The following is a 56,339-nucleotide window of genomic DNA, read 5'->3' as shown; positions in this document are numbered from 1 at the left end:
GCGGAAAGGCGCGCGGGCAGGGCCGTGCGCCGCTCCTTCCTGGTCGTGGGGACGGGAGGTGCGCGCAGCATGACGATAACAGTAATGACACCCGTTCTCACTAATCCGTTCACGAACGCTCCCCACGACACACCGGTGGGGTGCGAGGAATCGCTCCCTCGCACCCCACCGGTGGCACGTCCGACGGCAACGCCGTCCGACGGCGTCAGCTCGCCACGTCGTCCTTCTCAGGGTCGCGCGGGCCCGGGACGGAGGCCGGGCTCGCGGGCTCCGCGCTCGTGCCGCGCCAGCGGGCGATCGCGGTCTGTCCGTGGAAGATCAGGAGCGCGGCGCCGGTGCCGAGCGCGATGCCCTCGAACGTCAGGTCCCCGGCGGCAAACGTGAAGTTCGCGATCCCGATCACCAGCGGAACGGCCGCCGTCGCGAGGTTCACCGGGTTGCCGAAGTCGACGCGGTTCTGCACCCAGATCCGTGCACCGAGGACGCCGATCATCCCGTACAGCATCGTCGCCGCACCGCCGAGCACCCCCGGCGGGACCGTGGCGACGAGCGCACCGAACTTCGGCGACATCGAGAGCGCCAGCGCCGTGAACGCCGCCACCCAGTAGGCGGCCGTGGAGTAGACCCGCGTCGCCGCCATCACGCCGATGTTCTCGGCGTACGTCGTCGTGCCCGAGCCGCCGCCGGTCCCGGCGAGCGTCGTCGCGACGCCGTCCGCGAAGATCGCACGCCCCATGTACGAGTCGAGGTCCCGTCCGGTCATCGCCGCCACGGACTTCACGTGACCGACGTTCTCGGCCACGAGGACCAGCACGACCGGGACGAAGAGCCCGAGCACGGCGACGTCGAACGTCGGCGTGACGAAGTCGGGGAACCCGATCCAGGCCGCCTGCTCGGCGGCAGAGAAGTCGACCTCGCCGCGGATCACCGCGACGACATACCCGACGACCACGCCGACGAGGATCGACAACCGGCCGAGGATCCCGCGGAAGAGCACCGTCGCGACGAGGATCGTCGCGAGCGTGACGGTCGCGGTCACGGGGAACTGCTCGAAGTTGTCCCACGCGGCCGGGGCCAGGTTGAGCCCGATCAGCGCGACGATGGTGCCCGTGACGATCGGGGGCATCAGCGTGTCGATCCACCCTGCGCCGACGAAGTGGACGACGGCGCCGACGGCAGCCAGGACGAGGCCGGTCACGAGGATGCCGCCGACCGCGACGCTCTGTCCTCCCGCGGCCGCCGCAGCGCCGATCGGGGCGATGAACGCGAAGCTGGACCCGAGGTAGCTCGGGAGCCTGTTGCGGGTGATCAGCAGGAACGCGATCGTCCCCAGGCCGGAGAAGAACAGCGTCGTCGCCGGGGAGAAGCCGGTGATCAGCGGGACGAGGAACGTCGCCCCGAACATCGCGACGACGTGCTGCATGCCGATCCCGACGGTCCGGGGCCAGGACAGGCGCTCGTCAGGGGCGACGACGTCGGTCGGCCCGAGCGTCTTCCCGTCGCCGTGGAGGGTCCAACCGAGTGCCATCAATGCTCCGTCCGTCGCCCGACCGGGATCGGGTGGTTCGTGCTGAACGCGCAGGGTTGCGCGGAAGCAGCGTAGCGAGTGTCGGGGGCCGTGCCTACAGTCGGTGGATGGACATCATCCTGGTTCCCGGGTTCTGGTTGGACGGTTCTGCGTGGGACGACGTCGTCCCGCACCTCGCGGAGGCCGGCCACACGCCGCACCCGCTCACGCTCCCGGGGATGGAGTCGCGCGACGCCGACCGCTCGCAGGTCACGCTCGCCGACCACGTCGCGGCCGTCGTCGCGGCGATCGACGCGCTGCCCGACGACGCGGAGGTCGCCCTCGCCGGGCACTCGGCGTCGGGCGGTCTCGTCTACGCGGCGTCGGACGCCCGGCCGGGCCGCGTCGCGCACGTGATCTACGTCGACTCGGGGCCGCTGGCCTCCGGTGACGCCCTGAACCCCGACCTCCCCGCCGAGCTCGACGAGTACCCGCTGCCGCCGTGGGAGGGCATGGACGACGCCTCGTTGCGCGACCTGACCGAGAGCCAGCTCCAGGCCTTCCGCGAGCGCGCGGTCCCGCAGCCGGCCGGCACCGTACGGGAGCCGCACGCGCTGAGCGACGACCGGAGCCGCTACACGGTGCCCTCGACCGTGATCGCCTCCGAGATGTCGGCCGAGACGCTGCGCGGCCTGATGGCGGAGAACCACTCGTTCGTCGCGGAGCTCGCCCGGCTCGACGACTACGAGATCGTCGACCTGCCCACGGGCCACTGGCCGATGTTCACGCGACCCGCCGACCTGGCGTCCGCGATGGTTCGCGCGCTCGAGCGGTAGGTCCCGGCCCGATGCGCGGCCCTCTCACCCGGCGAACGTGAGCCAGAGCAGCACGAGGTTGAGGGCGACGATCACGGTCGCCACCGCCCAGCCGGCCACCTGGGTCACCGTGCCGTTGCGCTGCTCCCCCATCAGCGCACGGTCGCGCGTCAGACGGACCAGCGGGATCATCGCGAACGGGATGCCGAAGCTGAGCACCACCTGGCTCATCACCAGCAACCACGTGGGCGAGATGCCCGTCGCGAGCAGGACGATCGCCGGGATCAGGGTGACGGCACGCCGCCACAGCAGGGAGATCCGCACCTTGAGCAGACCCTGCATGATCTCGGCACCGGCGTAGGCGCCGACCGAGGTCGACGCGAGCCCCGAGGCGAGCAGTCCGACGGCGAAGAGCACGCCGACCACCGGCCCGAGCACGTCGACGATCGCGGCGTGCGCACCCTCGATGGAGTCGGTGCCGGCACGGCCCGGCAGGTTGGCCGCCGCGAGCAGGAGCATCGCGATGTTCACCGAGCCCGCGACGATCAGCGCCAGCACGACGTCGAGCCGCGTCCCGCGGAGCAGCCGCCGGGTCTCGGCCTGCTCGCCGGAGTACGCAGCACTGCCGGGGACTGCGGGGCGGGTGGCGCGGTGCCGGTCGCGGGCGAGAGAGGAGTGCAGGTAGATCGCGTGCGGCATCACGGTGGCACCGAGCATGGAGGCCGCGAGCAGGACGGAGTCGGCACCCTCGAAGCGCGGGACGAGGCCGCCGAGCACGCCCTCGAGCGACGGCGGCGCAAAGAAGAGGCCGGCGCAGAACCCGACGGTCAGGATCGCGAGCATCGACGTGATCACGGCCTCGAAGGCCCGCTGACCGCGCCTCTGCTGGATCGAGAGCACCAGCATGGAGATGACGCCCGTGATGATGCCGCCCACCACGAGCGGGACCCCGAAGAGCAGGTTGAGCGCGATGGCGCCGCCGATCACCTCCGCGAGGTCGGTCGCCGCGGCGACGACCTCGGCCTGCCCCCAGTAGGCCAGACGGGTCCGGCGTGACATGCGCTCGCCGAGGACCTCGGGCAGCGACCGGCCGGTGACGATGCCGAGCTTCGCGGAGAGGTACTGCACGAGGACCGCCATCACGTTGGCCGCCACCAGCACCCAGACCAACAGGTACCCGTACCGGGCTCCGGCGGTGAGGTTGGCCGCGACGTTGCCGGGGTCGACGTAGGCCACGGCGGCGACGAACGCGGGGCCGAGCAGTCTCCAGAGCCCCCGCTCGGGACGCCGGGGGCGGGCGGGCCGCGCCGGGCTGACGGCGACGTCGTCGGGCATCAACACGCTCCTGAGGGAAGAGTTCGGGTGTCCGAACTCTGAGTGTGCACCACCCGGAGGGACGGGGCAACCACCGTCCGCGATCTCCGACATCACACCCAAAAGCCATGCAGGGTTCACCGCCCGCATCCCGCCCGTGCACGTCGGCTGCCTAGCGTGCGGAGCGTTCGTCCCGCCGTCGCGAAACTCCTGGAGGACCTGTGCCCGTGCCCACTCCCCGACTCCTCACGCTGCCACGGTGGTCCGCGGTCGCCGCCGTCGGCCTCGCACTCGGCGGACTCGTCGCCGCGAGCGCCGCTCCCGCCGCCCGGGCCGCCGTGATCGACGACCCGGTGGGGGTCACGACCTCCGACGCCGCGATCGAGCTGCGCGCTCTCGGCAGCTACGAGACCGGGCTGTTCGACGAGTCGGCGGCCGAGATCGTCGCGCACCACCCCGCGACGCAGCGACTCTTCTCGGTCAACGCCCATGCGGGGCAGGTCACGGTCCTCGACGTCGAGGATCCCGCGGCTCCGCGGCGCCTGTTCGCGCTCGAGACCGCGAACGTGACGGCCGCGGACGGGTCGAGCGTGCCGGCGTCGGCGGTCGCCAACTCGGTGGCCGTGCGCGAGGACGGGCTCGTGGCGGTGGCTGTGGAGTCGAACCCGAAGACCGAGGCGGGGTGGCTGGTCTTCTTCGACGCCGCCGCCGACGGCACGGCACTCGGTGCCGTTCGCGTCGGAGCCCTGCCGGACATGGTGACGTTCACGCCGGACGGGGCGCGCGCCGTCGTCGCCGACGAGGGAGAGCCCGACGACGACTACGCCGTGGACCCCGAGGGTGACGTCGCCGTCGTCGACCTGCCCGGGTCGGTGACGGCACCCGGTCAGGACGCGGTCCGGATCGCCGACTTCCACGCCTTCGAGGCGGAGGGTGCGCTGCCCGAGGGGGTCCGCGTGTTCGCGGGGATCGAGGGCTCCGACCACCCGGTCTCGCGCAATCTGGAGCCCGAGTACGTGACGGTCTCCGACGACGGCAACACCGCCTGGGTGACCCTGCAGGAGGCCAACTCCGTCGCCGTCGTGGATCTCGACGCCGCGGAGGTCACCGAGATCCGGTCGCTCGGGTCCAAGGACTTCTCGGTCGAGGGCCAGGGCATCGACCCGTCTGACAAGGATGCCGGGATCGACATCCGCACCGTGCCCGTGCGCGGCCTCTACATGCCCGACGGCATCACGAGCTACACGGCGGGCGACGAGACCTACCTGCTGACCGCCAACGAGGGCGACGCCCGCGAGTGGGGCGACTACGAGGAGCCGGTGCGGGTCAAGGACCTCGGCGAGGACGGGGTCGCTCCCCTGTGCGACGACGCCCCCGCAGCCGGGCGCACGGCCGACGACGACCTCGGCCGCCTCGACGTCTCGCGCGCCTCGGGCCTCGCCGCGGACGGCAGCTGCTACGAGGAGCTGTTCGCGTTCGGTGCCCGCTCGTTCTCGATCTGGACCGCCGACGGCGAGCAGGTCTTCGACTCCGGCGACGACTTCGAGCAGATCACGGCCGACGTCGCGCCGGACACCTTCAACTCCGACCACGGCGAGTCCTCGTTCGAGTCGCGCTCGGACGCCAAGGGGCCGGAGCCGGAGAGCGTCGTCGTCGGCACGGTCGGCGACCGCACGTACGCGTTCGTCGGGCTCGAGCGTGTCGGCGGCATCATGGCGTACGACATCACCGACCCGACCGACGCGACGTTCGTGCAGTACCTCAACAACCGGGACTTCTCGGTCTCGGCGGAGGACGCGATCGACGACGGCGCCGCTCCCGCGGAAGCCGTGCGCGCGGCCGGGGACCTCGGCCCCGAGGGGCTCGCCTTCATCTCCGCGACGGACTCGCCGACCGGCGAGGCGATGCTCGCCGTCGGCAACGAGGTCTCCGGCTCGACCACGCTCTACGCGATCGACGGACCCGCGGCGGTCGAGGCACCCGCCCGTGCCGCGATCAGCGACGACAACGCGCGCGACGGCGTCCGTGGCGGCGACTACACGGTGTCCGTCGACCTGTGGTGGGGCCAGAACGCCACCCAGGTGCGACTGACCGAGAACGGGGACGTCGTCGCGACGCGCAACCTCGTGGACGCGACCCCCGCCGCCCAGCACGTCGAGTTCGACGTCGCCGACCGCGCCGACGGGACGTACGAGTACGGCTGCGAGCTCGTAAACGCCGCAGGCACCACCGCCTGCCGCACCCACACCGTGCGGGTCACGGAGGCGGCGCCGGCCACCCCGCGCCTGAGCCACGACAACCACGACCAGGACGGCGAGTACACCCTCCGTGCCGACCTGTGGTGGGGCACCAACGCCACCGCGTGGACCCTCCTCGAGGACGGCGAACCCGTCTCCTCCGGGGACCTCACGGACGCCACCCCGTCCGCCCAGCACGTCGAGGTGCCGCTCACCGGCCGCACCGCCGGCAAGCACACCTACCAGATCGTGTTCAGCAACCACCTCGGCGACACCGAGAGCAAGGAGCTGACTGTCCGGGTGCGCTGAACCACCGAACGGCAGGGGCCGCCGTCGTCCACCCGGACGACGGCGGCCCGTCTCGTTCGCCCGGCTCGACGTCTGTAGCGGGCCTGGCTGGACACCGTTTCCAGGTGCATCGGCGATACTGTCGCCCGCCATCGCCCCACCCGGAAGGACCCCCATGTCTGACTCGTCGCCCGCCCCGCTCTCGCCCGTCGGCCGCGTCTACGCGATCGTCGCCTTCGTCGAGGCCTTCACCTGGGCCGGTCTGCTCGTCGGCATGTTCCTCAAGTACGTCACCGAGACCACCGAGGCCGGGGTCTGGCTGTTCGGGCGCCTGCACGGCGCCGCGTTCGTCGTCTACGGCCTCGTCACGATCTACGCCGCCGTGAAGCTGCGCTGGGGCTGGGGCCGCGCGTTCGTCGCCCTGGCCGCCGCCGTGCCGCCGTTCACCACCCTGCTGGTCGAGTGGTGGCTGCGCCGCACCGGCCACCTCTCCGCTCCGACCGAGTCGGCCACTCCGGCAGAGGCAGATTCGACGACGGATCGCGCGGCCCAGCGAACACCCTGATGATAGGCACCATGCTCCTCGCGACGAACGCCACCCACCGGCACGACGGAACCGTGCGATGAAGCAGCCCGCGACCTGGGCGGGGTACCGGCAGTCGATCGGAGACCGGTCGTCGCTGTTCGCGGCCGTCCACGCCGCGACCGGAGCCGAGCGGGCGCTCTACCCCGGCAGCTACCTGGACCTCGCGCCGTCGACCGCGCTCCCGTCCGTCACGTATCTCGACATGGACCGTCGGGCCGCGAAGTACTTCGCCGACCCGGACGCCGTCGCCGCCGACCTCGACGGCCGGACCCAGCCGGGGGCCGGGGCCGACGTGCAGTTCGTCGCCGGCGACTACACCGTGCCGCTCCCGCTGCCGGACGCCGCGTTCGACCTGCTGATCTCCCTGTACGCGGGGCCGATCTGGGATCACTGCCAGCACTACGTCGCTCCGGGCGGATACCTGCTCTCCAACGCCAGCCATGGCGACGCGAGCATCGCCGCCCTCGACCCCCGCCTGACCCTGGTCGGCGTCGTTGAGCACGCCAGCGACACCGCCCACACCGGCGGGACGTACACCCTCACGGCCGACGAGCTCGACACCTACCTCGTGCCGAAGAAGCCTGCCGACGCCGACGCCGAACTGATCAGGGCCTCCGGAAAGGGCATCGCCTACACGCGCGAGGCATTCGCGTACCTCTTCCAGCTGGACGCGCGCGACTGACCGCGAGCCCGCTACTCCGAGAGCGTCGCCGCCGTCGCGGTCACCCGAAGCTCGTCGCCGGGACACACCGGCCCGTCGACCTCCACCTCGGAGCCCGAGGCATACGTGACGACCACCGGCCCGTCGACGCACTCTCCGAACTCGAGGAGCGTCACTGCTCCGTCGCTCGGGATTTCCCTACCCGGCTCAGACCCAAGCTCGACCGTCACCACCTCGGCAGAGTCGTTGACGAGGCTCACCTGGCCGTCCGCGGAGCAACCCGCCAGCGCCATGGCGCAGATTGCGACAGCGCCGCCCAGCCCCACTACGCGGCGCACCGACGACGACCGGTCCAGGTTCCCTCGCGCAGGCACTTCGAGTGCAATGTCCATTTCAGAAGAGTACCTGTCGCTTTCCATGGTCATCGTCGGCGGCGCGCTGGACGTGGCGTAGCGAGAGTCGCTCACGGCCCGCGGCGCGGGTCCATGCGAACGACGAAGGGCCCCGAGCCATCCGGTTCGGGGCCCATCGTGTCGGCGGTAGCGGTGGGCTTGACCGTGCCGCGTTGGTCGAGCCTGCTCGCCTGGGCAGTTTTGGCGCCTGACCTGGACCTTCGCCAGGCCGCCGGTTGGACCGCGTTCCTCTTACAGGCACGAATCCGACGACCAATGTGGAGGCAATCCTGCGACCTTTCGGCAGCGCGGCCGGTTGGGACGCTCGGAGGCGCCGTGCCGGCCGCCGAGCTCTGGAGGTCGGTGGTGGAAGTCCGGGTCAACGGTGACCGCAGGCAATCGCACAGCGACGCTGCAGGCGCCCTCAACGCGGGCCGGAGCCGGCCGGATGCTCGGCGATCGGTGCGGCGCCGGCAACGTTCGCCGGGCGCACCGGCCCAGGAGCCGAGCAAATTCTCGCAAACACCCGACGACCTGAGAGGATTCCGGCCATGACCGCGACTGTAGTTGGTGCCATCCTCATGGGAATCGGCCTCGTCTGGGGCGTCGGCGAACCAGGCGCCGGACAGGCCTTGCTCTTCCTCGTCCCGGGCCTCGTCCTGGTCGTCGTGGGGCTGATCCTGCAGTCAAACGCGAAGACGCGCCGAGAGCTCATGGGCTTTCGGATCGAGCTCGAGGCGATGGGGCGAACGCGTCGGCAGCCGGATGAGTAGGCGCCGACCGACAGGCGAAAGAATGCATGGTGGCCCCGAGGAGACTCGGGGCCGCCTTCGTCTTGCCGTGGACAGCCTGGCGGGTGGGGTGCGCGAAGCGAGTTTGCGAGCGGAGCGCGGGGCCTCACCCGGGTCGCTAGCCCCGCGGCGGATCCGGGCCTTGAGACAGTAGAGAAAGCCCTCACGACACGTTCCACCCGGCCTCACATAGTCTGCGCTACCTGTCACCCTCACGTCGACCCGCATTCGCTCGCACCTCTAGCCCGCGATGATACATCCGGTGCACATAGAAGTATTTCGACGCGTCAACATCGCTGGACCGATCGATCAGATGCGGATCCTGATTGAAGAAGACCGGCCTATCGCCAGATCGGGTGGATAGTCCAATCAGGCCGAGCCTATACAGAATCTTGATGAGTGGTGAGTAGAGGTACGCCCACTCAACATCGGCCCCGGCGCTCCAGATGTGCGCCGAGGCATCCGTCATCCACTTTGCGCCTTCGAACCGCTCGTCGCTAAGCAAGAGGATTGCATTGTCCAAACGCTCTTGGAACTCATCTCGCTCCATACGCATCGAGGCGTGCCTAAACTGCTGGACCACCTCCGCGATCCCCGGGTACGTGCCCTTCCACTCATCGCGCAGCGCTAACAGCCTACCAACCGAGTAGGTTTCCTCAGCCGATTTAATATCAGCCCACGCAAGCCGATCCTTCCCAGCGCCGACGGAAAAGCATTCGTTTGCGAACGCTAGCGCGTCTCTCGGGCGCAACAACGTCCGGTCGAGAATATACTCGACAGGCTTACCCATTGTTGAGTTGCTAGATGGCAAGAACTCGCCGAATGAATTTACATCGGAACCCAGGCGTCGACCGGAAACTTGAGCACGTTCGTCCAGCACGCGCATTAGACTGTGCGGCGCCCAGCGAATCTCTTGCACTAGGGCCCGAAATTTCTCTTCTTGCCCGCCGCCTCTGCGACCAAAATCCAGCTCCTGGAAAATGTTCGTCCGCAAGGCCACGATCACCTTCAGATTTCTGACATTATGCAGGCTGTACACCGTGGAGAACAGGCAGCGAATCAAATCGTTGGCGATACGCTCGTCAACCCATTCCTTGTCAAGGTCGTCGATCAGGACATAAGTGAAGTGATTCGAATCGAGCACATCTTCATCGAGCACATTAATCATCTTATTGAGTCGGGCCAACTGCGTATCGTTGACGATCCGCTGAAATCTGAGAACCTGCTCGGTGTGAGCTTCCTGGCTAGACTCAGTCGCCACGTTTCCGGAGGCGCTGAGGCTCGCGCCCGCTCCTCCAAGCTTTCCACCGCCTTCTGCCCCTATTCGCTCTGCGAATCTATCCGTGATTTGCCGAACCCGCTCGTCGCTCTCACACCAAAAGTTTCCTTCGAAGTCATCCAAGTAGGCGAGTGCAGCTTGCTTGGTTTTATCATTGCGTATCCGTTCACGCAAGTTCTGCAGGAAGTTGCTCTTTGCGGCGGGAGAGTCGACCTTGTAGCGATGGCGGAGAATCTCTACGAGCAGGACATGTCGCCAAAGCGTCTGCCAAAAGTTGTCTAGATTGACCCCCAAAGTGTCGAGGTAACGGATCGCCTGGAGATTTGTAATGTAGGGCAGTGAGAGATTCTCCGGGTTGATGCGTATAACGTGATCAGGATGTATGGACTCGATGTGCTTGAGCACAGCAGACTTACCCGCCCCGGTTCGCCCAACAAGAAGGCACCTGTGCTCGTCTTTGGACTCCATCGCCCGATAGTCGCCCGATTCGAAGAATGCATCCTCAAGCAATCCATCGAGTTCGGCAGCTTCACCACCAAGGTTGAAACCTGCCCTCATCTTTGAGTTTCGCGCCACCATTTTCCCTTCGCCGAGCCGTTCCACGATCCTGCCACAGTCCCGCGACCTCCGTGGGGTGAAGTTTCGACTGGCCTGGCGCGGCACGAGGAGAATCCGACGGTGCACACTGCTGCAGGGCTGCGGTCCTCAGTCGGGGCGGTCGTAGCACCGGTTCTTTGATTTGCGCGAATCCTCAGTAGCTCGGCTTGTGAAGCGCTCACAGACCAGTCGTTTGTAGGCGCCGCGGACGGCCGACGGCACGTCTTGGGCTTGTGCGTACCCTCTTGCCGCGTATAGCCATGTGCTTTGCGCATCTCCTACGAGAATGTCAACCACGCGGTCGCGGTCGTCCATCGACTCTGTGTGAGTCTCCAGGGTTTAGTGGCGAGCGAAACAGACGAAGGCGCGTTCAGGCCAGAGTTTTCGAGCGATTGCGTAGGCGCGAGCCTGCTGATATAAGCGGCTGATGATGGTCGCCGACGCCGGATGCATGCCGAGCCCATATAGCAGCTCGCGGGTGAAGGTGAAGTTCTCGCCGCTGTTGGTGGCCCGAGTCTAGGTGAGGATCGCGTCGGCGGGGACGCCGAGCTCGTGGGCACGCTCGGCGTAGTGGATTGCCTCGTCCCGAGGGACGACGTCTGCGGTCATCGGCGCGTTGGCGCCCGTGAAGACGATCAGCGGGAATCAGCCCGCGTGCCAGAGTTCGGCGGGATGCTCGGCGACACCGATGTCGTGGCTGCCGAGACCGATGCCGATGTCCGTGTTGCCGGGCTCGCGGCGCAACTGGTGGTACCCCCAGAGGAGCGGGGCATTGTCCATCACGCTCATGATGCTCCGTTCGTCAGTCGGGCAAGTCGAAGCTGTAGGTCCAGGCGAAGCGGGACACCGCGTGCACACCCTCGGCGTACTCGACCACGCGGCCCTCCTTAGTGCGCGTCAGGCGGTGCAGCACCATCACGGGCGCTCCGTCCTCACCGCATCGCCGCCGGGTATCCCGCTCTCAGGCGCTGGTGGTCTGCAGGAACGGCAGAGCAATCACGACCAGGCTCGCGACGACCGTGTCGAGCAGCCAACCGAAGCTCAGTCCCCGAGCCTCGGCCACAGTGATTCTGGTCATCGCGTGAGTCTAGGGAATCCGGTGGGTTTCCGGTGCCCTAGAAACGACGAGGGGCCCCGAACCATCCGGTTCGGGGCCCTTCGTGTCGGCGGTAGCGGTGGGATTTGAACCCACGGTGGCTATGAACCACACAGCATTTCGAGTGCTGCACCTTCGGCCGCTCGGACACGCTACCTCGCTGGAATCACCAGCGACACAAGGATAGCGGGTCGGTGCCCCGGATCCGAAATCGGGTCCGGGGCACCGCCTTCGCTCACCTCAGATCGTGCGGTGTGCGGTCAGGCGCAGGGAACGCCTGCGTCCCACGAGCTCCATGCCGAGCCGCCCGGCAGGTCACCCTTGGTCCACCACTGGGCCGTGTAGTTCACGCCGGCGCGGGTGACGACGTCGCCCTTGCGGTACGTGGCTGCGGAGTCCCAGGCGTCGCCGCACTGCTCGACCTCGACGGCAGGTGCGGTGCCGCAGCCGCCGATCTCGGTCCAGGCGCTCGAGGAGCCGGGCTCCTGATTGCGCGTCCAGTACTTGGCCTCGTACTCGATACCGTCGTGGGAGACGGTAGCGCCCTCGGTGTAGACACCAGCCGCGTACCACGGGGCGGCGCACTGCTCGCCGACCTGCGGCCCGGGTGTGGCTGCGCGGAACGTGTCGGCAGCCTGCCCGACGAGGTCGTTCTTCTTGTCGCCGGAGATGTCCCACCACATGGCGCCGCCGAAGTCGTTCTCGGCGAGCCACTCGGACTTCGCGTTGACCGACTTCTTGTCGTCGTACGAGTACCAGCGGTCCCCGTCGTAGCGCCACGACGCACCGGCCTCGGGGTCGAAGTAGGCCTTGCCGAGGTTCTTGAGCTCGTCGTACGTTGGCGTGCCGATCGAGGCGGTGGCGGCGGTCCCGGCGATCTCGCCGTCGGTCACGCCCTCCCAGCCCTGGCCGTAGACGGCCATGCCGAGGTTGAGCTGCTCGCCGTCGTAGCCCGCGGCCTTGTAGGCGTTGAGCAGGCCGTCCGCGGCGAGACCCCAGTTGGCGGAGGTCTGCTCACCGTCGGGCTGCGTGGGGTCGACGGGCCAGTCGTAGGCGTGCAGGTTGCCCTGGTGCCCGGTGCGGTTGCCCACCCAGCCACCGTGGTAGTCGTAGCCCTGGATGTTGATGTAGTCGAACGAGTCGATGGCGATCGGGTCGACCCAGCCGCCGTTGGTGCGCGGGGCCCAGCCGGCCGGTGCGAACCCGGTCAGCAGGTACTCCGTGTCGTTGGCCTCGGCGCGCTCGTCGAGCTCGGTGCGGAACTCCTGGAGCATCGCGAGGAAGTTCGCCTTCTCCTCGTCACCGTAGACCGGGCCGTGCTCGCCGTTGGCGGCGGGCCACTCCCAGTCGATGTCGATGCCGTCGAAGATGCCGGCTGCGACACCCTCGCCGCCCTGGTCGCCGTAGACCGGGAGGTCGCCGTCGATGTACAGGTCGAGGCAGGACTCGACGAGCTTCTCCCGGGCCTCCGGGGTCGCCGTCGCGGCCGGGAAGTTGTCCGACCAGGTCCAGCCGCCGAGGGAGACGAGGATCTTGATCCCCGGGTACTCCTCCTTGAGCTTGCGGAGCTGGTTGAAGTTCCCGGCGAGCGCCTGGTCCGGGCTGTCGGCGACGCCGTCGACCGAGTCCTTGGCCGAGACGAGGCGCAGGTAGTCGTTCTCCGGGTCGCCCTCGACCTCCCCGGGGTCCACACCGTGGTCCGGGACGACGCCGTCGCTGATGTCGCAGACGAGGTCGGTCGTGACGTTCCCGAAGGAGTAGTTGAGGTGCGTCAGGTCGTCGATCGCACCGGAGTTGATGATGTCCTCGACCTGGTAGTCGCGGCCACCGTCCTCCTTGCTGGGTGCGTGGGCCTGGAAGTAGCCCACGGACCGGAACCCGTTGATGCCGTCGGGGTCTCCGCCGTCGGCGGGAGCGGCACCGGCTGCCGGGGCGGTGAGAACGCTCGCACCCAGGGCCGTGGCGGCCGCGAGCGCCACGGCGGCCCCGCGGCGTGTTGGACGTCGTGTCATGGAAAAGGCCTCATTGCTCTCGTCCGTGCCGGAGCTGCCGCCCGGCAGATTTGTTCGGTCCCCTGCACACTAGCCAACTGTGGGCCATTTCACTAGACACTTAACGTAAGTGTTACGAACCCGGGCACAGCGCCGTCCGACGTCGCGGCCCGGCCGGGGTACGACGTCGTCGGCGGGCGTAGGCTCGACGGGTGGAACTGATCGACGACAGCACGGCGACGTACGGCGACGTCGTGAGGCTTCTGCGAGGACGCCGCCTCGCTCTCCTGACCGGAGCGGGGATCTCCACCGACTCCGGGATCCCCGACTACCGCGGGCCCGACTCGCCGCCGCGCACGCCGATGACGTACGAGCAGTTCGTCAACGACGCCGACTTCCGACGCCACTACTGGGCGCGCAACCACGTCGGCTGGCGGCACGTGAATCGCACGCACCCGAACGCCGGCCACCGGGCGGCGGCCCGGTTGGAGGAGCGAGGGCTGCTGACGGGGATCATCACGCAGAACGTGGACCTGCTGCACGAGGAGGCGGGCGCACGGAACGTGATCGACCTGCACGGGCGCTACGACCGGGTGATCTGCCTGCAGTGCTCGCGGGTGATCTCCCGCGAGCACCTCGCCGAGCGGCTCGACCTCCTCAACCCGGGGTTCGTCGAGTCCGTCTCGGGCGCCGTCGCCGACATCGAGATCGCGCCCGACGCCGACGCCGTGATCGAGCAGACGTCGCACTTCGTCCCCGCACCCTGCGAGTTCTGCGGCGGGGTGCTGAAGCCGGAGATTGTCTACTTCGGCGAAAACGTGCCCCGCGAGCGCGTCGACCGGGCGTTCGCGATGGTGGACGAGGCCGACGCCGTGCTCGTCGCCGGGTCGTCGCTCGCGGTGATGAGCGGGCTCCGGTTCGTCAAGCGCGCGGTCAAGGACGACAAGCCGGTGGTGATCGTCAACCGCGGGTGGACCCGCGGCGACGACCTCGCCACCCTCAAGCTCCAGGCCGGGGTCTCGGAGACCCTGACCGCGCTGGCCGACGAGCTGTAGCCGCCCGCTACGGCAGCTCGAACGGCAGCGTCAACCCGTCGACGGCGTGCCGGCACGTGCAGTCGGTGTCCGGCAGCGCGGACACGACGTCCGCGAGCAGCGTGCCGAGGTGCTCGACGTTCTGCGCGAACGCCTCGAGCACGCCGGCGTGCGAGACCGCCGTCGTCGCGTCGACGCCCGCGTCCGAGTCCGTGACCAGCGCCAACGTGGTGAAGCACATGGCCAGCTCCCGGGCGATCCCCGCCTCCGGCGCCCCGGTCATCCCCACGACCGTGCCGCCCTCGCGCGCGTTGCGGCGCGACTCCGCCCGGGTGGAGAACCGCGGCCCCTGGATCACGACCATGGTGCCGCCGTCGACCATCGTCAACGGCTCCGGCACCGGTGCCGCGACCGCCGTCGCGCGGCCCGTCGGGCAGTACGGGTCCGCGAAACCGACGTGCACGACCGGGCCCACGCCGTCGTACACCGTGTGCGCGCGCCCCCACGTGTGATCGATCAGCTGGTCCGGGACGACGACGCTGCCCGGCCCGAGCTCCGGCGTCAGCCCACCGACGGCGGCCGGGGCGAGCACACGCCGGATGCCCAGCGCCCGCAGCGCCCAGAGGTTGGCCCGGTAGTTGATCCGTGCCGGCGGGAACCGGTGGTCGGCACCGTGGCGGGGGATGAAGACGACGTCCTTGCCCCCGAAGGTCCCGCGCTGGGGGTGCTCGGACGGGAACCCGAAGGGCGTCTCGACCTCCACCTCCTGCGGGTCGTCCAGCAGCGAGTAGAGGCCGGAGCCGCCGATGATGCCGATCGGGGACTCGGCGGCCGGGGTGGGATGCGATGCGCTCATGGCCGGGAGTCTCGCACCGGAGCAGGGCTCAGGCACGAGATACGGCGTGGATCCGCCGACTCGTCAGGCGATCGTTCGACGCCTCCGCGCGCCGGCGCGGCGGAGGTCAGAGGGAGTCGAGGATGCGCTCGCGCGCCTTCTCCCGCTCGCGCGCGCTGATGGTGCCGCTCTCCACAAGAGCGTCCAGCTCGGCGAGGCGCTCCTCGACGCTGCGGTGAGCCCCCTCGGTCCCGATACGGGTGGAGCGCACCAGCAGCACGATGGCCGCGACCACGACGGCGAGCGCGCCGAGCACCAGCACGAGGACCATCCCGAACCCAACGACGTTGCTCATGCACGCAGCGTAGTCGTCAGCCGATCGTTCGTCCCGGAATGGCGGGTCGGCCCTGCGGGTGGCGGCGTGGACAGCCATGCTGCAGGCATGCGAATTCTCCTCACCGGCGGCGCCGGATTCATCGGGTCCGCCTCGGTCCGGGCGTTCGTCCGGGCCGGGCACGACGTGACCGTCCTCGACAGCCTGCGCGTCGACGTCCACGACCACCGGAGTCCAGACCTGCCCGACGGCGTCCGGCTGATCACCGCCGACATCCAGGACCTGGCCACGGTGACGAAGGCCGTCGAGGCGAGCGACGTCGTCGTGCACCTCGCGGCAAAGGTCGGGCTCGGAGTGAACATCGACGACATCGACGACTACGTCGCGTCCAACGACCTCGGCACCGCCATGATCCTCAAGGCGGCCGCACGCGCCGGGACGCGGCACCTCGTCTTCGCGAGCTCGATGGTGGTGTACGGCGAAGGGCGGTACGAGTGCGCTGGCGACGGGACGGGCGAGCACGGCGTCGTCTCCCCCGCACCCCGCGAGGTCACCGACCTCGACGCCGGCACCTTCGACCCACGCTGCCCGCAGTGCGGCAGCGTCCTCGTCCCCGGGCTGGTCGGCGAGGACGCTCCGCTCGACCCGCGCAACGTCTACGCCGCGACCAAGGTGCACGGCGAGCACCTGCTGCGCGCCTGGACCCGCGAGACCGGCGCGAGCGCCACCGCGCTCCGCTTCCACAACGTCTACGGACCCGGGATGCCCCGCGACACCCCGTACGCGGGCGTCGCGTCGATCTTCCGGTCCGAGCTCGCGCACGGGCGCCCGCCCCGCGTGTTCGAGGACGGCGGGCAACGCCGCGACTTCGTCCACGTCGACGACGTCGCGGCCGCCGTCGTGCGCGCGGCCGAGCACCCCGTCGGGCCGGGCGTGACCCCGCTCAACGTCGGCTCAGGGACCGTGACCACGGTCGGGGAGATGGCACAGGTGCTCGCCGAGGTGATGGACGGGCCGGCGCCCGTCGTCACCGGTCAGTACCGGGCGGGCGACGTCCGGCACGTCACCGCGTCGAGCGACCGGGCCGACGAGCTGCTGGGATGGTCGGCCCAGATCCCGCTGCGCGACGGACTGGCGGCGATGGTGGCGGACGGGACGTAGCCTTCGCCCCGTCGCTGACCGCTAGCGGGCCGCCGAGTCCACCAGAAGCGACTGCGCGTGCGCACGGAGAGCCGGGACACGCGGGATGAACGCCCAGAACTGCTCCGGCTTCGTCACGTCCGGGTCTCCGGCAATCCGGAAGGCGTCGGCGGGCATCGAGTCCAGGAGCGGAACGAGCAGATCGGCCTTCGCGGGCGACAGGTAGCCGATCTTGCGCTCGCCGTTGAACACGGCGAGCGTGCTCACGGCGTCGACGTCTGCCGGCTCGCGCACCAGGAGGTACTCCGTGCGGTCGACGCCCTCCCGCTCCTCTTCGCCCAGAAGCACGTCGGTCGCGACGATCCGCACCCGCACGGAGTCCACACCGGACAGGTCCAGTACGGTGCGCTCGGCGGCAGCGACCGGCTCGACGCCCGGGACGGGCTGAGGCGCGGATTCTGCGACCGGTTCGGGTGCGGGCTGGGGCTCAGGCTCGACATCTGGCGCCGGTTCAGCCTCGGGCGCGACGTCAGAGACCGGTGCGGACGACGGCTCGGCGGGACCGTCGGCGACGACAGGTGACTCCACCTCCGCCGGCGCCGGGGCGACGTCCTGCGTGGCCGATGCGGAGAACTTACGTCGAATCTTCGTGAACCAACCCATGCCGGGCACCTTATCGTCCGGCCCGACGGCGGAATGCCACTGTCCGAGCGAATTCCGCCGGAGGGGCCGATAGTTCCGGCTCACGAGGGTGTAGCGATGAAACGAAGAACTCGCTACCGCTTGCCCGGCATTCGTCCGGCGTCGAACAGTCGTCGGCTGCGCTCGCGTCGCTCCTGCCGGATCTCTGCCTCGAGTTTCCTCAGTCTCTCCGCGGGCGACTCGGTCTGACCCTGCTCATCCGCGTCGGCACTGAACTCCAACGGAACCTTGCCCATGTCAGTCATCCTCTCGCGATTCGCTTCCATCGTATCCGGGCGCGTGTCGGCCGCGCGCTGTCTCCGCGAAGAGAACTGCAAGAGCTGCTGCGAAGAGGGCGACAGTCGACGCATGGCTTCGGTCTAGCGTGCCTGGAATCTCAGCGTCCACCGTCAGTAGGCCAAATCCCTCGGATCCAGACCGAATCGGTGCACTGATGAAAGTCCCGTACCCATCGCCGGACCCTGCCCATTCGTTGGGATCTGCGTCTGTCAGGTTCGCCACCGTGACTTGTCGTCGACGCTCCCGCAAGAGTACGTCGAACGCCTTGTCGCCTCGTTCGGTCCCACGGACAAAGTCACCCGGGCGCTGCGACCTCCCCGCCGACTGCGCCGTCGTCATGCGCGTCCCGTCATCGCTGACCAAGAAGACGATCGCGCGAACTCCGGGGACGTCGTCGAATGCTCCGCACAGCGACGCAACAGCTCGCGCCGCGGCAGCGTGCGCTTCACGTATTCGATCTTGACGAGCGAGACCGGTTGTCGAGGCAGCAGCATCGAGCAACGGCGCCAGTTCTTGCTCGAGGAGCCGGTCTCGTGCTTCGGTGCGAACCTCGAGAGTGTCATCCTGACGCTCCCAAGAGAGAGCCGCGACACCGACGAGCACTCCGACGATCACCGCAGTTGCGCCCCACCAGGGGGCGTTCAACGTGACGTCGAGCCCGGCAACGCGTATACGAATCGACGTGCCAAGCATGTGTCCACCGAACGCGAGAAGGACGCCGGCGGCGAACGTCGAACCAACCTTCCGCGTTGCGGCGTGGTACCCGATGAAGCGCCACAACGCGACGAGCGGGTTGCCAGGCTGCTCCATGTTCGTCCCCCAACGATCCACCTCGCCCGCACCGATAGGTGCTCCATCCACCCAACCAGACGCTCGGCGCGTGAAGGGCCTCATCCACAGGCAGATCTACGCGCCCTGCGGAATCCGGACCTCGACGCTGCACCCCTCGCCCGTCGACCCGACGGCCACCTTGCCGCCGTGAGCCTCGACGACACTGTCGACGATCGCGAGCCCGAGCCCGCTCGCGCCCACGGCGCCGTCGCCCTGGAAGCCGGGTTCGAGGACGCGGCGTCGGTCGTGCTCGGCAATTCCCCCGCACGTGTCCTCGACGACGAGCCGCACTCCCCCGTCGGCGTTCTGTGCGGCGACGAGAACCCGGCCGCCCGATCCGCTCGAGCGGACGGCGTTGGCGACGAGGTTGTCGAGCAGGCGTGCCAGGTCGTCCGCGTCACCGGTGACGACGACGCCGTCCTCGATCTGCGAGTCCAGGACCACTCCGGCGTCGGTGGCGACGGGCAGGACGTGCGCGACGACGTCGCGCACCACCGCGGCGAGGTCCACCCGGGCGTGGTCGGGCTCGCTGGCGGGCGCGTCGTCGGACCCGGGCCGGGAGAGCTCGGCGAGGTCGTCGATCATCCGCGCCATGCGCTGGACGGCCGACTCGATGCCGTCGAGCGCGGTCGACGGGTCGTCGAACACCCCGTCGCGCAATCCTTGCGAAGCGGCCTGGATCCCGGCGAGCGGGCTGCGCAGGTCGTGGCTCACGAACGCGACGACCTGACGGCGTGCTCCGTCGGCGGCGCGCTCGCGCTCGCGTGCGACGGCCAGGCGCTCGCGGGTATCGGCGAGCTCGGCACTGAGGTGGGCGAGCTCCGCGGTGACGGGCGCGACGGACGCAGCTCCGTCCGACCCGGCCGCGTCAGGTCCTTCCTCCGCGAGCCGCCGCGCCTCGTCGCCGACGCGCTTCAACTCCCGGCCGAGGGAGCGTCCCAGGATGACGGCGAGCGCCACCGCGAGCACGGAGGTGACGGCGAGGACGAACCAGATCACGTCGGCGTCGTGCGAGGAGAGGAACATCGCGTTGACGTTCACGGCCACGGCCGCGACGACGGCGCCGAACGGCACGAGGGCGGCGACGACGAGCGCGGCGACCAGGGACTGGCGGCGTGCCCACATCACGAGGCACAGACCGATCGCCCCGATCAGGACGGCCGAGGTCAGGGTGATGGCCCCCATGAGCTGAAGGTCGGTCATGCGCTGTGCTCCTCGCTCGGTGCGGGTGCTGCGACGCAGTAGCCTGCGCCGCGGACGTTGATGAGGATCTGCGGGTCGGCCGGGTCGGCCTCGAGCTTGGCACGCAGGCGGCGGACGTGGACCATCACGGTCGAGTCGTCGCCGAAGTCCCACCCCCAGACGCGACGCAGCAGCTCTCGCCGGCTGAACGACCGGCCGGGGTGCAGTGCCAGGAACTGCAGGAGCGCGAACTCGCGCGGTGCGAGCTCGGCGCGCCGTGGAGCGTCGTCCCCGTCGACGACGGCGGTGCGGTCGGAGGCGTCGACGGTGAGCTTCCCCACGGTGATCCGTGAGGGTGTCGGCTCGACGGCGACCGCGCCCCGGCGCAGCAGGGCCTCGACGCGCAGGACGAGCTCCCGCGCGTCGAACGGCTTGGCCAGGTAGTCGTCGGCCCCGACCTCGAGCCCGACGATCCGGTCGTCCACCGTGCCGAGCCCGGAGAGCAGCACGACGGGGGTCCCGTCGCCGTCCTCGCGGTGCCGGCGCAGCAGATCGAGGCCCGACCGGCCCGGAAGCCTGACGTCCAGGACGACGACGTCCGGTCGCCACGTGCGCCACTCGTGCTCCGCCGTGGCGGCGTCGGCGGACTGGCGTGCGTCGTGACCGGCGGCGCGGACGTGCGCGACGACGGACGCGGCGATGAGGTCATCGTCGTCGACGACGAGGATCTTGGCAGGCATGCCCTCAGGTTAGGCGTTGCGGCGCCGAGTCGGCGCAGAACTTCGCGACGGCGTCCACCGTCTCCTGCGCGACGAGGACGCGGTTGTGCCCGTGGCCGTAGGTCACGAGCAGGTGCGCACCCTCGCCCGCGGCTGCCGCGTGCTCCTCGGCCTCGACCAGCGGAACCTCGGGGTCTGCGTCGTCGTGGACGATCAAGAGCGGGACGCTCGTGGGCCGCAGCACGTGGAACCTCTCGGCTGCCTCCGTCCCGGTCGTTCCGGGCAGCACTCGCTGCATCGCACGGTCGATCATCGGCGGCAGGAGCCGGGGCGGGAGTCCTGCCCGCACGGCGGCGGTGTCGGCGAGGAAGTCGAAGGTGTTGGGACCGGCGATCGCGACGACCCGCCTGGCAGGGACGCCCTCCTCGACGGCGATCCTCGCCGCAAGGGCCCCGAAGGAGTGCCCGATGATCGCGTCGAGCTCCCCGTGCTTCTTTGCGAGAAGCGAGATGAGGTCCAGGTGATCGAGGAGGGACGACGTCGTCCCGTCCGTCTCCCCGTTGCCGGGAGCGTCGAAGCCCACGACCGTCGCGCCGTCGTCGACGAGCCGGGTGATGATCGCCCCGAAGCGGGACGTGCGGGACTGCCACCCGTGCGCGAGGAGCACCGTGCGGGGGCCGTCGCCCCAGGTGTACGTGACGACGTCGGTGGTCCCGCCGGGGCGGGCGTTCAGCACGACGGTCTCGCGGCGGGCAGCCGCCATGACGGGCACGTCCTGCGGCCAGACCCGGACGCGCTGCCCGACGGTGAAGAACTTCTCGGCCATGACCCGGGCTGTCGTGTCGGGGGCGACGCGGGCGCCGACGCGCAGGCCGGTCCGGACGAGCGTCTCGCTGAGTGTCACGGTGCTCCAGGTGAACGTGGGCCGACCTCGGCCTGGTGGAAAAAGAATACGCACGACCGTACGCTTATCCGGTGGTGACCACAAGCAGCGGACCCCCAACCGCCGACGGGCGACGGCTGCGCGGCGAGCGTTCACGCCGAACCGTCCTCGACGAGGCCGTCCAGGTCGCGTCGGTCGAAGGCCTGGACGCGCTCTCGCTCGCGCGCCTCGCCGACGCCGTCGGAGCCTCCAAGAGCGGCGTCGCCGGGCTCTTCGCCAGCCGAGAGAGCCTACAGCTCGCGACCGTCGCGCGCGCTCGCGACGTCTTCGTCGTCGACGTGCTCCAGCGCGGCATCGACGCGCCCCGCGGCCTGCCGCGACTCTGGTCGACCTACTGCGCATGGGTGGACCACTCACGACGACGCGTGTTCCGCGGCGGGTGCTTCTTCCGCACCGTGGCGAGCGAGTACGACGCCCGGCCCGGGACGCTGCGCGACACGATCCGTGACGCCCTGGACTCCTGGTCCGAGCACATCCAGACACTGACGACGGACGCCGTCGAGCGCGGCGACCTTGACGCCGGCGCCGATGCGGAGCTCCTCGCGTTCCAGCTCTCGGCCGCCTACGCGTACGCAAACGACACGGCACTGCTGCACGACGACGACGCGGCGTACGACCGGGCGCTCGAGGCTGCGCGCGCGACGTTGCGCGGCGCAGGCGCCGACCCCGCAGCGTTGACTACCGGCTGACCTCGCCGCCCGCGTAGCGCGCCTCGGGCGGATCGGCCTCGAGCTTCTCCCGCATCACGTCCATCACCTGCTCGGCCGAGACCTCAGGCTCGACCGACGAGACCACATGGACGCCGACGTAGGTGTCACCCACCATCGCGTAGTACCCCTCGGCGTACCGATCCTCCATGCCGTCGATGATGAGCAGATCAGGGTTCTTGAACGGTCCCTCAGCGTGCTCCGACCATCCGAGCGGCTCGCTAGAACTCGACGGGTCTCCGTCGGCGGATATCGCCACTTCTGAAGCATCACCCACCATGTCAAAACCAACGATCTCGGAACGACTTTCGTAGTCAGAACGTTCCATCGCTGCCGCGCAATAGCTCATCGCAGTTCTCGGACTTCTCAGGGCACTTCCGGGTGCGACGACAGCCTCCCGAGTCTGAGCGTGATCCGCGTTGTAAGGCACGACGAAAATCTGAATGGCAATCTGCTGGCCACGGTACTGGGACACCTCCGCTTCGGTTGACCACCGCACTTTTGCCTCGCTCCAGGACTCGTCCCCGATTCCGCAAGTCAGATCGTCGAGCAGATTGTCGTCTTGGTCGTCAAAAGGAACCGTGTCCACTTCGACGCCCAGGTCCTGGGCATCCAACTGCCAGCGCGGTTCACCAGCGCCACAGCCGGACAGCGCGACAGTCACGACTGTTGCCATGAGCAGTGCGCGCGCGGTCAGTATGTCTGCCATATATCCGCCCCTTCCGAGGCACCCTTGTAGAAGGCGTCAGCCATGACTTCGATCTGTGGACCGCGGTCAAGCTCGTCTGCGTCGAAACTCGCCCGAGCAATATGCATGTATGCCTCTTGTGACCTCTCGACCTCGGTTCTGGCTTCTCGAATCGCCTGACCCTCGTTGTCGACAAGACCAGTTCCGACCGATAGCCCGACTCCACCGGCCGTCGCGACCGCCCCTGCCGCAAGACCCGCTGGCAGAGTAGCGATAGAGATTCCGGCAGCGACGGCAGTCACCACGAACGCGGCGGCCTCATCATCAGACCTTCCTTGGGCGATGAATCCCCCCTGGATCGCACCAACGACAAGACCGGAACTCTTCATCGCATGAGCCGCAGAAGCACGGCGTTGAGATTCACTCCAGCTTTCGCTTCCTGAGCCGTGATCGGCGATCGCCGTGGCATTCAGCGCGGTCCAGGCCGCCGCCGATTCCGGCGTCTTCGAGGTCGCCGCGACGAGCCGACTCACGTCGACCATCTCAAGGTCCGCGAGTTCGTTTCCGTCGAGCGAGTCCCGCACGTTGTCCTCGGCGCCGATCGCGAGGAAGTCGCGGCGGTATGCGCGGGTCAGCTGCGCCACCGCTTCGTCGCTGCCCGTGAAGCCCGTGTCGGCGAGGACCGGTGTGGCCAGGGTGACGAGGCGTGTCGCAGCGTCATACTCGGCTGGCCTCTGCGCGGTGGTGACGGCTTCGGCGTAGGCCGTGGCAAACGCGAGATCGCCATGCGGGAGCGTGGACCACGTGGCGATGCGCTCCTGCGCTTCCGCGTCGCTCTCCGGCGTGAGGAAGGACCGAAGAGACTCGGGATGCTCGGTAAGCCCGACGAGCGTCGCGACGGCGAACGCGTGCACGCCCTCAGCAGTCGGAATGGCATCCGTGGGTGCGTACTCCGAGTCGTGATGAGCCCGGGCCGCCCCGAGAAGCACGTCGGCAGGAAGGGTCGGCGAGCCGATCAGTGCGATGAGCTCTGATGCCGGCGCGCGCGAGGTCGACTGACGCGCCCACATCGCGTGCCCGAGTTCCTCCTGGTCAGACCGGGCCAGTCCCTGTGCCCACGTCCCGAAGGCAAGGCGCAGGGTCGCTCCTGCCGCCGAGACTCCCACCGGCGAGACCACCGCGAACAGGCTCGCGGTCTCCTCCAGGTCGGTGCGGGCGAAGAACGCATCGGCGAAGCCGTCCCTCTGGCCCTGGTCGGCCAGCAACACCTCGAGCTGCGCGACAGCAGCCGCACGCTCCTCCACGCCCAACGTCCCGGACACGATCCGCTCGGTCAGCGCCGCGGCGGCCTCCCCGGCGTCGAGCGCCGCCGCGAGGTCCGCCGCTCGGCGCCCGGCCTGAGCAAGTTCGCTGCCCCACCCGCCACCGAGAGCCCGGACCGTGGGCGGGTCCGCGACCGCGCCCAACCGGGAGACGACGTCGTGGTCCCAGTCCTCGCGCTCCGTACACAGTGCTGCCCAGTCGGCGTGCACCTGCTCGAGGGTGTCGATCGCCGCGAGCCAGGTGTAGAACGAGGCGGGCGGGTCGAGCGGGTAGGACCACGGCCGCTGCCACCAGTCCCCCGGCAGCACCGCCGGCGGGTTGCACCACGTCGCCTCGTCCACCGCACGCCCATGGGCATGGACGGCCTCGGACCGCGCACTCGCCTCCGCCTCGACCAGAAGACCGGCCCGGCGCGCGTACTCCTCGACCGCATCGGCATGAACGTCCACGAGATCGGCACCGTCGGCAAGAGCCTGCACCAACGGATCGATCAGCCCCTGGACCGTCAGCGTCTCCTCTGCCACGGCGTCCACCGCCTGCCCGCGCATCGTGGCCAGCCGGCCTCCGGCCAGTGCGAGATCGTCCTGGCGGTCCAGCAGCCGCCGACGCTGCTCGCGCCACCGCAACGCCGCCGCACGGATACCGAGCACGTCACCCGCCCCCGGATCACCGTCCAGACCACCGGCCACGCTCACCCCGCAGCCTGTCCCAACAGGCGGTCCTCCTCGGCGAACCGGGCCTGGATCCCCGACATCGCGGTCGCGAGCCCGGCCACGACCTCCGCCACCTCGATCCCCGCGCCCCGCAACAACTCATCCAGATCCTCGAATGCCGCCGCCACGCTCGGCGTGCCGAGAGCACCGGATGGCGTCGCATCCCCGAGCACCGTCGCCTCCGCAGCAGCCCGCAGGTGCCGGTATGCGCCGTCCAGCCCTTCGTCGTGCACGTCGAGATCCGCCACGATTCCCTCTGCCCCCACTGTCCGATTCGTCAGGCAGGCTAGCGGAGAACCGGACGTCAACCTTTGCGTTGTCCACAGCCCGGCCTCGGGCCGTCAGCCGATCGTCAGCCCCGAACAGCGAGCGAACACGCCTGCGGCCGCCTACCGTCGAGATCGTGACCGAGACCTCCGTGCCCGAGCATCACGCGCAGCCCGCCCCGACCGCGGTGCGGGCCGACGTCGTCCTGCCCTGTCTTGACGAGGCCGAGGGGCTCGCGTGGCTGCTGCCGCGGCTGCCGGAGGGAATGCACGCGATCGTCGTCGACAACGGGTCGACCGACGGGTCGCAGGACGTCGCCCGCGCCCACGGCGCCACGGTCGTGACGGCCGATGTCAAGGGTTTCGGCTCTGCCGCGCACACCGGCCTCGAGGCGGCGTCTGCCGACATCGTCGCGTTCATGGACGCCGACGCGAGCCTCGACCCCGCTGATCTTCCGAAGGTCGTCGGTCCGGTCGAGGACGGCACAGCGGACCTCGTCCTGGGCCGACGCGACGCCGCCCGTGGCGCGTGGCCGTGGCACCTGCGGTTCGCCAACCGCGAGCTGGCGCGACGCACCCGCCGCCGCACCGGCGTCGTGCTCCACGATCTCGGTCCGATGCGCGCGGCACGCCGCGAGGCGCTGCTGGCTCTCGACCTGACCGACCGCCGCTCGGGCTATCCGCTAGAAATGGTCGTGTCGGCGTCCGACGCCGGATGGACCGTGACCGAGGTCGACGTTCCATACGTACAACGCAAGGGAAGGTCGAAGGTGACGGGTACTCCGTTGGGAGCGTGGCGAGCCGTGCAGGACATGTCGAAGGTGCTGGCCCGATGAGCGCGGTCGAGCCCGTGCGGACGATCGTCGTCCTCGCGAAGGCCCCGGAGCCGGGGCGGGTCAAGACGCGTCTGCACGGCGAGTTCACCCCGGAGCAGGCGGCCGATCTGGCCCGCGCCGCGCTCGAGGACACCCTGGACGCCGTGGCTGCGGTGCCCGACGTCGCGCGCGTCCTGGTGCTGGACGGCGAGGCGGGCCCGTGGGTTCCCGAGGGCTTCCACGTGATCCCGCAGGTCGAGGGGGGTCTGGACCGCCGCCTGGCGGGTGCGTTCGCGGAGACGGCCTACGAGTTCGAGGGTCCGATCCTGCTCGTCGGGATGGACACCCCGCAACTCGCCCCGTACCTCGACGTCGACATGGCCCGGCACGACGCCGCGCTGGGCCTGGCCGAGGACGGCGGCTTCTGGGCGATCGTTCTCCCGAAGGGCCTGAAGGACTTCTACACCAGCCTCTTCCACGGCGTGCCGATGTCGGAGCCGACGACGGGTGCCGCCCAGCTCGAGCGGATGCGGGAGTTCGGGCTGCGCGTCCAGATCCTGCCGACGCTGCGGGACGTCGACGACCCGGACGACGCGAGCTCCGTCGCCCGGTCCGCGCCGGGGTCGCTCTTCGCGGCCGCGTGGGCCGAGGCGAGCGGCGCCGACTCGCCGTCGGGCCTGCGCGAGCGCGCACTGACGACGCCTCCCGGAGAGATGCTTCCCTGATGACGACGACGGATGCCGCGATGCCGGCGGGCACGGCGGAGACCGCGCGCCGTGCCTCGGCGCGCGTGCATCCGCTGGCCCTGTACGAGCAGGCGCTCTCGGGGGTGCCGGTCCTCGCGGTCGGTGCCGCCGAGACGCGCCTGCTCGACGTGGCGACGTGGGCGGCCCCGACGAGCGCTGTCGACGAGATGATCCTGGCGCGGTGCGAGGGGCCGGTGCTCGACGTCGGGTGCGGGCCGGGCCGGATGGCGGCAGCACTCGGTCGACGCGGGGTGCCGTGCCTCGGCATCGACGTCTCTCCGCGCGCCGTGACCGAGGCGCGGTCGCGCGGCGCGCTGGCCCTGCGGCGCGCCGTCGAACGTCCTCTGCCCGGCGAGGGCCGCTGGGGGACGGTGCTGCTCGCCGACGGCAACGTCGGCATCGGGGGCGACCCGACGGCGCTCCTGCGGCGCTGCGCCGAGCTCGTCGAGCCGGGTGGCCTCGTCCTGGTCGACACCGACCCGGACCCCGACGTCTGGGACACCACGCCCGTGGTGCTGCGCGGCCCGGACGGCCGGGAGAGCCACCCGATGCCGTGGGCTCGCGTCGGTGCACGTGCCCTGCTCCGCATCGCGGCCGACGTCGGACTCCGGCTGAGCGAGGAGTGGGACCTGGACGGGCGGACGGTCGTCGCGCTCCGTCGCCCGGTGCGGACGACGCTCCACCAGCGCTGAGCCGAGCCGAGGTCCGCGGGTCAGGCGGTGCCGACCGCCCGCGCGCGACGACGCGTGGTCACGAGTCCGCCGATCACCACGCCGACGACGACCACGGCGACGGCGACGAGTACCGCGGCGAGCGGGTCCTGGGGCACGACGGACGGGTTGCGCCGACCCTCCGCGCCCATGAAGACACCGACGCCCAGCAGAGCGAGGACGCCCAGCGCCAGGAGGCCACCACGCAGGGCGGGCCGCCACGTCTCGGGCACCCGGGGCAGCATGACGAGTCCCAGCAGGATCGCCACCGGCGCCAGGACGGCGTCGTGCACCACGATCCCGCCGGCGAGCCACAGCAGCACCGAGACCCACTGGTCGGGCGGGACGCGGACCCAGGCGGTCCACAGGCCCCACGCGATCATCGCGGCCCCTGCGGCCCACAGCGCCCACCGTGTCGCGATCATGCGATCACCGGTTCGACCACGGCGAGGCGGTTGACCCACTTGGTCTGCAGCACGCCCGGACGGTTGGGGGCGATGATGCGCGCCGGGTACCCGTGGTCCAGGTTGAGGTCCTGGCCGTTGAGCCGCAGCGCGAGGAGCGTGTCGTCCGACGCGACGTAGGACGCCTGCAGGACCGACCGGCTGTACGCGCCACCGACCTGCAGGCTCGCGACGGAGACGTCGTGCCCGCCGTCCCCGACCCGGCCACCGGCCCGCTCGACGAGGTCGCGCACGCGCACCCCCTGCCAGGTCGCCATGGCGCTCCACCCCTCGACGCACGCGATCGGGAGGTCGGCCGTGTGCTGGTCCATCGCCAGGAGGTCGTCCCGCGAGAGCTGGACGACGCCGTCGGGTCCCTCGAGCTCGAGCCTCCACGCCGGTCCGACGACGTCGCTCGTGACCTGCGCGGAGGCGGCGGTCTTGTTGACGGGCACGCCCTGGCTCCCGACGCGCGGGTCGCGGGGGGCGAGGACGGAGAGCGGTGCGAGGGGGCGGACGGTCTGTCCGACGGTCAGGGCGACGGCGCCGAGCGTCGTCACCGCGACGGCCGTGAGGAACCCGCGCCGCGTCGCCGTCGCCTCGGTGGTCGAGCGGTCCTCGGCCGGGTGGAGGTCGCCGTCCGGGATCGACATCAGGTCGCCGTCGGAGATGTGGGTGCGTGGCAGCGGGCTCTCGTCGGCGATCTCCGGGTCGACGATCTCGCCGTCCTTGATGCGTGCGCGAAGCGCGGGCACGATCACCGGAAGCTTGACGCCCACGTGGATCAGCAGCGACCCGATCACCACCCACGACGTCGCGTAGTGCACCCCGACGAACCCGAAGCTCCACGGGTACCACTGGAAGGTGTTGAGCACACCCGTGACGAGCTGGAACGTCGCCGTCGCGACGAGCACCGCGACCGAGAGCCGCTCGAGCGCGTGCAGCGGTCCGCGGACCGGGGGCTGCTCGAAGAGGGCCGGGTAGGCGGCGTACAGCTTGGCCAGCAGCAGCGGGACACACGCGATCCCGGCCCCGACGTGGATCCCCTGGGTGACCCGGTACAGCCAGGCGGGGTCAGGGCCGAGCGGAAACCATGCCACGGGGTTCTGGTGGACGTGGGAGTAGAGGCCCGTGAGGAAGACGAGCAGGAACGCCGACCCAAGGAGGACGCCCACCCGGGCGACGACTCGGGGATCGTGGATCGCGGAGGCGAAGTCCTCCGTCCGCGGCAGGCGCGGCAAGCGGCTCCGACGCGTCTCGTCCTCGACCTTGGCCATACCGCGATCGTAGGGAGCGCTCGGAGGAGCTGCGCGGTCAAACCTCCGCTGCCGCCCTGACAGTCACCTGACGAACGAGCGGGCCGTACGCCCGCGGCTCACCACGGAGTCACCACCAGCGTCTCGATCGCGATCGCCGTCGCCGCCTGCGCCCCGAGCCACCAGCGCCACGTGCGGCCGTCGCCCGGCCTCTCGCCGGTGCCCGTGCCGAGCGCGAGCGCCCCGGCGACGGGGACGATCCAGCACGCGAGCGGCAGCCAGACGCGCTCGACCTCACCGCGCTCGAACCCGCCGAACGCGCCGGCGGCCGCCGCGACGATCGCGAGCGCCGCGAGCCACGCCGTCGCAGGGTCGAGCCGTCGCCAGCGAGCCGTCCCGCCGACACCGGCGGGACCGATCAACGCGCCGAGCAGGACGATGTCCGCGACGAGGAAGTACCCGTACGGTCGCGCGGACGCCTTCCCGTTCGACCACGCCTCGTGCGTCGCGGCGATGCCGTCCCAGAGCCAGAAACCGGCAAGCCCCCAGGCGACCAGGGTGGCCACCACGAGCAGACCCGCGACGACGGTGGGCCACCACCGTCGCGTGACGATCGGGACGGCCAGCACGACGAGTCCCATGTGCAGCAGGCCGTAGCTGAGGAACGGTGCCCACCCGAGGAGCAGCCCGGCCCCGACGACGGCGGCCCAGCGCGCTCGTCCGCGCGACGTCGTGCCGACGGCGAGCAGCGCGGTGCCCCAGGCGAGGACGCCCGCGTAGAAGGCGTCGGCGGACGTCGCGACCCAGATCGCGGACGGCGCGAGGACGACGGCCGGCATCGCCGCGCGCGCGGTGCGCTCCCCCGCGGCACCGCCGAGCAACCGGATGGTGAGCGCGACGGCGACGACGGCGGAGGTCCCGGCGAGGATCACGAGCGCCGCGGCCCAGCCGGCGCCGCCGAGGCCCACCCGGTCCATCCCGGCGAGCAGCAGGGTGAAGCCCGGCGGGTGCCCGCGGACGTGCACGGGGTAGCTCATCGGGTCCGACTGCAGGGTCGCGAGGAACCCGCTCGGATCGGCGGAGGCACCGGGCACGGCCGGCAGGTAGTCGTTCTCGTTCGTCAGCGGCTCGGTCAGGTCCGACCACCGCACGGAGGCGCCCAGCGCCAGTGTCCACGCGAGAGCGGTCGCCCACCCGACGGCGAGCAGGACGCCCCACCGCAGCGTCCGTGCCAGTCGTGGCCCGCGCCAGACCACGAGGGCCGCGACGCCGACGGCGGCGAGGGTTCCCCACCCGGCCTCGGTGATCCGCAGACCGGCGAAGGGCGGTGCTCCGCCGAGCAGCAGCACCTCGTCCTGGTCCTGGAGCCACCGCCCCCACCACCACACCAGCGGGACCGAGACGGTCCATACGACGGCGGCCAGGAGCGGCGCGTACCGCCTCACCGGCGTTCCTCGAAGAATCCGCGCAGGAGGTCGCCGCACTCCTGCTCACGCACCCCGCCGATCACCTCGACGGTGTGCAGGACGGCGCGGTCGCGCACCAGGTCCCACACGGATCCGGTCGCTCCCGCCTTGGGGTCCCAGGCCCCGAGCACGACCCGGGGGATCCGGGCGAGCGTGATCGCACCCGCGCACATCGCACAGGGCTCGAGCGTCACGATCAACGTGCACCCCTCGAGGCGCCAGCTCCCCAGCGTGGCGGCCGCCTGGCGGATCGCGAGCACCTCGGCGTGCGCGGTCGGGTCCCCGCCCTCCTCGCGCCGGTTGTGCCCCACCCCCAGCAGCGTGCCCCGCGGTCCGACGACGAGCGCACCGACCGGGACGTCGTCGGACGCCAGGGCGTGGGTCGCCTCGTGCAGCGCCAGGCCCATCAGGGCGTCCCAGACCTGGCGGCGCGCGGCGAGCGTCACCGGGGGAAACGTGTCGGCGGCCCAGGGCAGGGAGAGGCCCGGCGCGTCGGGCTCGTTCTCGCTCACCGCCCCAGAGTCTCAGACTCTGGTGCCCCAGGCGCTCTCCCGCGAGACAGGACGACCGAACGAGTCCCTGACGGGTGCCCGACACGGCTCCGAGGGCGTCGGCCGAGTAGGCTCGTCGGTATGCGCGTCCACGTCGTCGACCACCCCCTCGTCGCCCACAAGCTAACCGTCCTGCGAGACATCAACACCCCGTCACCGAACTTCCGCCAGCTGGTGGACGAGCTCGTGACGCTCCTCGCCTACGAGGCGACCCGGGACGTGAAGACGGAGCCGCACGAGATCGAGACACCCGTCGCCCCGACCGTGGGCGTCCGGATCGCCGAGCCGATGCCGCTCGTCGTCCCGATCCTGCGCGCAGGCCTCGGGATGCTCGACGGCCTGACCCGGCTGCTCCCGACCGCCGAGGTCGGGTTCCTGGGCATGCAGCGCGACGAGGAGACGCTCGAGGCCGTCACGTACGCCAATCGGCTCCCGGACGACCTCACGGACCGTCACTGCTTCCTCGTCGACCCGATGCTCGCCACGGGCGGGACGCTCGTCGCCGCGATCGACTACCTCCTGGAGCGCGGCGCGCGGCACGTCACCGCCGTCTGCCTCCTGGCCGCCCCCGAGGGCATCGAGGTGCTGAGCACCGCCGTCGGCGACCGTGCCGACGTCGAGCTCGTCGTCGCCGCCGTGGACGAGAAGCTCGACGAGAACGCGTACATCGTCCCGGGCCTCGGTGACGCCGGGGACCGCCTCTACGGCATCGTCTGACCCGCCCGCCCTTTCGGGCATTCCGAAGCATTCGAGCGGGAAGTTTCGAATCTCGGACGAGTTCGCGTTCACCCCTTGGCAGATGCCGTCTCGTGGTGGCATGCTGCCCTCATGACCACACATCGGAGCACAGCGCGCCCCGTCGCGCTGCCCTCGATGTGTATGTGTCTCTGTTGTCAGGCCTGACCCAGCCCTGACCCCGCCGACGCCAGCCGTCGGCACCGCCGAGCCCACCGTGCGCTCGCGACCCCCCAACGGAGACATCATGACCACGCTTGCCCCTGTCACCCCGCGCATCAGCCACCAGGACTTCCTCGACCGCCTCGCGTCGATCGGCATCCCCCTCGTCCGCATCGCCGTGGACGAGCGGATCGCGACCGTCGACGGCGTCGAGCACCCCCTCACGCAGCGCGAGGTCGACCTGCTCAACTTCCTGTCCGCGGCCCCCGGCCGTGTCGCCAGCCGCGACGACCTGCTCGCGACCGTCTGGCGCGGCGAGCGGCTCCGCGCCGGCACCCGGACGGTCGACGTCCACGTCGGCCGACTCCGCACCAAGCTCGGCCTCGACGCCGTCCGCACGGTCCGCGGCGTCGGCTACGGGCTCGGGCCCGACGTCCAGGTCGTTCGAGGGACCGGACGTGCCGCTCACCACGGCGGCATCCCTCACCGCGCGGGGACACGCCTGCGCGGATAGTTTCTGCACATGCGCATCGTCATCGCCGGAGGCCACGGGCAGATCGGCCTCCGCCTCACACAAGCACTGATCGAACGCGGCGACGCCGTCGTCAGCCTCGTCCGCTCCGCCTCACAGATCCTCGACGTCACCGACCTCGGCGCCACCGTCGCCATGCTCGACCTCGAGCAGGACGACGCCGCCGAGATCGCCCACGCGCTGAAGGACGCCGACGCCGTCGTCTTTGCCGCCGGTGCCGGGCCGGGCAGCACGATCGCCCGCAAGGACACCGTGGACCGGGCCGGTGCCGTGCTGCTGGCCGACGCCTGCGAGATCGCCGGAGTCCGTCGCTACCTGCTCGTCTCCTCGATGGGGGTCGACTCCGTCCGCGGGGGCAAGACTCCCGACGGCGCCGACGAGACCTTCGTCGCGTACCTGCGCGCCAAGGCGGCGGCCGAGTCCGACCTCGTCGCGCGCGACACCCTCGACCTCACGATCCTCCGCCCGGGTCGACTCACCGACGAGACCGGGACCGGAAAGGTCACGCTCGCCGAGAGCGTCGAGCGCGGTGACGTGACGCGCGACGACGTCGCGGTGACCATCGGCGAGATCCTGCACGTCCCCGGGACCGAGGGCAAGACCCTGGAGCTCACCGGCGGCGACGTGCGGATCGACGACGCGGTCTACCGGATCGCCAACCCGAGCTGACGCGCGGCCGTCGCGCCCGGCGCTCCTCCCCCGCGTCGTGCGCCGGCTCTGGCGAACGCCGCGACGACCGTCAGGAGCACGTCTCGATCTTCTCCCACACCCAGGGCAACCAGGGACTCGGGGAGAGGAAGCCCAGTCCCGACGTGAGGAGTTCGTAGTTGGCTCCCCGATGAGACACCAGGTCTCCTTCCTCGTACCCGAACTCGTCCCAAAAGCGGAACGTCCACGCGTCGGCGCACTGCGGGGTCCACGGTTCGAGGACGAGGTCCCCAGACTCCCAGGTCTCCGACCCGTCGGTCCCGGTGACGGTCACGACGGTTCCCTCGGTTCCGACCTTCCCGACCGAGAAGGCCCCGATCTCGCCGGCGGCGACCGTGACGTCCATCGGGCGCGCGGACCCGCCACTGATCGTGAACTGTCCGGCCTCCCCGACAGAGGCTGAGTTGTCGATCGTCACCGAGACATCGACGAGGCGGACACCGACCGGTTCGGGGGCGGGTCGGTCGCCGACCGTCAGTTCGGCCGTCGGGGAGAACGTGCGGCACTCGATCGCCGGGGCCTCGGCGGACGCCGTGCTCCCGCCGCCTCCGAGGGCAGTGCGGTTCAGGCGGAACGACACCCAACGTTCCTCCGACGCGCGCAGCGGCGTCTCGATGGTGAACGTGCCCGACTCGCCGGGTCGAAGCGTCTCGGCGTTCGCCGACTGCACGTAGTCGGCCCCCGGGTAGTGCATGGTCATGCGCGTCGCCATCGTCCGCGTCGAGTCGTTGCGGAGCTCCCCGACGTAGATGACGCCCTCGCGCCCGCACTGAGCGGTCACGCTCGCGGTCGTCGACCAGTCCGAGAGTCCCAGATCGCCGGTCACATACTCCGCGTCCGTCGGCTCGCCGGTGTCGCCCTGTGCGTCCACCCACCAGGTCGAGAGCGTCAGCGCGCCGGGTGCGGCGGAGCTTCCCGTCGCACGGACGACGTCGCGCGACTCCCCCGGCTCGAGCACGAACCCGTCGAGGGTCACGTCGCCCAGGCGCGGCTCGACGCCGACCTGGAACCCGCTGACGTTCGTCACCACCGTCGAGAGCGTCAGGTTCCCGGTGGCGGGGTCCTCGGACGCCAGCACGTCCCCGACCTCCACGAGCGCGCCCGTGGCGCAGTCGGCCGCCTCGACGGACCCGACCGGCGAGGTCAGGGTGAACACCTGGTCCGCAACCTCGATCTCGGTCCGGACGGCGACGTCCCCGGCCGGGTGCCCGGCCCCTTCGTTGAGCGTCAGGCGGACGGCCTCCTCCGAGCCCGCGCCTGCCGTGCCGCTGAACGCGACGGTGTCGCCGTCGCGCGAGGCGCGATCCGCGGGAGTGAAGGCGAGAGTGGCCGTGCCGTCGACGTCCGTCGTGGACACGAGATCCGTGATCAGGGACGCCGTTCCGTCGGTGCACCGGGCCTCGACCGCACCGAGACCAAGTCCGCTCCAGGGCTCGGCGATCGCCAGATCGGTCGAGTCGTCGTCCGTCGCGGCTCCCTCGAGCGCGGATGCGGTGACGCCGATCTGCACGACCCCCGCGCCGAGCACGGGCGCCCCCGACGGGTCGGCGACAGAGGCGACGGTGAACGTCCCCTCGACCGAGTCGCCCGGCCCCAGGTCACCCCGGGTCTGGCACGTCACCGCATCTCCGCGCGCGATGCAGTCCCAGGCACGCGAACCTCCGACGAGTCGCAGCCCGGCCGGCAGGGTGACGTCGACGGCCGCACCGTCGAGAGCGACCTCGCCGACGTTGGCCAGGCTGAGGTCGACGGCTGCCGACCCGGGGTTCGCCATCTCCGACGGCGCGGCCACCAGGACCTCGAGCGCCGCGTCGGTGGTGGGATCCGTCGTCGGGTCCGTCGTCGGATCGGTCGTGGGATCCGTGGTCGGGTCCGTGGTCGGATCGGTCGTGGGATCCGTGGTCGGATCGGTCGTGGGGTCCGTGGTCGGATCGGTCGTGGGATCCGTGGTCGGATCGGTCGTGGGATCCGTGGTCGGATCGGTCGTGGGATCCGTGGTCGGGTCCGTGGTCGGATCCGTCGTGGGATCAGTCGTCGGGTCCGTCGTCGGGTCCGTGGTCGGATCCGTCGTGGGATCAGTCGTCGGGTCCGTCGTCGGGTCCGTGGTCGGATCGGTCGTCGGGTCCGTGGTCGGATCGGTCGTCGGGTCCGTGGTCGGATCGGTCGTCGGGTCCGTCGTCGGATCGGTCGTGGGGTCCGTCGTGGGATCCGTCGTCGGATCGGTCGTCGGGTCGGTCGTGGGATCCGTCGTGGGATCCGTCGTGGGCTCGGGGCTCGGGCACGCCGCGACGGAGTGCTCGGCGAGCGTGTGCTCGACGGAGCTCCCCGCGATCTCGGCCACGACCACCGCGGTGACTGCTCCGCCGTCGTAGACACCGTCCGGCTGGAACGTCAGCTCGGCCGACGATCCTCCCTCGACCGTGACTGGGCGACTCGTCCGGGCGTCGCTCCCCTCGAGGTCGTACTGCAGATGCGCGGCGAGGTCTGCGGACAGTGTCGACCGGACCGTCGCTCCCAGGCTGACACCCGCGTCGGTGCACGCGGTCGCGTACTCGACGTCGACGCGACTCCAGGGCTCCTCGACCGCCACGTACGCGCCGTCGGCCGCATCGGTGACGACGGCCCCGCTGCGCGACCCGTCGGCCTGCTCGGCGGTCACGGACCCGGCGATCCGGGTGAACCCGGCGGGCGCCGTCGCTCCGCCCGCGACGCTCGCGAGCAGGACGTCACCGCGCTGGCTCTCGCCCGGTTCGACGGTGCCGTCCGCGGTGCAGGTGACGGCCTCCGTGCCCGACTCGCAGTCCCAGGCGCCGTCACCGCCGACGACGCGCAGGCCGTCCGGCACGTCGACGTCCACCGCGACGTTCTCGACCGGCCGGTCGCCCGTGCTCTCCACCGACAGCGGAACCCCGACGGTGCCCGGGTTCTGCAGGGCCACGGTCGGCGACGAGAACGCGCCGGAAACGTCGGCCCCCCAGTATCCCGCCGAGATCGGGTCGAAGTGGTGGTCGCGACGGTCGAGGCCGTCGCCCCAGTACGCGGCGCGGAACTCGTACGTCCCGGCACGCGTGGCCTGGATCCGGAGTGCCACCGACACCGACGTGTGGGCGTCCACCGTGCCGATGCGGCAGGTGACGGTACGTCCGTCGTCCCCGCCGGGCTCGCCGCAGCGCAGGTCGGCGTCGGTGAGGACCGGGACACCGAGAGCGGTCCCGGCACTCGAGGTGGCGCCCAGCAGGTCGACCCCGTCCGGGAGCCCGACCTCGAGCATCACCGCGCTCGCCGCGGTGCCCCCGGAGTTCACGGTGTCGATCACGATGTCGGTGGGAGTGCGGGCCGTGAGCTGGGTCGGCGGCGTGAACGACACCGCGAGGCTCGCCGGTGCGACGGGATCGGTCGTCGGGTCCGTCGTGGGTTCTGTTGTCGGGTCCGTCGTAGGTTCTGTCGTCGGGTCCGTCGTGGGTTCGACCGCCGGATCCGGCGCCGGGGCCGGATCGACGTCGGGTTCGCCGTCGGTGTCGGGCGTCGTCCCGGATCCGGTGCCGCCGGCAGGAGTCGCTGCGTCGGACGACCCCGACGGACCCTCAGGGTCCAAGGCGCCCGAACCGTCCGAGTCGAGCGGCTCCGCTGACCCGTCGACCACGGGAACGTTCGAGGGCGACGTCGCGTCGGGCTCCGTGGCGTCCGTCGCCGCGTCGTCGGGATCGGTCGCCGCGTCGTCCGACGTCGCGGGGTCGTCCGAGTCAGTCGCAGCACCGGTGCCGGAGTCCGCGTCGGCCGTGCTCTCGTCGCTCTGCGCGACGAACGTGTCGTCCCCACCCCCGAAGAGGTTGCCCGTGGCTGCCGCGATAGCGAGTCCCGCGACCGCGAGGATCCCGACGCCGATCGCGGCAGCCACCAGGGGCGCCCCGCTGATCGCCGCCGCGAGACCCGCGAAGGTACCGGCGCCGGCAGCTGCTCCGCCCGCAGCACCGCCGCCCGCCGCAGCGCCACCGGCACCCGTGGCACTGCCCGTGCCGCCCGCGGAACCGCTCCCGGTGGACCCTGCAGCACCAGCCGTACCGGCGGCAGCACCTGCCGCGACGGCTCCTGCGACCGCACCGCCGACCGGGAGCGGCGCCCCGACCAGGCCGAGCGCTCCGAGCCCGAGGACCAGGGGTGCAACGATCCCGCGCATGCCGTGCGCGACGTCGCCGAGCTCGACGACCAGGTCCTGACAGCCGCCGCACGTCTCCAGGTGCGCGTCGACCTTGGCGGTCTCCCGCGCCGACAGACCTCCACGCGCGTACGCACCGAGCAGGTCCCCGGTCGCCGCGCAGGCATCGCCGGGGGGCTCGCTCAGGTGCTGCTGGAGGTAGGCCTGACGCAGCCCCTCACGAGCGCGATACGTCAGCGCCGCGGCCCCGTTGGCGCTGAGGCCGAGCATCGGGGCGAACTGCGCCGGGCTCATCGCCTCGACCTCGGAGTACCAGAGCGCGGCCCGCCACCGCTCGGGCAGTCCCTCGAACGCGCGTGCCACGGTCGTCCGCTCGAACCCCTCGAGCATCGGCTCCTCGGTGGAGGCGAGCGGACCCATCGCGGACTCGAACGTCTCGATCTCGTCCGTGGGCCGCGTCCGCGCACGCCCCTTGCTGGCGTCGAAGGCAAGACGGCGGACAACAGTAAAGAGGTAGGCCCTGAACGCCGTGTCCGGGCCTTCACCCTTCTGCAGGACGAGCATCACCTTGGTGAACGCCTCGGAGACGACGTCCTCGGCATCGGCGGAGTTCGGCACGTACTGGCGCGCGACCCCCAGCGCGGCGGCGCTGTGGCGGGCATAGAGTTCGCCGAAGGCAGCCTGGTCGCCACCTCGGGTGCTGGCGATCAGCTCTGCGTCGGCGGGCGCCGTCGTGTCGAGCTGCGTCATCTGCCTACCTGTCGTCTTGGTCGCGCCAGAGCAGGCGCTCCCCTACCATACTCAGTCGCGAAACTGACAGGAACACCCTTCCACCCCACGACGGAGCGGAAAACCGCGCGTACCGCGCAGATCGCGTCGCGTTCTTGCGTCATAGTCGGCACTCTCGTGCGTCTCATCAGTATGGAGAACCCGATGGGGCACCGAATCAGCGACGCCGAGCGCGTGCGGGAGCACTGGCGCAGGCAGTCGCTCTCGACCGTCTGGTTGCGCCCCGGGGACTGGCACCACCCTGCCGTCGACGCACTCGCCGAGGCGCTCGCCGACGGCCGCGACACCAGTGCGGCGGCCGAACGCCTCGGCACCGCACGCGGCGTCGCGGGCGTGAGCATCGGCGAGGCGATCGACGACCTGCTGTGCCTGTACCGCGCCGTCGGCGCCGAGACGGACGTCCTCACCCTCCGCGCCCTGGGCACGGGATGGGCCGAGGGCGCCATCGAGCCGGGTGCGTCCGACGCCGTCCGGGACCCTGCGTCGGGACTCGTCAGTGCGGAGTACCTCCGTGTCCGGCTCGGAGAGGCGTACGCCCACGCCACCGCTCTCGGCCTGGCCGCCGGGACGACGTCGTCCCTCGTCCACGTGGACGTCGCCGTCGGTCACGTCGCGCTCTGGCAGCGTGCCAGCCGCGAGGCGGGGGTCGGGGAGGCGCTGCGCGCGGCGTCGGCCGTCGGCCCGGCCGCGTCCATCGGTGACGGGGTCTACGCGATCCTCGTCCCGGCGTCGGAGGCGGCGGCGATCGCCGAGGCGGCGCGCCGCGAGATCGAGTCGGCCACCGAGCGGCTGCACCTCAGTGCCGTCCTGCGTCGTCCGCCGCGGATCAGCATCATCACCCTCCCGGCGACGCTCGCCGAGGCCGAGACGCTCCTGGACGAGCTTCGACGCTAACGGAGGCTCGCCGTCGTGCGTCGGTGGCGCCCTACTCCTGCGGAGGCCGCCAGAGCACGAGCGAGCGCGACGACACCTCGCGCCGACCGCGCCGACCGCGCGGCACGGCGACGGCCTCCCCGCTCGACCCCGTCGCGAAGACGCGGGTGCCCGTCTCGACACGGGCGTGCAGGGCCTCGACCCGCGCGGCCAGGATCTCGACGCGGCGCTCGAGCTCGAGGATCCGCTTGATGCCGGCGAGGTTGATCCCCTCGTCCTGGCTCAGCCGCTGCACCTCGAGCAGACGCTCGACGTCGCGGTAGGAGTACCGGCGTCCGCGCCCCACCGTCCGGCGGGGCGAGACGAGGCCGAGGCGGTCGTACTGCCGCAGGGTCTGGGCGTGCATGCCCGCCAGCTCTGCCGCCTGCGAGATCGCCAGCAACGGCGCGTCCGGGTCGATCCTCACGACGTCGCTCCCTCCTCGGGCCTCCGCCCGCCTCTGTCCTGCCTCCGTGTGGCTAGCTGCCGGCCCTCTCGGCCAGACCCTCACGGACGTCCTCGTCGCCGGTCGCCTGCGCGAGCGCCTCGACCGCCTTCTTGGCGTCCTTCGACAGCTTCTGCGGAACCGCGACCTGCACGGTCACGAGCATGTCACCCGTGCCCTTCGGCGTCACGACGCCACGGCCCTTGACGCGCAGCACCTTGCCGGACGAGGTGCCGTGCGGGATCTTCAGCTTGACGGAGCCGCCGTCGAACGTCGGGACCTGCACGGTGGCGCCGAGCGCCGCCTCGACGAAGGAGATCGGCAGCGTCATCCGCAGGTTCCGGCCCTCCATCGTGAAGACCGGGTGCGGAGTCACCGAGACGGTGATGTCGAGGTCTCCGGCGGGGCCCCCGCCCGTGCCGGGCTGGCCCTTGCCGCGCAGGCGGATCTTCTGCCCGTCCTTGACCCCGGCGGGGAACTTCGCGTTGACCTTGCGGCCGTTGACGTTCAGCGAGAGCGTCGTGCCCTCGACCGCCTGGCGGAAGTCGATCGTCGTCGACGCCTGGACGTCACGGCCCTTCTGCGCCGGGTTCGGCCGGAAGCCGGCCTGGCCTCCGCCGCCGTAGCCGCCGCCGAACATCGAGCCGAGGATGTCCTCGAACCCGCCGGCGCCCGCGCCGCCACCCGACGTCGAGTAGCGCTGACGCGTCCCGCCGCCGCCGAACATCGAGCCGAACATGTCCTCGAACCCGGCCGAGGAGCCGCCCGGGCCGCCTGCTGCGAAGCGAGGGCCGCCACCGGCCATCGCGCGCAGGCCGTCGTACTGCTGGCGCTGCTCCTTGTCGGAGAGGACGGCGTAGGCCTCGCCGATCTCCTTGAACTTCTGCTCCGCCTTGTCGTCACCCGGGTTGTGGTCCGGGTGATACGTGCGGGCAAGCTTGCGGTAGGCCTTCTTGATCGCGGCGTCGTCGGCGTCCTTCGGGACACCGAGCGCTGCGTAGAAGTCTTTCTCGATCCAGTCCTGACCGGTCACGGCGCCTCCTTTCCTCGGTCATGCTCTCTACGTTCGTCCGTGGGCCCGACCGGGCCCACCACCTGCTCGGCCGAGCAGGCGGCCCGCCCTCAGGACCGGGGTCGAGGGGCGGACCGCATGCTCGGCACGGTGAAGCGGGTGCTACTCGGGCCCGACGACGGACACGCGGGCCGCGCGGACCACACGCTCCCCGATCCGGTACCCGGGCTCGATCACGATGTTGACCGTCGAGGACGTCGCCTCGGGGTCGGTCGAGTGCATGAGTGCCTCGTGGAGGTTGGGGTCGAACTCGTCCCCGACCGCGCCGAACCGCTCGATCTCGAACTTGGCGAGCGCGCCGTCCAGCTTGTCGCTGATCGCGACGAACGGGCCGGTGAGCTCGCCGTGCTGGCGCGCCCGCTCGATGTCGTCGAGCACCGGGAGCAGCCCGGCCAGGACGTCCTGGACGCCCTGGGTCCGTGCCGCCGCGTTGTCACGCACCGCACGATTGCGGTAGTTCGTGAAGCTCGCACGCTCGCGCTGGAGGGCGTCGAGGTGCTCCGCGGCCTCAGCCTTCGCGGCCAGCACGGCGGCGTCCTCGGACGCCTCCTCGCTGGGCTCGAAGTCGAGTGCCTCCAAGGGGTCGCCCTCGGGGGCGTCCCCCGCGGACGCCGCCTGCTCGGCGGCGTCCGCGGGCTGTGCCGACTCGTCCTCGGGACGCTCGTTCTCGGGGGTGGTGTCGTCAGCGGACGTCACTTGCGGTCACCCTCGGTGTCGTCGTCCACGACCTCGGCGTCGACGATGTCCTCGTCGTTCTCCGGGGTCTCGGTGCCCTGGTCGCCCGCGGCAGCCTGCTCACCGGCAGCCTGCTCCTGGGCGTAGAGCGCCTCGCCGATCTTCTGCGACGACGTCATGAGCTTCTCGTTCGCCGACTTCACGGCCTCGAAGTCCTCGCCCTCGAGCGCGGTCTTCACGGCGGCGATGTCTGCCTCGACCTCGGTCACGACCTCGTCGGAGAGCTTCTCCTTGTTGTCGTTGACCAGCTTCTCGGTCGAGTACGCGAAGGACTCGGCCTGGTTGCGGGTCTCCGCCTCCTCACGACGCGCCTTGTCCTCGGCGGCGTGCTCCTCGGCCTCCTTCACCATGCGGTCGATGTCCTCCTTGGGGAGGGCCGACCCGCCGGTGATCGTCATCGACTGCTCCTGGCCGGTGCCACGGTCCTTGGCGGACACGTGCACGATGCCGTTCGCGTCGATGTCGAAGGTGACCTCGATCTGCGGCAGACCGCGCGGCGCCGGCGCGATGCCGGTGAGCTCGAACGTGCCGAGCGGCTTGTTGTCGCGGGCGAACTCGCGCTCACCCTGGAAGACCTGGATGAGGACCGACGGCTGGTTGTCCTCGGCGGTCGAGAAGACCTCGCTGCGCTTGGTCGGGATCGCCGTGTTGCGCTCGATGAGCTTGGTCATCACGCCACCCTTGGTCTCGATGCCGAGGGAGAGCGGGGTGACGTCGATGAGCAGGACGTCCTTGCGGTCACCGGAGATGACACCGGCCTGCAGGGCGGCGCCGACAGCGACGACCTCGTCCGGGTTGACGCCCTTGTTGGGCTCCTTGCCACCGGTGAGCTCCTTGACGACGTCGGTCACGGCCGGCATACGCGTCGAACCACCGACGAGCACGATGTGGTCGATGTCGTTGACCGAGATGCCGGCGTCACGGATGACGGCGTGGAACGGCGACTTGGTCCGGTCGATCAGGTCCTGCGTCATCTGCTGGAACTGCGCACGCGTGAGCTTCTCGTCCAGGTGGATCGGGCCGTTCTCCGACATGGAGAGGTACTGCATCGAGATGTTGGTGCTGGTCGCGGACGACAGCTCCTTCTTGGCCTGCTCGGCCGCCTCGCGCAGACGCTGCAGCGCGATCTTGTCCTTGGACAGGTCGACGCCCGAGTTGTTCTTCACCTGCTTGATGAGGTGCTCCACGATGCGCTGGTCCCAGTCGTCACCACCGAGGCGGTTGTCACCGGAGGTCGCGCGGACCTGGATGGTCGAGAACTCGTCCTCGTCCTTGCCCACCTCGAGGAGGGAGACGTCGAACGTTCCGCCACCGAGGTCGAAGACGAGGATGAGCTCGTCCTCCTTGCCGCGCTCGAGGCCGTAGGCCAGAGCAGCCGCGGTCGGCTCGTTGACGATACGCGTGACGTTGAGGCCCGCGATCTGTCCGGCGTCCTTGGTGGCCTGACGCTCGGCGTCGTTGAAGTAGGCCGGGACGGTGATGACGGCGTCGGTGACGGCCTCGCCCAGGTACTCCTCGGCGTCGCGCTTCAGCTTGCCGAGGATGCGGGCGGAGATCTCCTGCGCCGAGTACTGCTTGTCGTCGATCTCGACCGACCAGTCGGTGCCCATGTGGCGCTTGACCGACGAGATGGTGCGGTCGACGTTGGTGACGGCCTGACGCTTGGCCACCTCACCGACGAGCACCTCGCCCGACTTGGAGAACGCCACGACGGACGGGGTGGTGCGGGCGCCTTCGGCGTTCGCGATGACGGTGGGCTCGCCACCCTCGAGGGTGGAGACCACCGAGTTGGTGGTTCCGAGGTCGATTCCTACTGCACGTGCCATGGTCAATCCTCCGTTTGCTTCGGGTGCAGGGCCCGCGGGCGGTCGTGCACGGAGAACCGTGCGACACCCCGAACGGGCTGGTTGAGTCTGCTGCACTCAAGGTAAGCCTGCCTCGCTCGGCATTGCAAGCGCTGGAGTCCAATCTTGAGTCTATCTGGCTCAACTCTGCACGCGACCTACATATTCCCGGGCCGAACGCGCGATCCAGAGCCTGATGATCATCGCGACCGCGTCGGGCGGCTGCGGCCACAACGGCGCGGGCCAGTACTGCAGGCAGTGTTTAGGAGCGCACAAGCAAGAACCGTGCGCGCAGCCGCCGCCCGTCACTCAAGCGCGCCCGCGGGCTCGCTGACGCGCGGTTTGTCACGGCATGGCGACCCTGCTCATATGTCGCGACCCTCGCGTCGACGGTTGGACGCTCCTCCGTACAGCAGGGTGAGGACCTCAGGCGGGAGGTGCTGTTTCGATCCGCACGAGGTTGATCGAAGCCTTCCTCGCTTCGCCAGGCGGCTCTCGTCTGGACCAGTCGGGCTCGCGTTCTTTACGAACCGTTGTCGCTCACCAGGGCACCGGCGATTCCCGCCGGGACAGGCTGGCTAGGGTGAGGCTGGTCGCCCACCGCTTCCTGAGCCGTCCACATCGCGACCTCCATCCGGGCACGCACCTCCGCGTACCCAGGATCCTCGGCGACGTTGCGGAGCTCCTCGGGATCGTCCAGCAGGTCGTACATCTCCCACTCGCCGGAGTACGTGAACGGCCCGGTGCCGGCGAGACCCAGCCCGTCGTTGTAGAAGTAGATGATCTTGTAGCGGTCGTCGCGGTACCCGTAGTGCGCGGGCGCCTTGTGGAACTCGTCGTCGTGCTCCCAGTACCGGTAGTAGAAGCCCTCGGGGCGAGGGCCGCCGTCCTGCACCCCCGTGAGGTCGCCCCAGAAGCTCCGGCCCTGCATGCGCGGGTGCGGCTCCACCCCGGCCGCGTCGAGGATCGTCCTCGCGAGGTCGACGTTGGTGACGATCCCGTCGTGGGCCTGATCCTCGCGGTCCTCCCCGGCCGGCAGCGCCCGCGGGTAGGACAGCAGGAACGGCATGCGGATCGACTCCTCGTACATGAACCGCTTGTCGAACCACCCGTGATCGCCCAGGAAGAATCCCTGGTCGGACGAGTACATGAGCAGCGTGTCGTCGAAGTCCCCACGGTCGCGCAGCCAGTCGACGACGCGGCCCACGTTGTCGTCCACCGAGGCGACGCAGCGCAGGTAGTCCTCCATATAGCGCTGGTACTTCCACAGTGCCAGCGCGTCCTGGTCGAGACCCGGCGGCGGGTCGACCTTGAGGTCCTCGGCGTTCAGGTGCTCGGCGATCCGCATCGCCGCCCGCCGCGACGACGACGTGCGCGTCGCGTAGTCGTCCGTGAACGTCTCCGGCACCGGGATCGGGGCGGTGTAGAGGTCCGCGTGCGCCGCGTCCGGCTGCCACGGCCGGTGCGGCGCCTTGTGCCACAGCAGCAGGCACCACGGCTCGTCGCCGTCGAGCGACTCCGCCCAGCGCAGCCCGAGGTCCGTCACGACGTCCGTCGCATAGCCCGGCTCGGTGCGCAGCCCGTCCTCGGACAGGAACGTCGGGTCGTGGTACTCGCCCTGCTCGATGAGCACGTCCCAGTAGTCGAAACCCTGCGGGTCGTGCCCCTCCCCGTCACCCATGTGCCACTTGCCGACGACGGCGGTGCGGTACCCGGCCGCGCGCAGCTGCAACACGAACGTGGGCTGGCTCGCGTCGACCGGGGTCGAGAGGGTCGTGACGCCGTTGACGTGGCTGTACGTCCCCGTGAGGATCGAGGCCCGGCTCGGCGAGCACAGCGAGTTCGTCGCATAGCAGCGGTCGAGCCGCCGGCCCGCCGCGCCGACCTCGTCGATGCGGGGCGTCTCGTTCACCACGGACCCGTAGGCGCCGATGGCGTGCGCGGCGTGGTCGTCCGTGAGGATCAGGACGACGTTGGGGCGCCTCACAGAGCCAGCCTCTCCCCCGGATCCGCCTGGTAGGTGGTTTCGTCCAGGCCCGACTGGGTCGGGTCGTAGTCCACCTCGCCGACGTCGTACATGGTGGTCATCCAGTGGTAGAAGTTGTCACCCCGCTCGCGCAGGACCCGGTAGAGCCGGCCCATCATCCGGCGCCTGACCTCGTCCATCTCGGGACTGGCGTAGACGTTGGTCATCTCGTCCGGGTCCTCGAAGAGGTCGTAGAGCTCGTTCGTCGAGTCCGGGTTCACCACCAGCTTGTACCGGTCCTCGCGCAGCATGCGCTGCGGGTACGGGAAGTGGTGCCCGTGGAACTCGCAGACGATGTCCTCGTCCCAGGGCACGTCCTGCCCCTCGGCCATCGGCAGGAGACTCCGCGAGTCCACGGCCGGTGTCGGGTCGATCCCGGCGAGGTCGAGGATCGTCGCGGTGCAGTCGAGGAGGCTGACGAACTCCGTCCGCACCTGGCCCTCGGGACCACCGGGCACCCGCAGGAGCCCCGGCGTCCGGTAGATGTCCTCGTACATCGCGGGGCCCTTGTCGTGGAGCCGGTGCGACCCCGTGAACTCGCCGTGGTCGCACGTGAAGAACACCGCGGTCTCGTCGACGAGGCCAAGCCGCTCGAGAGCGTCCATGACCCGGCCGATCTGCTGGTCGATGAGGGCTACGTACCCCCAGTAGACCGCGATGAGCTTGCGCGTCACTTCGATCGGCATGGTGTCGAACGTCCAGTGCGCGCTGTAGTTGGCCTGCACCGGAGGCTTGCCCTCGAAGGTCTCGGCGATCGACGCCGGGAGCTCCACGTCGGCCGGGTCCACCATGTCGAAGTACTCGTCCGGGACGATGTACGGCAGGTGCGGGCCGAAGAAGTTGAGCTCCAGGAAGAACGGCCGCGCCCCGCTGCGGAACTCGTCCGCGTAGCGCTCCAGCAGCTCGATGGTCCGCGTCGCCAGGTAGTGCTCGAACGTGGCCTCCACCGGCTGGTGGAGACGCGCGGCCAGCAGGTTCCCCGGCCCGCCGTTCGGCAGCGTCCCTCGGATCCGATCGCTGATCTCGTAGGGCGGAAGGTCGTTCTCCGCGAGGTACGCGAGGTAGTCGGCGTTGTCGACCGGGTTGTGCCACCCGGGCAGGTCCGGACCGTCGAACCCGAAGTCCGCAGCGGCCCGCTCGGTGCCCGCGTGCCACTTGCCGACGAGGCCGGTGTTGTAGCCGGCGCCACGGAGCGCCTCCACGAAGGTGAACGTCCCGGGTGCGAGGTCCTCCAGGTAGCCCACGTTGCGCTCGTGGTTCGCGAGGACCCGGTGGCGGAACGGCGCCTGGCCGGTCAGGAGGCTGGCGCGCGCCGGCGTGCAGATCGCCGTCGGCGTGTACCAGCGGTCGAACCGGGTGCCGGTCCGGGCCAGCTCGTCGAGCACCGGGGTCGACGCGTGCGCGTTCCCGTAGGCGCCCAGCGTGTCGACCCGGTGCTGGTCGGTCATGAGGAACAGGACGTTCCGCGCCGGGCGGGGCGCCGACGTGTTCGACCCCCCGCCCGACGTGGCGCCGCCCGGGTGGTTCGAGCTCACTTGCCCGCCTCGAGGAACATGTCACCGAGGTAGTACTCGGACGGCTCGACCTGGGCGTCCAGCTTGCCCGCGCCGACGAAGTAGTCGCCCATGCCGGTGAGCCAGCCGTCGACAGTGCCGTCCTCGGTCATCGTGTCGATCTCGTCGAGGCCCAGCACCTGCACGTTCGCCGCATCGCCAGCGACGTCCTCAACCGCGAGGTCGTTGAACGCCGCGGTGAGCTCGATGGCACTCTCCATGTTTTCCGCGCGGTAGTCGATCGCCTCGCGCAGCACCGCGAGCACTCGCTCGACCTTTTCCGGGTCGTTCGCCACCAGGTCGTTGCCCGCCACGAACGCCGTCGGGAACGAGACCGAGTCCTCGAAGTCCTTGTTCGAGGCAATCTCCACAAGGTCGGGCACCTGCTCCTTGACCGTTGCGAGCGCCGGGTACCAGAAGCCGGCACCGTCGACCTGGCCCGACGACAGCGCTGCGACGATCGCCGCGGGCTCCATCGGCACGACCTCGATGTCGTCCTTCGTCATCCCCGCGTCCTGGAGGGCGAGGGTGAGGATCATGTCGCCCGAGGTGCCCTCCGGGACGGCGACCTTCTTGCCGCGCAGGTCGTCCATGGACTCGATGCCCGGCTGGCCGACGACGCGGTCCGCCTGACCGAGCGTGTTCATCGCGACGATCTTCGCCTGCCCCGACGCCGGTAGCCAGAACGCGCCCGGGCCGATGTAGCCGAAGTCGAGGTCCCCGGTACCCAGAGCCTGGATCTGGAGCGGACCGTTCGTGAATGACGGGGTGTTGATCTCGATGTTGTGTTCGTCCCACATACCCTGATCGTCGGCGATGGCCAGCAGGCTCGTGCCGTTGAAGTCCGGGATGTAGCCAAAGCTGACGTCAATCGTCTCTTCCGAGCTGCCGCCGTCTGACGCGCTGGGGTCATCGCCGGACGAGCACGCCGCGGCGCTGAGAGCGAGGGTCGCGGCGACCAACGAGGCGCCGAAGATTTTCTTGGTGATGCGCATGACAGTCCTCTTCCTTGGGGGGGGTCAGGCAGGTGAACGGGGCAGAACAGGTCGGACAGGCCGGTCTGGCGGGTGGATCAGGCCCGCGCGGTGGCCGACGCGTCGGCAGCGGTGCCGGGCGTCTGGTGGTAGACGGAGGTCCAGATCCGGTTGCGCAGCTCCGCGAACTCTGGGCTGAGGCGGACCTCCTCGGTGCGGGGGTACGGCAGGTCGATGTCGATGACGTCGTAGATCCGCCCCGGGCGCGCGGCCATGACCACGACACGGTTGGCGAGGAACACGGCCTCGTCGACGTCGTGCGTGATGAACACGACGGTGCGCTTCTCGCGGCTCCAGGTCTCCAGGAGCTGCTCCTGGAGACGGACCCGGGTCAGCGCGTCGAGCGCCCCGAACGGCTCGTCCATGAGCAGGATCGACGGGTCGACCGCGTAGGCGCGGGCGATCGCGCAGCGCTGCTTCATGCCGCCCGACAGCATCTTCGGGAGCGCGTCCGCGAACTGATCCAGCCCGACGAGCTTGATGAAGTGCTCGGCACGCTCTCGGCGTTCCGCCTTGGCGTATCCGGCGACCTTCAGGCCGAACTCCACGTTCTTGCGGACCGTGAGCCACGGGAAGAGCGCGTACTGCTGGAAGATCACGCCGCGCTCGGGTCCGGGTCCCGACACCTCCGCGCCGTCCACCAGGGCGTGCCCGGCGGTCGTCTCGTCGAGGCCCGCGAGGATGTTCATCAGGGTCGACTTGCCGCAGCCGGACGGCCCGACGACCGTCACGAACTCGTTGTCGGAGATGTCGAGGTTGACGCGCTCGAGCGCGACGAACTCCTCGTTCTTGAGGTCGAAGGTCTTGCGGACGTCCTGGACGGAGATCTTGGCCTCGGTCCGCTGTCCGGGGGTCGTGGTCGTCATCGTCGTTCCTGCCATCCGGTGAGCTTGGTCTCGGCGAGGAGAAGGAGCCGGTCCATCACGAGACCGAGGATCCCGATCGCGATGATGTCGACGAAGATCGTCGCCAGGTCGTAGTAGAGCTGTGCCTGCTGCATCCGGTAGCCGAGGCCGGCCTGCGCGGCGAGGAGCTCCGCGGCGACGAGCGTCGCCCAGGCGGAACCGAGGCCGACGCGCATGCCCACGAGGATGAACGGCGTGGATGCCGGGACCACGACGCGGGCGAAGATGCGGCCGTCCTTCGCACCGAGGACGCGTGCCGCGTTGATGAGCGTCTTGTCGACCCCGACGACGCCCTGGTACGTCGAGATGACGCACGCGAGGAAGGCCGCGAGGAAGATCACGAAGACCTTGGGGAGCTCGCCGATCCCCATCAGCACGAGGACGAGCGGGAGCAGCGCGAGCGGCGGGATCGTGCGGAAGAACTGGATCCACGGCTCGAACAGTCCTCGGGCGACGGTGTACCAGCCCATGAGGAACCCGACGGGGATCGCGAGCGCCGAACCGATGAGGAATCCTGTGAGCACGCGACCGAGACTGGCGAGGATGTCCTCCTGCAGAATCCCGCTCGACCACATCTCACCCGCCTTCGCCACGACCTCGGGCGGTGTCGGGAACTGGAACCCGGCCAGCGACATGACCCACCAGGTGGCGATGCCCATGACGATCGAGAAGGCGTTGAGCAGGCGGAGCCTGGACTTCTTGTCCATGGTGCGCCGACGCGTCGTCGGCCGGGGGGACGGCGGTCCGTCGGTTCCCCCGGACGTCCCGTCCGTGCTGACCGGGACGGCTGCGGCCGTCCCGGCGGCGACGGCGTCGCCGCCGGGCTCCGGCCCGTTGCGCGCCACGCTGTAGGTCGAGGTGGTCACTGTGCGCTCCTTTGCGTCTCGCTCGCGCCGAACGACCCGGGTTCCGGGTAGCCCGCGAGCAGTGGGGATTGATGGAAGGTCGCGGCGAGGGCGCCCTGGGCGCCGTCGCTGTCGCGGAGCCGACCGGCGCGCACGGTGCACGTGTCAGAGGTCGGGATCGAGTGGAGCTCGTACCGGAGGGTCGAGGCGGCTTGTTCGACGATCACCGGGGCGACGTGCACGATCTCGCCGCCGATGACCACCTCGGTGGGGTCCAGGGTCATGGCGGCCGCCCCGAGCACGCGGCCGACCGCGGCACCGACCTCGCGCAGGACGGCGTCGACCACCGGGTCGGCGCGATCGACCGCGACGGCGAGGTCGTCGAGGTCCTGGACGTCCGCCCCACGACTCCGGCACGCCGCCAGGATCGCGGGGACGGAGGCGACCGTCTCGAGACACCCCCGTTTGCCGCAACGGCAGAGGACGCCGCCCGGGTCGGAGGTCACGTGACCGAGCTCGCCGGCGAATCCCCGTGATCCGCGGACCAGGCGTCCGGCGACCACGAAGCCACCACCAACTCCGTCGGACAGCCTGACATAGGTGAGGTCGCTGAGGCCGTCTGGCCCGGACATCGCCTCGGCGAGAGCCGCAAGGCGGGTGTTGTTGTCGACCACCACCGGGGAGTCGTACCGCTCGGCGAAGGCCCTGTCGACGCCCACCGGCGTGGCATTGCGATTCCAGGCAACTGGAGCTGCCTCGCCTGATCGGGTCCCCGTGTACGGACCCGGGACGCCGATGCCGACGCCCTGCAGCGCGCTGAGGTGCAGGCTGTGCTCGACGGAGAGCGCTTCGACGGCGTCGAACGCGAGGTCTAGCCGATCGTCCCACGGCGTCGAGTCGTCGTAGCGGACGAGACCGGAGGCGACAATTTCATGCGACGCGTTGGCGATAGCCACATGCACGCGTCGATGCCCGAAGTCCACGCCGAGGTACTGACCGGCGGCCGGGTCCAGAGCCAGACGCTCGGCCGGGCGACCGCTCCCGCGACGAACGTCGGCGTCCGTGTCGACCTTGGTGATCGCGCCGCGCCCGAGGAGGTCCGCCGTGATCTCCGACAGCGTGGTCCGGGACAGTCTCACCCGCCTCGCGAGCGCAGCCCGGCTGAGAGCTCCCTCGACTCGGAGCGCGGCGAGCACACGCTGCTCGTTCGCTCGGCGCACCTCTGCGTTGATCCCCGTCGTCGTCGACATGTGAGGAACCGTACGGACACCACTTGGTTCTGTCAATGGCTAGTCAGAAAGAACGACTCATTCAGCCTGATAGCACTCAGAATCCCAGGAGACCGCCTTGCGACACCCGAACGGCCGGACAGCGGACATGGAGGCCAACCACGAATCGAGCGCGGCGCTGTCCCGTCGAGGCGTCGGGCCCCTCTAGCGCCGCAGATCATCGAGCCGACGTGACACCCTTGGCTGGTGCACAGGGTCGTGCGAGCCCGGTTCCGCCACGAGATGGGAGCTGTGCTGACCGCTATGCGGAGCCCGGCGGCCCGGTACGGGACCTCGAAGCCAGCCCACTGCGGACAAGCCCTGGTATGCGCACCCGCCGCCATACGGACTTCCCCTTGGGTTCGTCGTCACAGGCGGAGCACTGCGAGCACAGATGTCGCGGTCGTGTGGAAACAGGATGGTTCGAGACCGACACGACGAGGGTGTGCTCGACGGCGATATCGCAGACGGAGTCGGGTTCGGCGGATAGATCCAGACCGGGTACCTGGTCAGGTCCGAAACACCTGGACGTCGTCACCGGAGTCCAGGTCAGAAGGGACAGAAGTCGAGCGGATTGAGAGCTTCAAGCAGGTAGTCGGCACACGGTCGGCATCGAGATCCGGGAATCACATGCCACAACTCGTGCCGCCGGCGCTTCGGAAGTTCATACTCGCGTGAGCGCACGAGATCCGAACGTCACGGCATATCGCCACGGTCGCTGATCTGCGCGGCGAGTCGCGGTGAGTCAACGACGCACCCGGTCGAGGAACTCTCCGGGCGCGTCGAGGCTCGCACGATCGAAAATCACGCGAATCTCTGGGCCAACACTGGCCCTCCTTTTCGATACCGACACGGCGCCGCAGGACCCGACGCGCTGGCGACGCCACGGCCTCATCGCAGCACCGCGGCCAGCAGCTCTGGCAAGTGGACCTCATTGACCACCGCCGCAGATGTGCAGGTTCAGATAGGCCGTTGCTCGGAACTGTCCGAACGATCTTCCGCACCGTTGTCATCGACGTAGCGGCTCAACACCTTGAGAACCACCCCTGCCCCGATGAGCGAAGAGCCGAGCGCGATGAACGATGATCGAACGATTGTCACGACGACATTGAGAATCTCTGCGCCCCGATAGTTCGCCACGGCGTCTCCGACTTCGACCACCCCGCCGGCATTGCGCCTGGTCACCAGGCCGTAGATATCAGGAACATAGATGACGGACAACGCCCCGATGACAACAAGCACAGTGCCGACCGCCAGAGTTCGTGCACCAACGGTTCCCATGACTATCGCCCCTTCAATGTGTTTCCTGTGATCAGCACCTCTTGCGATCGAGTGTCGCTTTCAGTGATTCCACCGTCGGCCGGGCCCTTGGAACGATCGCATCTTGCCCACGATGCAAGGTTTCCGAGGATGCCGCTCGACACGTCCAGCCGACTCAATTCCACGTCGACTGGACACGGAGTTTCTCACAGCCGTGCCCGAAGCAATCGCCGGGACGCGAGCCAGGCACGTCCTGGCCGAATGCTCCGGCCACGCTGAGGAATCTCGCCACGTTGAGGAACAGCGACGAGAGCACCGTCGCCGGTCGAGATCGAGTGTGACGCAACGACGGCAGCGCGGGTCTCCGCCCACGTCGCCCCGTCAGGCGAGCCTCAGCGGCAGCCTGGTCCACAGCACACCGCCCCTGCGCGACCTCTCTCGCGACTACCCGCAGGATCCTTCTGTGGCAGTGGAGAAGGCGCCCGGTTCGCAACGCATCGTGCGTGATTCGTGCCGGACGACGCCCGGTCAGATCAGCTCGACACCGTCGGCCTGCGGCCCGCGGTCGCTCTGGCGGGTCTTGAACCGGACCCGGTCTCCCTGCTCGAGGACCTCGTCGCCGCGGACGACGGAGACGTGCACGAACAGGTCGTCGCCACCGCTGTCGGGGGTGATGAAGCCGAAGCCGCGGTCCGCGTCGTAGCGCGAGACCGTGCCCTCGCCGCCGCGCACGGGACCTCCGGCGGAGGACCGACCGGTGGACCGGCCGCGGTCGGGCGCCGCGTGCGAGCGACGGGAACCACCGACGAGCTGCACGTTGCGGGCGTTGGGACCCTTGTCGCCCTCGACGACGTCGTAGGTCACGCGCGCACCCTCGTCGAGCTCGGTCAGCCCGCCGCCGAGCGCCTTCACGTGCACGAAGATGTCTGCGCCGCCGCCGTCGGGCGCGATGAACCCGAAGCCCTTGGTGTCGTCGAACCACGTCACGGTGCCGTCGGCGCCGTCGGTGGCCGGGCGCGCCGCCTCGGCGCCGAGCGGGAGAAGATGGTCCGCCTGCGGCCCCTTCTCGCCCGGGACCACGAGGAACGCCACCCGCTGACCCTCCGTGATCACGCCGCCCCCGACGATGGCGGAACTGTGCGCGAAGATCTCGCCGCGACCGTCGTCGGGCGTGATGAAGCCGTACCCCTTGGCCGGCTCGTACCAGGACACGGTGCCGAGCACGCCGAGCGGCGCGTCGGCGGCCCGCTCGCCGGTCACGACGACGTGGCGCGCCTGCGGACCACGGTCGCCCTGACGCACCTCGAACTCGACGGCCTGCCCCTCCCGGAGCTGCTTCGGACCGTCGTCGCCGACGATCTCGGAGGCGTGGACGAACAGGTCGTCGGCCTCGGTCCCGAGGTCGATGAAGCCGAACCCACGGTCGGCGTCGAACCAGCGGACAGTTCCTTGTGGCACGGAGGACTCCTCAGTCTCGTCAAGCAGTGTTTCTCCTAGTGTCCCCGACACCGGCGCCGCCGCCCTGCCAGATCGTCTGGCGCGCGACGGAGAGGCCCCTCTTGCACGACGGCGGAGGCACGCCAGAATCGAGAGATCAGCGCCTCGTACGGGCGCAGACCTGCGCACCCGCGCGCCGCGGCCGTCGACACGGCCGGTCGGCCGCACCGGAAGGACGTGACCGATGCCTCGCAACCGGAGCCCCGTCGAGCACGGGTCGGCCCCGACGATTCTCCTGATCCCCGGCGCCGGGGGCGACGCGTCCGTCTTCAGCGAGCTCGCGCCCGAGCTCGAGCGGCGGGGCTACCGCGCGATCCCCCTCGACCTCCCGGCGCAGGACGAGAGCCTCGGCTGGACCGACCAGTGCGACCTGGCCGTGGAGGCTCTCGACCCCGCCGACGACGTCGTCGTCCTCGCGCTGTCGATGGGGGCGTACGTCGGTGCGCTGGTGTGCGAGCGCCGTCCGGTGCACGTACTCGTGCTGCTCAACCCGATGATCCCGCTCCCCGGCGAGTCGGCGGGTGAGTGGTGGGACGCCGTCGGGCACGAGCGCGCACGAGAGGCCGCGGGGCTGGGGCCGTTCGACCCGGTCGAGGGCTTCTTCCACGACGTCCCCGACGCGGTACGACGACGCGCGCTCGCCGCCGCACCGAGAGAGCCCTCGGCCCGGTCCTTCGCCGAGCCCTGGCCGGCGACGCGCTGGCCCGGGACGCGGACCGTCGTCGTGCAGGGCCGGGACGACCGACTCTTCCCGCCCGAGCTCCAGCGACGCGTCGCCCGCGAGCGCCTCGGCCTCGACGTGGTCGAGATGCCGGGCGGGCACCTCCTGCCGCTGAGCCGCCCCGGCCTCCTGGCGGACGTCCTCGAGCGTGAGATCTGACGCGCCGTCGGGCGCGAATGCTGCCACTATCCGTCTATGCAACGGCGAACCGTCCCCGTGTGGGTGCCCGTCCTCGTCGTTGTGCTCACCGTCGGGCAGCTCGCGGTCGCCGAGTGGTGGCCCGGGATCGAGCGGTTCGCGGACAAGGCGTTCGGGGCGCGGCTCGTCGCCTATCCGGTGATGATGCTGCTCGCCCCGGCGCTGTGGTGGCTCGTCGTCCGACGTCGTGACAGCTCCGCCCGGCCGCCGTGGGGCGCGTTCACGCTGATCATGCTCCCGTTCCTGATCGACGTGACCGGCAACAGCTTCAATCTCTACGACACGATCGTCTGGTGGGACGACGCCAACCACTTCTTCAACTGGCTCCTGCTGCTCTCGGGGATCGGCCTGCTGATCGGACAGCGGATCCGCCCGCACTGGGCGCAGCTGCTGATGATCACGGGTGCCGGTGCGATCCTCGCGATCTGCTGGGAGCTTGGTGAGTGGTACACCTTCATCCGCCACGGCACCGAGCTCGACGTGGCGTACCAGGACACGCTCGGCGACCTCACGCTCGGCACCCTGGGGGCGCTGTGCGCGGGCCTGATCGTCATGGCACTGTCGCGGCGCAATGAGGTGGCGCCGGACGACCGCCGGACGGCAGCATCGACGGATGCACCTCGACGCGGACTCTGAGCACGAGCAGCCCCTGAGCGGCGGGAACGTCAACGAGGTCATGCGCTCCGGCGACACCGTGCGCCGGTCCGCAGGGCCCTGGACCCCCACGGTCCACGCCTGGCTCGCGTGGGTCCGCGCCCACGGTGTCCTGACCGTCCCGGCGCCGCTCGGGGTCGACGGCCGCGGGCGGGAGATCCTGAGCTGGACCCCGGGCGAGACAGCCGGCTGGCCGCACGCGGCCTGGGTGTGGGCACGACGGTCCCGCCTCGAGGTGGGACCGATGCTGCGTGCGGTCCACGACGTCTCCGCGGGATTCTCGACAGCCGGCGCGACGTGGAGGTCTGCCGTCCACGAGCCCGCGGAGGTCGTCTGCCTCAACGACGTCGCGCCGTACAACCTGGTCCACGACGGCGAGCGCGTCGTCGGGTTCATCGACGTGGACATGGCCTCGCCCGGCCCCCGCGCCTGGGACCTCGCGTACCTTGCCTACCGGATCTGCGGCTGGTGCGAGGACTCACCCGCGCCCGACGACGTCACCCCGGCCGCGCGCCTCGCCGACCTTCTGGAGGGGTACGGGCCGGGCGGCCCGTCGCCCGAGTCGGTGCTCTCGACCATGGTGGAGCGTCTGCACGACCTGGCGGACTGGACCGACGCGCACGCGGCCGCCACCGACAACCCTGAGCTCCGCGGGCATGCCGCGATGTACCGGCGCGACGCGGATCGACTCTCCTGATCATGCACGGGGGGCTCGCGCTCCGGCCGCCACGACGTCGCTGCTATCCCTCGCGGTCGTCGAGCCGCTCGACGAGCTCCGGCAGGTCGAGGAGGTCGCCGAGCACGGCGTACGACTCGGGCAGGCCGTCCTTGTCCTCCCCCTCGGGATCGACGACGTCGTGCCCGAGCCCCAGGTCCTCGGGGAACACGTAGATCGTCTCCGCGTCCGCGACCTGCACGAGGGCGGAGGCAAGAATCCCCACGGCGGCGTTGCTCACCGCGCCGTCGTTCTCGTTCGTCACGACCACCAGGCGATCCAAGGGTTCGTCGCGGCCGATGTCCCCGTGGGCCGCGCGCCCGACGGCGAGCACCG

Annotated in this window: 55 protein-coding genes and 1 tRNA gene (2 of these 56 cut by a window edge); 18 read left to right on the top strand and 38 right to left on the bottom strand. The window is 70.2% G+C overall.

The genetic code is table 11. The features are described 5' to 3' along the window. Together aztD and Q343_RS0106600 are read right to left on the bottom strand one after the other, a co-directional pair. Positions 1–71: the start of a zinc metallochaperone AztD gene (aztD, locus tag Q343_RS0106605; RefSeq protein ID WP_211248981.1), read on the bottom strand. 1,318 nt of this gene lie to the left of the window's left edge; 71 of the gene's 1,389 nt are visible here — the first part of the coding sequence; it begins with the start codon at positions 69–71; the stop codon falls past the left edge of the window. A 134-nt stretch (positions 72–205) separates the two neighbouring features. Next, positions 206–1,528 carry a uracil-xanthine permease family protein gene (locus tag Q343_RS0106600; RefSeq protein WP_029252804.1) on the bottom strand — a complete coding sequence of 441 codons (1,323 nt, stop codon included), beginning with the start codon at positions 1,526–1,528 and terminating at the stop codon, positions 206–208. A 107-nt stretch (positions 1,529–1,635) separates the two neighbouring features. Between Q343_RS0106600 and Q343_RS0106595 the strand changes: the two genes are divergently transcribed. Then, a complete protein-coding gene (locus Q343_RS0106595) occupies positions 1,636–2,343 on the top strand; it encodes an alpha/beta fold hydrolase (RefSeq protein WP_029252803.1) in 708 nt (235 codons plus the stop codon). A gap of 24 nt (positions 2,344–2,367) precedes the next feature. On the opposite strand, the gene Q343_RS0106590 is transcribed toward Q343_RS0106595, so the two are convergent. Continuing rightward, the gene (locus Q343_RS0106590) at positions 2,368–3,657 is read right to left on the bottom strand and encodes an Nramp family divalent metal transporter (RefSeq protein WP_029252802.1); all 1,290 of its coding nucleotides are present in this window, start codon (positions 3,655–3,657) and stop codon (positions 2,368–2,370) included. A gap of 206 nt (positions 3,658–3,863) precedes the next feature. Here Q343_RS0106590 and Q343_RS0106585 point away from each other — a divergent pair, with 206 nt between their 5' ends. The 3 genes from Q343_RS0106585 to Q343_RS0106575 all read left to right on the top strand — a co-directional run bounded on the left by Q343_RS0106585 (position 3,864) and on the right by Q343_RS0106575 (position 7,429). Continuing rightward, a complete protein-coding gene (locus Q343_RS0106585) occupies positions 3,864–6,182 on the top strand; it encodes a choice-of-anchor I family protein (protein WP_211248980.1) in 2,319 nt (772 codons plus the stop codon). A 154-nt stretch (positions 6,183–6,336) separates the two neighbouring features. Continuing rightward, positions 6,337–6,726, top strand: a complete 390-nt coding sequence (locus Q343_RS0106580; protein WP_029252800.1) for a DUF3817 domain-containing protein — start codon at positions 6,337–6,339, stop codon at positions 6,724–6,726. Between the two features lie 58 nt (positions 6,727–6,784). Continuing rightward, positions 6,785–7,429: a hypothetical protein gene (locus Q343_RS0106575; protein ID WP_029252799.1), complete on the top strand. Its 645-nt coding sequence runs from the start codon at positions 6,785–6,787 to the stop codon at positions 7,427–7,429. Positions 7,430–7,440: 11 nt separating this feature from the next. Here Q343_RS0106575 and Q343_RS0106570 read toward each other — a convergent pair whose 3' ends face one another. Continuing rightward, positions 7,441–7,800 carry a hypothetical protein gene (locus Q343_RS0106570; RefSeq protein ID WP_155990663.1) on the bottom strand — a complete coding sequence of 120 codons (360 nt, stop codon included), beginning with the start codon at positions 7,798–7,800 and terminating at the stop codon, positions 7,441–7,443. A gap of 551 nt (positions 7,801–8,351) precedes the next feature. On the opposite strand from Q343_RS0106570, the gene Q343_RS0106565 reads away from it, so the two are divergent. Further along, positions 8,352–8,573: a hypothetical protein gene (locus tag Q343_RS0106565; protein WP_029252797.1), complete on the top strand. Its 222-nt coding sequence runs from the start codon at positions 8,352–8,354 to the stop codon at positions 8,571–8,573. 217 nt (positions 8,574–8,790) lie between these two features. Here Q343_RS0106565 and Q343_RS15135 read toward each other — a convergent pair whose 3' ends face one another. The 5 genes from Q343_RS15135 to Q343_RS0106535 all read right to left on the bottom strand — a co-directional run bounded on the left by Q343_RS15135 (position 8,791) and on the right by Q343_RS0106535 (position 13,575). After that, positions 8,791–10,473: a P-loop ATPase, Sll1717 family gene (locus Q343_RS15135; protein ID WP_155990662.1), complete on the bottom strand. Its 1,683-nt coding sequence runs from the start codon at positions 10,471–10,473 to the stop codon at positions 8,791–8,793. A 639-nt stretch (positions 10,474–11,112) separates the two neighbouring features. Next, on the bottom strand, positions 11,113–11,247 hold the full coding sequence (locus Q343_RS15685) for a hypothetical protein (protein ID WP_282706017.1): 135 nt from the start codon (positions 11,245–11,247) through the stop codon (positions 11,113–11,115). A 22-nt stretch (positions 11,248–11,269) separates the two neighbouring features. After that, positions 11,270–11,386, bottom strand: a complete 117-nt coding sequence (locus Q343_RS14840) for a hypothetical protein (protein WP_282706016.1) — start codon at positions 11,384–11,386, stop codon at positions 11,270–11,272. A 248-nt stretch (positions 11,387–11,634) separates the two neighbouring features. Then, positions 11,635–11,720 (bottom strand) — tRNA-Ser (locus tag Q343_RS0106540). A gap of 103 nt (positions 11,721–11,823) precedes the next feature. Continuing rightward, a complete protein-coding gene (locus tag Q343_RS0106535) occupies positions 11,824–13,575 on the bottom strand; it encodes a glycosyl hydrolase family 18 protein (protein ID WP_081829679.1) in 1,752 nt (583 codons plus the stop codon). A 191-nt stretch (positions 13,576–13,766) separates the two neighbouring features. Here Q343_RS0106535 and Q343_RS0106530 point away from each other — a divergent pair, with 191 nt between their 5' ends. Beyond that, entirely contained in the window at positions 13,767–14,609 is an 843-nt protein-coding gene (locus Q343_RS0106530; RefSeq protein WP_052366963.1) for a Sir2 family NAD-dependent protein deacetylase, read from the top strand. 7 nt (positions 14,610–14,616) lie between these two features. Here the strand turns inward: Q343_RS0106530 and Q343_RS0106525 are convergent, their stop codons facing one another. Both Q343_RS0106525 and Q343_RS0106520 read right to left on the bottom strand, forming a co-directional pair. Next, the gene (locus Q343_RS0106525) at positions 14,617–15,444 is read right to left on the bottom strand and encodes an S-methyl-5'-thioadenosine phosphorylase (protein WP_029252793.1); all 828 of its coding nucleotides are present in this window, start codon (positions 15,442–15,444) and stop codon (positions 14,617–14,619) included. 106 nt (positions 15,445–15,550) lie between these two features. Beyond that, positions 15,551–15,778 carry a hypothetical protein gene (locus Q343_RS0106520; RefSeq protein ID WP_029252792.1) on the bottom strand — a complete coding sequence of 76 codons (228 nt, stop codon included), beginning with the start codon at positions 15,776–15,778 and terminating at the stop codon, positions 15,551–15,553. An 87-nt stretch (positions 15,779–15,865) separates the two neighbouring features. Here Q343_RS0106520 and Q343_RS0106515 point away from each other — a divergent pair, with 87 nt between their 5' ends. Next, the gene (locus tag Q343_RS0106515) at positions 15,866–16,918 is read left to right on the top strand and encodes an NAD-dependent epimerase/dehydratase family protein (RefSeq protein WP_029252791.1); all 1,053 of its coding nucleotides are present in this window, start codon (positions 15,866–15,868) and stop codon (positions 16,916–16,918) included. Positions 16,919–16,939: 21 nt separating this feature from the next. Here Q343_RS0106515 and Q343_RS0106510 read toward each other — a convergent pair whose 3' ends face one another. From Q343_RS0106510 to Q343_RS0106490, 6 genes are all read right to left on the bottom strand, one after another. After that, a complete protein-coding gene (locus tag Q343_RS0106510; protein ID WP_029252790.1) occupies positions 16,940–17,560 on the bottom strand; it encodes a hypothetical protein in 621 nt (206 codons plus the stop codon). A gap of 113 nt (positions 17,561–17,673) precedes the next feature. Beyond that, positions 17,674–17,835, bottom strand: a complete 162-nt coding sequence (locus Q343_RS15130; protein ID WP_155990661.1) for a hypothetical protein — start codon at positions 17,833–17,835, stop codon at positions 17,674–17,676. A gap of 1 nt (position 17,836) precedes the next feature. Further along, positions 17,837–18,688 carry a GAF domain-containing protein gene (locus tag Q343_RS15125; RefSeq protein ID WP_162175471.1) on the bottom strand — a complete coding sequence of 284 codons (852 nt, stop codon included), beginning with the start codon at positions 18,686–18,688 and terminating at the stop codon, positions 17,837–17,839. A gap of 96 nt (positions 18,689–18,784) precedes the next feature. Continuing rightward, a complete protein-coding gene (locus tag Q343_RS0106500; RefSeq protein WP_029252788.1) occupies positions 18,785–19,912 on the bottom strand; it encodes a sensor histidine kinase in 1,128 nt (375 codons plus the stop codon). Further along, complete coding sequence (locus Q343_RS0106495) at positions 19,909–20,631, bottom strand: response regulator transcription factor (protein WP_043109732.1); 723 nt, start codon at positions 20,629–20,631, stop codon at positions 19,909–19,911. The genes Q343_RS0106500 and Q343_RS0106495 overlap by 4 nt, the downstream gene beginning before the upstream one ends. Positions 20,632–20,635: 4 nt before the next feature. After that, the gene (locus tag Q343_RS0106490) at positions 20,636–21,514 is read right to left on the bottom strand and encodes an alpha/beta hydrolase (RefSeq protein WP_029252786.1); all 879 of its coding nucleotides are present in this window, start codon (positions 21,512–21,514) and stop codon (positions 20,636–20,638) included. A gap of 71 nt (positions 21,515–21,585) precedes the next feature. Here Q343_RS0106490 and Q343_RS0106485 point away from each other — a divergent pair, with 71 nt between their 5' ends. After that, positions 21,586–22,242: a TetR family transcriptional regulator C-terminal domain-containing protein gene (locus tag Q343_RS0106485; protein WP_029252785.1), complete on the top strand. Its 657-nt coding sequence runs from the start codon at positions 21,586–21,588 to the stop codon at positions 22,240–22,242. Here Q343_RS0106485 and Q343_RS0106480 read toward each other — a convergent pair. The 3 genes from Q343_RS0106480 to Q343_RS0106470 are packed head-to-tail and all read right to left on the bottom strand — an operon-like array spanning position 22,232 to position 25,232. Continuing rightward, a complete protein-coding gene (locus tag Q343_RS0106480; protein WP_029252784.1) occupies positions 22,232–22,969 on the bottom strand; it encodes a hypothetical protein in 738 nt (245 codons plus the stop codon). The two genes, Q343_RS0106485 and Q343_RS0106480, sit on opposite strands and share 11 nt — an antisense overlap. Continuing rightward, positions 22,954–24,966 carry a hypothetical protein gene (locus Q343_RS13885; RefSeq protein ID WP_155990659.1) on the bottom strand — a complete coding sequence of 671 codons (2,013 nt, stop codon included), beginning with the start codon at positions 24,964–24,966 and terminating at the stop codon, positions 22,954–22,956. Before Q343_RS13885 ends, Q343_RS0106480 begins: the two co-directional genes overlap by 16 nt. Next, entirely contained in the window at positions 24,963–25,232 is a 270-nt protein-coding gene (locus tag Q343_RS0106470; RefSeq protein WP_162175466.1) for a hypothetical protein, read from the bottom strand. The genes Q343_RS13885 and Q343_RS0106470 overlap by 4 nt, the downstream gene beginning before the upstream one ends. Before the next feature lie 155 nt (positions 25,233–25,387). On the opposite strand from Q343_RS0106470, the gene Q343_RS0106465 reads away from it, so the two are divergent. From Q343_RS0106465 to Q343_RS0106455, 3 genes are read left to right on the top strand one after another with little or no spacing between them, the layout of a single operon-like run. Then, positions 25,388–26,086, top strand: coding sequence for a glycosyltransferase family 2 protein (locus Q343_RS0106465; protein WP_248616766.1), 699 nt, complete (start codon positions 25,388–25,390; stop codon positions 26,084–26,086). Beyond that, on the top strand, positions 26,083–26,790 hold the full coding sequence (locus tag Q343_RS0106460; protein WP_052366962.1) for a TIGR04282 family arsenosugar biosynthesis glycosyltransferase: 708 nt from the start codon (positions 26,083–26,085) through the stop codon (positions 26,788–26,790). The genes Q343_RS0106465 and Q343_RS0106460 overlap by 4 nt, the downstream gene beginning before the upstream one ends. Then, the gene (locus tag Q343_RS0106455) at positions 26,790–27,503 is read left to right on the top strand and encodes a class I SAM-dependent DNA methyltransferase (protein WP_052366961.1); all 714 of its coding nucleotides are present in this window, start codon (positions 26,790–26,792) and stop codon (positions 27,501–27,503) included. The genes Q343_RS0106460 and Q343_RS0106455 overlap by 1 nt, the downstream gene beginning before the upstream one ends. Before the next feature lie 20 nt (positions 27,504–27,523). Here the strand turns inward: Q343_RS0106455 and Q343_RS0106450 are convergent, their stop codons facing one another. The 4 genes from Q343_RS0106450 to Q343_RS0106435 all read right to left on the bottom strand — a co-directional run bounded on the left by Q343_RS0106450 (position 27,524) and on the right by Q343_RS0106435 (position 31,093). Beyond that, a complete protein-coding gene (locus Q343_RS0106450; RefSeq protein WP_029252779.1) occupies positions 27,524–27,946 on the bottom strand; it encodes a hypothetical protein in 423 nt (140 codons plus the stop codon). Beyond that, a complete protein-coding gene (locus Q343_RS0106445; protein ID WP_029252778.1) occupies positions 27,943–29,241 on the bottom strand; it encodes a molybdopterin-dependent oxidoreductase in 1,299 nt (432 codons plus the stop codon). Before Q343_RS0106445 ends, Q343_RS0106450 begins: the two co-directional genes overlap by 4 nt. Positions 29,242–29,339: 98 nt before the next feature. Next, complete coding sequence (locus Q343_RS0106440) at positions 29,340–30,665, bottom strand: hypothetical protein (protein WP_029252777.1); 1,326 nt, start codon at positions 30,663–30,665, stop codon at positions 29,340–29,342. Beyond that, on the bottom strand, positions 30,662–31,093 hold the full coding sequence (locus tag Q343_RS0106435; RefSeq protein WP_029252776.1) for a nucleoside deaminase: 432 nt from the start codon (positions 31,091–31,093) through the stop codon (positions 30,662–30,664). Before Q343_RS0106435 ends, Q343_RS0106440 begins: the two co-directional genes overlap by 4 nt. Before the next feature lie 225 nt (positions 31,094–31,318). On the opposite strand from Q343_RS0106435, the gene upp reads away from it, so the two are divergent. The 3 genes from upp (at position 31,319) to Q343_RS0106420 (ending at position 33,335) form a co-directional block, all read left to right on the top strand. After that, positions 31,319–31,954 carry a uracil phosphoribosyltransferase gene (gene upp / locus Q343_RS0106430; RefSeq protein WP_029252775.1) on the top strand — a complete coding sequence of 212 codons (636 nt, stop codon included), beginning with the start codon at positions 31,319–31,321 and terminating at the stop codon, positions 31,952–31,954. 265 nt (positions 31,955–32,219) lie between these two features. Then, on the top strand, positions 32,220–32,648 hold the full coding sequence (locus tag Q343_RS14480) for a winged helix-turn-helix domain-containing protein (RefSeq protein ID WP_052366960.1): 429 nt from the start codon (positions 32,220–32,222) through the stop codon (positions 32,646–32,648). Between the two features lie 9 nt (positions 32,649–32,657). After that, entirely contained in the window at positions 32,658–33,335 is a 678-nt protein-coding gene (locus tag Q343_RS0106420) for an SDR family oxidoreductase (protein ID WP_029252773.1), read from the top strand. Positions 33,336–33,405: 70 nt separating this feature from the next. Here the strand turns inward: Q343_RS0106420 and Q343_RS14475 are convergent, their stop codons facing one another. Beyond that, positions 33,406–38,280, bottom strand: a complete 4,875-nt coding sequence (locus Q343_RS14475; RefSeq protein ID WP_052366959.1) for a sigma-70 family RNA polymerase sigma factor — start codon at positions 38,278–38,280, stop codon at positions 33,406–33,408. A 183-nt stretch (positions 38,281–38,463) separates the two neighbouring features. Here Q343_RS14475 and Q343_RS0106405 point away from each other — a divergent pair, with 183 nt between their 5' ends. Further along, positions 38,464–39,213, top strand: a complete 750-nt coding sequence (locus Q343_RS0106405) for a hypothetical protein (RefSeq protein ID WP_052366958.1) — start codon at positions 38,464–38,466, stop codon at positions 39,211–39,213. 31 nt (positions 39,214–39,244) lie between these two features. On the opposite strand, the gene Q343_RS0106400 is transcribed toward Q343_RS0106405, so the two are convergent. The 12 genes from Q343_RS0106400 to Q343_RS15680 form a co-directional block, all read right to left on the bottom strand. After that, entirely contained in the window at positions 39,245–39,652 is a 408-nt protein-coding gene (locus Q343_RS0106400; RefSeq protein WP_029252770.1) for a heat shock protein transcriptional repressor HspR, read from the bottom strand. A gap of 58 nt (positions 39,653–39,710) precedes the next feature. Further along, positions 39,711–40,709: a DnaJ C-terminal domain-containing protein gene (locus Q343_RS0106395; protein WP_029252769.1), complete on the bottom strand. Its 999-nt coding sequence runs from the start codon at positions 40,707–40,709 to the stop codon at positions 39,711–39,713. Between the two features lie 141 nt (positions 40,710–40,850). After that, positions 40,851–41,444, bottom strand: coding sequence for a nucleotide exchange factor GrpE (grpE, locus tag Q343_RS0106390; RefSeq protein ID WP_052366957.1), 594 nt, complete (start codon positions 41,442–41,444; stop codon positions 40,851–40,853). Continuing rightward, positions 41,441–43,309, bottom strand: coding sequence for a molecular chaperone DnaK (gene dnaK, locus Q343_RS0106385; RefSeq protein ID WP_029252767.1), 1,869 nt, complete (start codon positions 43,307–43,309; stop codon positions 41,441–41,443). The genes grpE and dnaK overlap by 4 nt, the downstream gene beginning before the upstream one ends. A 541-nt stretch (positions 43,310–43,850) precedes the next feature. Next, positions 43,851–45,314 carry a sulfatase family protein gene (locus Q343_RS0106380; protein ID WP_043109726.1) on the bottom strand — a complete coding sequence of 488 codons (1,464 nt, stop codon included), beginning with the start codon at positions 45,312–45,314 and terminating at the stop codon, positions 43,851–43,853. Next, positions 45,311–46,888, bottom strand: coding sequence for a sulfatase family protein (locus tag Q343_RS0106375; protein WP_248616765.1), 1,578 nt, complete (start codon positions 46,886–46,888; stop codon positions 45,311–45,313). The genes Q343_RS0106380 and Q343_RS0106375 overlap by 4 nt, the downstream gene beginning before the upstream one ends. After that, positions 46,885–47,901 (bottom strand): aliphatic sulfonate ABC transporter substrate-binding protein, encoded by a 1,017-nt coding sequence (locus Q343_RS0106370; RefSeq protein WP_029252764.1) that lies wholly within the window; start codon positions 47,899–47,901, stop codon positions 46,885–46,887. Before Q343_RS0106370 ends, Q343_RS0106375 begins: the two co-directional genes overlap by 4 nt. A gap of 77 nt (positions 47,902–47,978) precedes the next feature. Further along, entirely contained in the window at positions 47,979–48,806 is an 828-nt protein-coding gene (locus Q343_RS0106365) for an ABC transporter ATP-binding protein (protein WP_029252763.1), read from the bottom strand. Further along, on the bottom strand, positions 48,803–49,711 hold the full coding sequence (locus Q343_RS0106360; RefSeq protein ID WP_248616764.1) for an ABC transporter permease: 909 nt from the start codon (positions 49,709–49,711) through the stop codon (positions 48,803–48,805). Before Q343_RS0106360 ends, Q343_RS0106365 begins: the two co-directional genes overlap by 4 nt. After that, positions 49,708–50,940 carry an ROK family transcriptional regulator gene (locus Q343_RS0106355; protein WP_029252761.1) on the bottom strand — a complete coding sequence of 411 codons (1,233 nt, stop codon included), beginning with the start codon at positions 50,938–50,940 and terminating at the stop codon, positions 49,708–49,710. Before Q343_RS0106355 ends, Q343_RS0106360 begins: the two co-directional genes overlap by 4 nt. 978 nt (positions 50,941–51,918) lie before the next feature. Further along, entirely contained in the window at positions 51,919–52,239 is a 321-nt protein-coding gene (locus tag Q343_RS0106350; RefSeq protein WP_155990657.1) for a hypothetical protein, read from the bottom strand. A gap of 507 nt (positions 52,240–52,746) precedes the next feature. Further along, positions 52,747–53,676 carry a cold-shock protein gene (locus Q343_RS15680; protein WP_029252759.1) on the bottom strand — a complete coding sequence of 310 codons (930 nt, stop codon included), beginning with the start codon at positions 53,674–53,676 and terminating at the stop codon, positions 52,747–52,749. Positions 53,677–53,899: 223 nt separating this feature from the next. On the opposite strand from Q343_RS15680, the gene Q343_RS0106340 reads away from it, so the two are divergent. The 3 genes from Q343_RS0106340 to Q343_RS0106330 are packed head-to-tail and all read left to right on the top strand — an operon-like array spanning position 53,900 to position 55,985. Continuing rightward, positions 53,900–54,595 carry an alpha/beta fold hydrolase gene (locus Q343_RS0106340; RefSeq protein WP_052366956.1) on the top strand — a complete coding sequence of 232 codons (696 nt, stop codon included), beginning with the start codon at positions 53,900–53,902 and terminating at the stop codon, positions 54,593–54,595. Between the two features lie 36 nt (positions 54,596–54,631). Next, complete coding sequence (locus tag Q343_RS0106335; RefSeq protein WP_052366955.1) at positions 54,632–55,270, top strand: DUF2238 domain-containing protein; 639 nt, start codon at positions 54,632–54,634, stop codon at positions 55,268–55,270. Next, on the top strand, positions 55,248–55,985 hold the full coding sequence (locus Q343_RS0106330; RefSeq protein WP_029252756.1) for a phosphotransferase: 738 nt from the start codon (positions 55,248–55,250) through the stop codon (positions 55,983–55,985). The genes Q343_RS0106335 and Q343_RS0106330 overlap by 23 nt, the downstream gene beginning before the upstream one ends. A 43-nt stretch (positions 55,986–56,028) precedes the next feature. On the opposite strand, the gene Q343_RS13880 is transcribed toward Q343_RS0106330, so the two are convergent. After that, positions 56,029–56,339, bottom strand: partial view of an alpha/beta hydrolase gene (locus Q343_RS13880; protein ID WP_029252755.1) — the end only. 739 nt of this gene lie beyond the right edge of the window; only the last 311 of its 1,050 coding nucleotides appear in the window; its start codon lies off the right edge, out of view; it ends in the stop codon at positions 56,029–56,031.

Origin of the sequence: Paraoerskovia marina DSM 21750 (assembly GCF_000701465.1) — a bacterium.
Taxonomy (GTDB): Bacteria; Actinomycetota; Actinomycetes; order Actinomycetales; family Cellulomonadaceae; genus Paraoerskovia; species Paraoerskovia marina.
The sequence above is the reverse complement of the archived record's forward strand: the minus strand, read 5'-3'. Positions and strand labels throughout refer to the sequence as shown.

Coding starts and splice junctions, on each gene's coding strand:
- Q343_RS0106600 (WP_029252804.1), bottom strand. CDS start 1,528: ATGGCACTCGGTTGGACCCTCCACGGCGACGGGAAGACGCTCGGGCCG.
- Q343_RS0106595 (WP_029252803.1), top strand. CDS start 1,636: ATGGACATCATCCTGGTTCCCGGGTTCTGGTTGGACGGTTCTGCGTGG.
- Q343_RS0106590 (WP_029252802.1), bottom strand. CDS start 3,657: ATGCCCGACGACGTCGCCGTCAGCCCGGCGCGGCCCGCCCGCCCCCGG.
- Q343_RS0106580 (WP_029252800.1), top strand. CDS start 6,337: ATGTCTGACTCGTCGCCCGCCCCGCTCTCGCCCGTCGGCCGCGTCTAC.
- Q343_RS0106575 (WP_029252799.1), top strand. CDS start 6,785: ATGAAGCAGCCCGCGACCTGGGCGGGGTACCGGCAGTCGATCGGAGAC.
- Q343_RS0106570 (WP_155990663.1), bottom strand. CDS start 7,800: ATGGACATTGCACTCGAAGTGCCTGCGCGAGGGAACCTGGACCGGTCG.
- Q343_RS0106565 (WP_029252797.1), top strand. CDS start 8,352: ATGACCGCGACTGTAGTTGGTGCCATCCTCATGGGAATCGGCCTCGTC.
- Q343_RS15685 (WP_282706017.1), bottom strand. CDS start 11,247: ATGGACAATGCCCCGCTCCTCTGGGGGTACCACCAGTTGCGCCGCGAG.
- Q343_RS0106535 (WP_081829679.1), bottom strand. CDS start 13,575: ATGACACGACGTCCAACACGCCGCGGGGCCGCCGTGGCGCTCGCGGCC.
- Q343_RS0106525 (WP_029252793.1), bottom strand. CDS start 15,444: ATGAGCGCATCGCATCCCACCCCGGCCGCCGAGTCCCCGATCGGCATC.
- Q343_RS0106520 (WP_029252792.1), bottom strand. CDS start 15,778: ATGAGCAACGTCGTTGGGTTCGGGATGGTCCTCGTGCTGGTGCTCGGC.
- Q343_RS0106515 (WP_029252791.1), top strand. CDS start 15,866: ATGCGAATTCTCCTCACCGGCGGCGCCGGATTCATCGGGTCCGCCTCG.
- Q343_RS0106510 (WP_029252790.1), bottom strand. CDS start 17,560: ATGGGTTGGTTCACGAAGATTCGACGTAAGTTCTCCGCATCGGCCACG.
- Q343_RS15130 (WP_155990661.1), bottom strand. CDS start 17,835: ATGGGCAAGGTTCCGTTGGAGTTCAGTGCCGACGCGGATGAGCAGGGT.
- Q343_RS15125 (WP_162175471.1), bottom strand. CDS start 18,688: ATGGAGCAGCCTGGCAACCCGCTCGTCGCGTTGTGGCGCTTCATCGGG.
- Q343_RS0106500 (WP_029252788.1), bottom strand. CDS start 19,912: ATGACCGACCTTCAGCTCATGGGGGCCATCACCCTGACCTCGGCCGTC.
- Q343_RS0106495 (WP_043109732.1), bottom strand. CDS start 20,631: ATGCCTGCCAAGATCCTCGTCGTCGACGACGATGACCTCATCGCCGCG.
- Q343_RS0106480 (WP_029252784.1), bottom strand. CDS start 22,969: ATGGCAGACATACTGACCGCGCGCGCACTGCTCATGGCAACAGTCGTG.
- Q343_RS0106460 (WP_052366962.1), top strand. CDS start 26,083: ATGAGCGCGGTCGAGCCCGTGCGGACGATCGTCGTCCTCGCGAAGGCC.
- Q343_RS0106455 (WP_052366961.1), top strand. CDS start 26,790: ATGACGACGACGGATGCCGCGATGCCGGCGGGCACGGCGGAGACCGCG.
- Q343_RS0106450 (WP_029252779.1), bottom strand. CDS start 27,946: ATGATCGCGACACGGTGGGCGCTGTGGGCCGCAGGGGCCGCGATGATC.
- Q343_RS0106445 (WP_029252778.1), bottom strand. CDS start 29,241: ATGGCCAAGGTCGAGGACGAGACGCGTCGGAGCCGCTTGCCGCGCCTG.
- Q343_RS0106435 (WP_029252776.1), bottom strand. CDS start 31,093: ATGGGCCTGGCGCTGCACGAGGCGACCCACGCCCTGGCGTCCGACGAC.
- upp (WP_029252775.1), top strand. CDS start 31,319: ATGCGCGTCCACGTCGTCGACCACCCCCTCGTCGCCCACAAGCTAACC.
- Q343_RS14480 (WP_052366960.1), top strand. CDS start 32,220: ATGACCACGCTTGCCCCTGTCACCCCGCGCATCAGCCACCAGGACTTC.
- Q343_RS0106420 (WP_029252773.1), top strand. CDS start 32,658: ATGCGCATCGTCATCGCCGGAGGCCACGGGCAGATCGGCCTCCGCCTC.
- Q343_RS14475 (WP_052366959.1), bottom strand. CDS start 38,280: ATGACGCAGCTCGACACGACGGCGCCCGCCGACGCAGAGCTGATCGCC.
- Q343_RS0106405 (WP_052366958.1), top strand. CDS start 38,464: ATGGGGCACCGAATCAGCGACGCCGAGCGCGTGCGGGAGCACTGGCGC.
- dnaK (WP_029252767.1), bottom strand. CDS start 43,309: ATGGCACGTGCAGTAGGAATCGACCTCGGAACCACCAACTCGGTGGTC.
- Q343_RS0106370 (WP_029252764.1), bottom strand. CDS start 47,901: ATGCGCATCACCAAGAAAATCTTCGGCGCCTCGTTGGTCGCCGCGACC.
- Q343_RS0106365 (WP_029252763.1), bottom strand. CDS start 48,806: ATGACGACCACGACCCCCGGACAGCGGACCGAGGCCAAGATCTCCGTC.
- Q343_RS0106355 (WP_029252761.1), bottom strand. CDS start 50,940: ATGTCGACGACGACGGGGATCAACGCAGAGGTGCGCCGAGCGAACGAG.
- Q343_RS0106350 (WP_155990657.1), bottom strand. CDS start 52,239: ATGGGAACCGTTGGTGCACGAACTCTGGCGGTCGGCACTGTGCTTGTT.
- Q343_RS0106340 (WP_052366956.1), top strand. CDS start 53,900: ATGCCTCGCAACCGGAGCCCCGTCGAGCACGGGTCGGCCCCGACGATT.
- Q343_RS0106335 (WP_052366955.1), top strand. CDS start 54,632: ATGCAACGGCGAACCGTCCCCGTGTGGGTGCCCGTCCTCGTCGTTGTG.
- Q343_RS0106330 (WP_029252756.1), top strand. CDS start 55,248: ATGCACCTCGACGCGGACTCTGAGCACGAGCAGCCCCTGAGCGGCGGG.